The organism is Aeromonas sp. s4 (assembly GCF_040907855.1).
Lineage (GTDB): Bacteria > Pseudomonadota > Gammaproteobacteria > Enterobacterales > Aeromonadaceae > Aeromonas > Aeromonas caviae.
In genome coordinates, this window is the sequence record NZ_JBFOCP010000049.1 from 1 (window position 1) to 57,671 (window position 57,671).

The following is a 57,671-nucleotide window of genomic DNA, read 5'->3' on the forward strand; positions in this document are numbered from 1 at the left end:
GACTCCGTCGGTGTGTAGCGCAGCCAGGTAGCGCATCTGCATGGGGTGTAGAGGGTCGGAGGTTCGAATCCTCTCACACCGACCAAATTCCCCGAGAAAGGCCTTGTCAGACGACAAGGCCTTTTCTTTTATGGTCTTCCGCCGCAATTGTCTCTCCAACCCCTTTATGCTGTAGTAAAACCCCCTTTGCCAAGCGGCCCGCATCATGTTGCCTTCCCTTCGTACTTTCTGCACCCTTGCCCTCAGCGCCCTGCTGGTCGGCCAGCTCACGGGCTGCGCCACCGCCTATGACAGTGAAAAATCGTTCTGGAATGGCCAGACCGGTTTTTCACAGACCCAGCTTGGCCCGGCCCGCTGGCAACTGGAGTTTGTGGGCAACGATCTGGTGGACAGGGAAACGGCGCGCAAATACGTGCTCAAGCGGGCCGGTGAGGTGGCACTGGCAAAGGGATACCCCTGGATTCAGGTCGAGACGCTGACCCTATCGCGGGATGCCGTCAGGGTCACCCCGACCCGCCCCCAATTCGGGTTCGACGAGTACGAGCCAGACACCTTCATGGACGACATGCAGGTGGAACACCGCACCTCGGCCCTGCTCGTCTTCACCCTGGAGGCCAGCCCCCGGGACGCGCAGAGCATGGAAGCCGTTTATCTCGCAAAAATTAAAATAAACAGCGATTAATACAGATAAATCACAAGATGCATATCAAATACAGCTAACAACAGCACAAAACTCCGAAACAAGTCACTGGATTTCCCCTTCGCGATTAGGCATGCTCCAGCACACCGGCTGTCTGGATTCCACCGCCCGGATCACAAAAAAGGACTGAGGCGGCCCCTCGCCGCCTGCACAGGCATTGCACCTATCGAAACCGGAACTCCCCCATGAAAATGAACAAGTTGACCGTTGCCATCCTCATTGCGATGTTGCTTGGCATCGTGACCGGGCAGGGTTATCGCCTGCTCGCGCCCGCACAGGCCGCAGGCTTTGCCGATGACATCACCCTGCTGACCGACATCTTCCTGCGCCTCATCAAGATGATCATCGCCCCCCTGGTGTTCACCACGCTCGTGGTCGGCATCGCCAAGATGGGCGACACCCGCACCGTGGGCCGCATCGGCGTCAAGACCCTGGGCTGGTTCATGCTCGCCTCCCTGATGTCCCTGACCCTGGGGCTGGTCATGGTCCACCTGATGCAACCCGGGGTGGGGCTCTCCCTCTCCCTGCCCGATGACGGCGCCAGCTCCGGCGTGGTTGCCACCGCCATCTCCCTCAAGGATTTCGTGACCCACGCCATCCCGAAAAGCGTGGTCGAGGCGATGGCCACCAACGAGATCCTGCAGATCGTGGTCTTCTCCCTCTTCTTCGGGCTGGCCGCCGCCGCCCTGGGGGACGACGCCAAGCCCGTGGTCAAGCTGATGGCCAGCGGCGCCGAGATCATGCTCAAGGTGACCGGCTACGTGATGAACTTCGCCCCGTTCGCGGTGTTTGGCGCCATCGCCGCCATGGTCGCCAAGGAGGGGCTCGGCATCCTCGCCACCTATGGCACCTTCATGGCCCAGTTCTATCTGGCGCTCGGCTGCCTCTGGCTGCTGCTCATCACCATGGGCAGCCTCTTCATCCGCCGCCGCATCCTGACCCTGCTCGCCCTCATCCGCGAACCCATCCTGCTGGCCTTCTCCACCGCCAGCTCCGAGGCCGCCTACCCCAAGACCCTGGACAGGCTGGAGAAATTTGGCTGTGACAAGCGCATCGCCAGCTTCGTGCTCCCCATGGGCTATTCCTTCAACCTGGACGGCTCCATGATGTACTGCACCTTCGCGGTGATGTTCATCGCCCAGGCCTACGGCATCGAGCTCTCCACGGCCCAGCAGATCACCATGCTGCTGCTGCTGATGGTTACTTCCAAGGGAATGGCCGGGGTGCCCCGCGCCTCCCTGGTGGTGATTGCCGCCACCCTCAACCAGTTCCACATCCCGGAAGCGGGCATCCTGCTGCTGCTCGGTATCGACCACTTCCTCGACATGGGGCGCTCCGCCACCAACGTGCTGGGCAACGCCATCGCCGCGAGCGTGGTGGCCAAGAGCGAAGACAGCCTGGGGGAGACCGCCCCCCTCGGCGAGGTGGACACCGCCAAGGCGTGATCCCCTGACCCCCATGACAACGGCCCGCTTCTGCGGGCCGTTGTCATATGCCTGATGGGGCACGCCGCGCCTCAGCACCAGCGCCTGACCTGCCGGCAATAGTCGTCATAGGCATCGCCGAATTGCCGCCGCAGCGCCTGCTCCTCCGCCAGGATCTGGAAGCGGGTAAGCCAGCCCCAGAGCAGCAGCGGCCCGAGCCACACTGCCATGCCTCCCAGATAGCACGCCAGCGCCAGGGTCCAGCAGAGCAGCCCCAGGTACATGGGATTGCGGCTGATGCGATAGACGCCCCGGGTCACCAGCACCCGGCTGCTCTCCAGCCGCTGGGGGTGCACAGTGGTGCGCTGCTGCCAGAAATGCAGAAGCGCACCGCCCCCCAGCAGGGCTCCCGCCAGCCACAGCGTGGCGACCAGCACCAGCCACAGGGGCGCCGCCCTCCCCTCGCCCCGCCCCAGCCACATGGCGAGCACGATGACGACGAACAGCAGCAGCGGTGGAATCCGCAACGTCAGCTTCATATTTTCTTCCTGCAACACGTGCCACGATTGACGCCGTTGAGATACACTCGCAGAGTCGGCATCTGGATAAAAAGTGAAATATATCATTAGCATAGCAACATGCTATGACCAGCCCTGCCGCAGCTCGCCTCAGCGATGAGCCCAGCCTCAACTCAAGACAATAAGAAAGGACTTGCCCCATGCACAAGAAAACACTGCTCGCGACCCTGATCTTTGGCCTGCTGGCCGGCCAGGCGGTCGCCGCCCCCTACCTGCCGCTCGCCGACGACCACCGCAACGGTCAGGAACAGACCGCCGCTAACGCCTGGCTGGAAGTGGATCTCGGTGCCTTCGAGCACAACATCCAGACCCTGAAGAATCGCCTCGGTGACAAGGGCCCGCAGATCTGCGCCATCATGAAGGCGGACGCCTACGGTCACGGCATCGACCTGCTGGTCCCCTCGGTGGTCAAGGCAGGCATCCCCTGCATCGGCATCGCCAGCAACGAAGAAGCACGTGTTGCCCGCGAGAAGGGCTTCGAAGGTCGCCTGATGCGGGTGCGTGCCGCCACCCCGGATGAAGTGGAGCAGGCCCTGCCCTACAAGCTGGAAGAGCTCATCGGCAGCCTGGAGAGCGCCAAGGGGATCGCCGACATCGCCCAGCGCCATGACACCAACATCCCGGTGCACATTGGCCTGAACTCCGCCGGCATGAGCCGCAACGGCATCGATCTGCGCCAGGACGATGCCAAGGCCGATGCCCTGGCCATGCTCAAGCTCAAGGGGATCACCCCGGTCGGCATCATGACCCACTTCCCGGTAGAGGAGAAAGAGGACGTCAAGCTGGGGCTGGCCCAGTTCAAGCTGGACTACCAGTGGCTCATCGACGCCGGCAAGCTGGATCGCAGCAAGCTCACCATCCACGCCGCCAACTCCTTCGCCACCCTGGAAGTGCCGGAAGCCTACTTTGACATGGTGCGCCCGGGCGGCATCATCTATGGCGACACCATTCCCTCCTACACCGAGTACAAGAAGGTGATGGCGTTCAAGACCCAGGTCGCCTCCGTCAACCACTACCCGGCGGGCAACACCGTCGGCTATGACCGCACCTTCACCCTCAAGCGCGACTCCCTGCTGGCCAACCTGCCGATGGGCTACTCCGACGGCTACCGCCGCGCCATGAGCAACAAGGCCTATGTGCTGATCCATGGCCAGAAGGCCCCCGTCGTGGGCAAGACTTCCATGAACACCACCATGGTGGACGTCACCGACATCAAGGGGATCAAACCCGGTGACGAGGTGGTCCTGTTCGGACGCCAAGGTGATGCCGAGGTGAAACAATCCGATCTGGAGGAGTACAACGGTGCCCTCTTGGCGGACATGTACACCGTCTGGGGCTACACCAACCCCAAGAAAATCAAGCGCTAAGCAAATTGCTGACATGAAAAAGGGCTCCCGAGGGAGCCCTTTTTACTGCGCCGTTCACGCCGCCTTTTTGCGGGTCATCAGCAGACTCAGCCCCATGGAAGCCAGCAGGATCAGCGCCACCACGCCAAGGGCGATGCCGGTCGGTATCTTGAAGATATCGAGCAGCAACATCTTGACCCCGATGAACATCAGGATCAGCGCCAGGCCGTATTTGAGCAGGGCGAAGCGATCGGCCACCCCGGCCAGCAGGAAGTACATGGCGCGCAGCCCCATGATGGCGAAGATGTTGGAGGTGAGCACGATGAAGGGATCCGTGGTCACCGCGAAGATGGCCGGGATACTGTCCACCGCGAAGATGAGGTCGCTCACCTCCACCAGCACCAGGATGAGCAGCAGCGGGGTCGCGTAGCGCACACCGTCACGCCAGACGAAGAACTTCTCCCCCTCCAGCGTCTCGGTCACCTTGAAGCGACGACGCATCCAGCCGAGCAGGGCATTGTTCTCGAGATCCGGCTCCTTGTCGGCCGCCCACAGCATCTTGGCACCGGTCAGCAGCAGGAAGGCGCCGAACAGGTAGAGGATCCAGTGGAACTGCTCGATGAGCCAGCTGCCCGCGAACACCATGCCGGCGCGCATCACGATGGCCCCCAGCACCCCGTAGAGCAGGACCCGGCGCTGCAGCTCCGCCGGGATGGCGAAGTAGCCGAACAGCATCAGCCAGACGAAGACGTTGTCCACCGCCAGTGCCTTTTCGATGAGGTAGCCGGTGAGAAACTCCAGCCCCTTCTGGTTCGCGATTTCGCGCCCGGCACTGTGATCCAGCCAGAGCCAGATGGCCAGGTTGAACAGGAGCGCCACGCTGACCCAGATGAGAGACCAGATGCCCGCCTCTTTCAGCGACACCTTGTGCGCCTTGCCGCCACCGACAAAGCGGATATCAATCCACAACAGGACCAGCACTATGCTGAAGAAACCGGTCCACATCCACCATTCACCCATTTTCACTTCTCCCAAAACGACAAAACCCACGGCCGGGAGGCAGTGGGTTCGCGTTTGGAGCAGATACACCTTGCCTCTCGGCAAGGTCTCACTTACAGCCGATTGACATCGACTGCCCGGCTGCCGGGTGCACTGCAGGATATGGGTGCACCGTAATGACGACAAACCGGCGAGAAGTTACTCCCCTTGTGCGGCGGATAATAACAGTCCGGGAAGATGGCGCCAAGAGGCATCTTATCCCCCATGCAATAAAAAGGGCGCCAGCACGCGCCCTTCTCGATACGGTTCTCCTTAGAACCTGTTTACGAGCTGTCGCGAGAGGTCGTCAACAAGGTAAAGAGCAGCGCAGGAACCGGAATGTATATGAATACATGAGCACTCTTTGTTACAAACAAGCGAGCAGCGCATGAGCCTTGATCACGGCCTCGCAGCAAGATCGTTAACAGGTTCTCAGAGCGGGTCCACCTTGAGGCAGGAGACCGCGTGGTCGAAGTTGCCCTCGAGCTGGGGCCGGGTCTTGGCGCACTCCGGGCCTGCCACCGGGCAGCGGGTACGGAACACGCAACCGGAGGGCGGATTCATGGGGGATGGCAAGTCCCCTTCCAGGATCTGGATGACCTTGCTGCGCTCCAGATCCGGATCCGGGATGGGGACCGCCGACATCAGCGCCTTGGTATAGGGGTGCAGGGGATTGGCGAAGATCTCCTTGCCGGTCCCCAACTCCACCGCGTTGCCCAGGTACATCACCAGCACCCGATCGGAGATGTGTTTGACCACGGAGAGGTCGTGGGCGATGAAGATGAGGGAGAGCCCCATCTCCTTTTGCAGGGATTTGAGCAGGTTCACCACCTGAGCCTGGATGGAGACATCCAGCGCCGAGACCGGCTCGTCACAGATGATCATCTTGGGCTCGAGGATGAGCGCCCGGGCGATGCCGATGCGCTGGCACTGGCCGCCTGAGAACTCATGGGGGTATCGGTTCACCAGGTTCGGCAACAGACCCACCTTGGTCATCATGGCACGCACCTTCTCCTTCACCTCTTCCCTTGGCAGGGTCGGGTAGAAGGTGATGAGGGGCTCGGCGATGATGTCCCCTATGGTCATGCGGGGGTTCAGGGAGGCCAGCGGGTCCTGGAAGATCATCTGGATCTCCTTGCGCTTCTCCCGCAGGGCGTTCTGCTCGAGCTTGGTCAAGTCCTGCCCAAGCCACACCACCTTGCCGTCGGTGGCCGGTACCAGGCCGATGAGGGCACGGGCGAAGGTGGATTTGCCGCAACCGGACTCCCCCACGACGCCCAGGGTCTCCCCTTCGTAGAGGCGCAGGGTCACCCCGTCCACCGCCTTCAGGGCGGAGGGCTTGGCCCAGGGCCAGGCCTTGTCACTCTTGATATGGAAGTGAACCTTGAGGTCGGACACTTCCAGCAGCAGTTTCTTGTCAGTACCCATTTAGTTCACTCCCTTGATCATGGCATCCGATACCCAGTGGCACGCCCGCTCCCGTCCGTCGTTGAACGGCGTCAGGATCGGAGACTGCTGGCCACAAATCTCGCTCACCCGGTGGCAACGCTCCTGGAAGGGGCAGCCGGTGGGCAAACGCAGCAGGTTGGGCGGATTGCCCGGAATGGTGGGCAGCTCTTCCCCTTCGGTGTCGAGGCGGGGAATGGCGCGCAGCAAGCCTTCTGTATAGGGGTGGCTCGGGCGATAGAAGATATCGTTGACCCGGCCGTACTCCATGGTCCGGCCTGCGTACATCACCAGCACCTTGTCGCAGATGCCGGCCACGACGCCAAGATCGTGGGTGATCATGATGATGGCGGTGTTGAACTCGCGCTTGAGCTCGTTCATCAGGGTCATGATCTGGGCCTGTACCGTCACGTCCAGCGCCGTGGTCGGCTCGTCGGCGATGAGCAGCTGCGGCCGGCACAGGAGCGCCATGGCGATCATCACCCGCTGGCGCATGCCGCCGGAGAACTCGTGGGGGTACATGTTCATCCGCTTGCGCGACTCGGGGATCTTCACCGCGTCCAGCATGCGCACCGACTCCTCGAAGGCGGCAGCCTTGGTCATCCCCTTGTGCAGCATCAGCACTTCCATCAGCTGATCCTTGACCTTCATGTAGGGGTTGAGCGACGTCATGGGGTCCTGGAAGATCATGGCGATCTTCTCGGAGCGGATCTTGTTGAGCTTGTGCTCCGGCAGATTCAGGATCTCGTCCCCCTGAAATTTGGCCGAGCCGGTGATGACACCGTTCTTGGCGAGCAGCCCCATGATGGCAAAGGCAGTCTGGGACTTGCCTGAGCCTGACTCCCCGACGATCCCCAGGGTTTCGCCAGCAGAAAGAGAAAAGTTGAGGTCGTTGACGGCCACCACATTGCCGTCCGGGGTCTTGAACTCGACCCGCAGATCTTTCACATCCAGTAATTTCATCTCAGTACTCCTTATAGCGCTGTCGTGATGGGGGCCTGCCCGTGGTGAACGCAGTGCGTTCCCTGAGCGGGTCTGATGGCCCCTTGGCGTCTTGCCGGTCCCTGGGTATCAGCGATCCTTGGGATCCAGGGCATCACGCAGACCATCCCCGAGGAAGTTGAAGCAGAACAGGGTCACCACCATGAAACCGGCGGGGAACAGGAGTTGCCAGATGGCCACTTCCATCGACTTGGAGCCTTCATCCAGCAGGGCGCCCCAGCTGGTCATGGGCTCTTGCACGCCCAGACCCAGGAAGCTCAGGAAGGATTCGAACATGATCATCCCCGGCACCAGCAGGGTGGCGTAAACCGCCACTATGCCGAGCACGTTGGGCACGATATGACGGGTGATGATCTTCCACTTGGAGACGCCGCAGACGTGGGCCGCCTCGATGAACTCCTTGCTCTTGAGACTCAGGGTCTGGCCGCGCACGATCCGCGCCATGTCGAGCCAGCTCACCGCCCCGATGGCGAGGAAGATGAGGGCCAGATTGCGACCGAAGAAGGTCACCAGCATGATCACGAAGAACATGAAGGGGAAGGCGTTGAGGATCTCAAGCACGCGCATCATCAGGCTGTCGACGCGACCACCGATAAAGCCGGACGCGGCGCCGTAGAGGGTGCCGATGATGACGGCCACCAGGGCCCCCATGATGCCGACCATCAGGGAGATGCGTCCGCCGAGCAGGGTACGCACGAACAGGTCGCGCCCCAGGCTGTCGGTGCCGAACCAGTGGCCGGTCTCCATGTCCGGGGCACTCTGCATGGCCCCCCAGTCCGGGTCATCGAAGGTGTATTGGGACAGATGTGGCCCCACGATCACCGCCAGACCGATGATGGTCAGGATGATGAGGCTGGTCAGGGCCGCCTTGTTGCGCAGGAAACGGCGACGGGCATCCTTCCACAGGGAGCGTCCTTCCACCACTTCCACTTTCTGGGCGAACGCCTCGACGGCTTCGCGCTTTTCAGTTGTGACTACCATGATGAACTCCCGGCTTAGTAACGGATCTTGGGATCGATGACGGCATAGAGAATATCGACCACGGCGTTAAAGGTGATGGTGAGGGCGCCGACCAGAATGGTCAGACCGAGTACCATGGAGTAATCACGGTTGAGGGCACCGTTGACGAACAGCTGGCCAATCCCCGGCAGGCCGAAGATGGTCTCGATGACCACGGAGCCGGTGATGATGCCCACGAAGGCCGGTCCCAGGTAGGAGACCACCGGCAGCATGGCCGGGCGCAGCGCGTGCTTGAGGATGATGTGGCGCAGGGGCAGCCCCTTGGCGCGGGCGGTACGGATGAAGTTGGAGTTCATGGTCTCGATCATGCTGCCGCGCATGATGCGGGAGATGGCCGAGATGTAGTACATCATCATGCCGAACACCGGCAGTACCATGAACTGGGCGCCGCCCCCCTGCCAGCCCCCCGCCGGGAACCAGCCCAGATAGATACTGAAGAAGAGCACCAGCAGCGGTGCCAGCACGAAGCCGGGTATCACCACCCCGGCCATGGCCGACGACATCAACAGGTAGTCGATGAGGGTGTTCTGTTTCAGGGCAGCAATGGTGCCGAAGGTGACCCCCAGGGTCACTGCCAGCAGGAAGGCGACCGAGCCTATCTTGGCGGAGACAGGCAGGGCCTGGCTCACCAGATCATTGACGGTGAAGTCCTTGTATTTGAAGGAAGGCCCCAGATCCCCCTGGACCAGGTTGCCGAGGTAAGTGAGGTATTGCATGCCGATGGGCTTGTCCAGGCCATATTTGGCTTCGATGTTGGCCAGGACTTCCGGCGGCAGGGCGCGTTCGCTGGTGAAGGGGTTACCCGGGGCGAAGCGCATCATGAAGAAGGAGACGGTGATCAAGACCAGCAGAGTCGGGATCGCTTCCAGTAGACGTTTAAGGATGAATTTCAACATAGACATTTCCTGTCCTGTACTGCTTCCAAAGGGTCGCGGTTGTAATAAAGGCCCGCCGTCTGGCGGGCCCTGCTTGTTATGCGACTTGTTTCTTTACTCAGTGAGCAACGATGTACATGTCTTTGCTGTAGATGTTGTCCAGCGGGTTGGCCGGGTAGCCGCCCACGTAGGGCTTGACCATGCGGGAGGTCACGTACTGATAGATGGGGGCGATCGGCATGTCCTTGGCCAGGATCTCTTCGGCCTGGACATAGAGCTTGTTGCGCGCCTCGGCATCCACCTGGTTGCGGGACTCGCTCATCAGCTTGTCGAACGTCGGGTTGGAGTATTTGCCGTCGTTGTTGCCGTGAGTGGTCTGCATCAGATCCAGCATGGAGGAGGCTTCGTTGTAGTCGGCAATCCAACCACGACGGGCCACATCAAACTGGCCTTGCTTGAGCGTCTCCAGATAGGTCTTCCACTCCTGGTTCACCAGGCTCACCTGCACGCCGAGCTTCTTCCACATGGAGGCGACGGCCACGGCCACCTTCTTGTGGTTGTCGTCGGTGTTGTAGAGCAGCTCGAACTTGAGCGGGTTGCCCGGGCCGTAACCGGCTTCGGTCAGCAGCTCTTTCGCCTTGGCATCGCGCTCTGCCTGGGTCAGCTTGGACCAGGATGGTGCCACCGGCTTGAAGCCGTCCACGAAGTCGGGCACCAGGGCATAACCCGGGGTCTCACCCTTGCCCATCACCTTGTCGGCGATCACGTCGCGATCGATAGCGTAGGTGAGTGCAGTACGCACCCGCACGTCGTCATAAGGTTTGCGCTTGGTGTTGAAGGTGTAGTAGTAGGTGCCCACATAGCCGCTCACCTTCACTTCGTCCGGCAGCTCTTTCTTCATCTGCTTGAAGCGTTCGATGGGCATGTTGTAGGTCAGATCCACTTCGCCAGCCAGATAGCGGTTCAGCTCGGCGTTGGTGGACTGGATGGGCAGGTAGGTCACCTTGTTGATGACGGTCTTGCCGTTGTTCCAGTAGTTGGGGTTGCGCTCGACGTCGACGCGCTCGTTGACCACCCAGTCCTTCAGCACGTAGGCGCCGTTGGATACCATGTTGCCAGGCTGGGTCCACTTGTCACCGAACTTCTCGATCACCTTCTTCGGGACCGGATAGGTGGTGGTGTGGGAGAGCATGCTGACGAAGTAAGGCACCGCCTTCTCCAGCTGCACCTCGAAGGTGTGATCGTCCACCGCCTTCACGCCCAGGGTGTCGGCCGGCTTCTTGCCCGCGATGATGTCGGAGGCATTGATGATGGTCGGGATCTCCATGTACCAGGAGTAGGGAGAGGCCGTCTTGGGATCCACCGCGCGCTGGAAGGCAAAGACGAAGTCATGAGCGGTGACGGGATCCCCGTTGGACCACTTGGCATCCTTGCGCAGGTGGAACACGTAATGTTTGTTGTCCTTGGTTTCCCAGGACTCGGCGACGCCGGGCAGGGTCTCACCCTTGGGGCCGGAGGAGACGAGACCTTCGAACAGGTCACGCAATACGTTGGATTCGGGGGTACCTTCCACTTTCTGGGGATCCAGGGTGGCGGGTTCGGAACCATTGCCTTTCACCAGGGTTTGCTCGGGAGCAAGCTTGGTACCGGCGGGGACATCGGCGGCGTGGGCCAGGGTGGCGCCACCGAAAAGTGCAGTCAATAAAAGGGTATTAATAATTGTTTTTCTATGAGTCATTTCCATACTCCAACAAGAACATTCCATGCATTTGTTATCCACGAGACAAACACCTCGCTGCCCGCATAATTCCCTGACAATTCTGATAATGCAATAGATATCATCAGGAACAGGCCGCTTTTATGGTCAAAAAAACAACTTAAAACCATTTATTCAGCATTTAAATATCCCGCAGCGGTCATTTTTCGTACAAGGCCGCTCGATTCTAGGAAATGACCAACAAAAAAGAAACAATAAAAAGCCGGTCACAAGGACCGGCTCCGACAAAAACGGACCTGGCTCACACCAGACCGGGGAAGACTCCCTTGATGCCCGCCACGATGATCTCGATGCCAAGGGACATCATGATGAGACCCATGATACGGGTCACCACGTTGATGCCGGTGTTGCCCATCAGCTTGAACAGCAGGGGAGCGGCGCGGAAGATGAGCCAGGAGCAGCAGGCAAAAGCCACCACCACCACGAACATGCCGGCCATCTGGGGCAGGGTCTTCTGGCTGGCATAGACGATGGAAGAGGAGATGGCACCGGGTCCGGCCATCAGCGGCAGTGCCAGGGGCACCACGGCAATGGATTCACGCGCAGCCAGTTCACCCTTCTCCTGCTTGTTGTGCTTCACCTCCCCCAGCTTGCCCTGCAGCATGGACCAGGCGATCAGGGTGATCAGCGAGCCACCGGCAATGCGAAACGACGCCAGGGAGATGCCGAAACTGTCGAGGATGAGCTGTCCCATGCACATGGAGACCATCAGGATGATCATCACGGCAATGTGGGCGGTGGTGTTGGTCTTGCGTCGCTCCTCCGGCGACATGTGGCCCGTCAGGCTCACAAAGACCGGCAACAGACCCAGCGGGTTGATGATCGCGAACAGGCCGACGAAAAATTTCAGGTATAAAGAGAAGTCTATTGCTGCCATAGGCGCCATCCAGAACCAATACGAGCCACAAGGGGCCAGCCCCCAAACTGCGCGTAAATTTACACCATGGCTTTTCCCTTCTCCAATCAAATAATCTCACCCTTACCGGGGCTTTTTAGTTAGTTCCGCTAATGTATCGACACAATTCAACATATCGGGTTGTTAAGGGAGAGAGGCCGCCATTAACATCGCCGGGTGCCATGGCAGCGCGTTATATCAACCCTCAGCCAAGAAACGATATTTTCGGCAAATGGCACCCTTGCTTCTCACCACGCCTGCTTGCCGCCCCCGCCCGCTCCTGTGACCCCGATTTTTGGCCTTTCTCACCCTGGTGCGGCGCCAGTGGGGCCGGCTGTGAAGAGGTGACGCGCTCCCTGCCACCGCCAGATGTGCTGTTTCGCCAGGGCGGCTGGATGAAAACAACAACCCCTTTCTCAACATAAATGAAACGTCAGGGGAGTGGACGTTCTGCCACCATCACGGCGATACCGCCTCCCTCCATCCCGGTCAAGGCGAGAATTCATCGGATCCCCTTCCCTGAACAGATATTCCAAGGGCGCGTGACAGCCGCTCGTGATGCCAAGAAAGGATGACACACTCCCGTAACATAGTGGTGCGATAAGGGGTGAAACAAAATTTCTTTTGTTCTTTTGTTACATATGATCCAGATCAATCTTTTCTGACACATCCCGACCCTATAATCGAGCCAGAAAACAGTTTACTAAGGCATGTAAATACCCCGTTATGGTGATTCTCGCCTTGACAAGGTGGCTATAATTGCCGGGCATTGCCAAGGTCTTACTAAACAGTTTTCAAATCATCAGGAGATAAACATGGCAGTAACCAATTTGGCTGAACTGGATGCACTGGTTGCCCGCGTCAAAGAAGCACAGCGTCAATTCGCCAGCTTCTCGCAAGAGCAGGTAGACAAGGTCTTCCGTGCCGCCGCCCTGGCCGCCAGCAACGCCCGTATCCCCCTGGCCCAGATGGCCGTGGCTGAATCCGGTATGGGTATCATCGAAGACAAGGTTATCAAGAACCACTTCGCCTCCGAATACATCTACAACGCCTATAAAGATGAAAAGACCTGCGGCATCCTGAGCCAGGACGACGAGATGGGCACCATCACCATCGCCGAGCCGGTAGGCATCATCTGCGGTATCGTACCGACCACCAACCCGACTTCCACTGCGATCTTCAAGGCCCTCATCTCCCTGAAGACCCGCAACGCCATCATCTTCTCCCCGCACCCCCGCGCCAAGAACTCCACCAATACCGCTGCCAAGCTGGTACTGGATGCAGCCGTGGCTGCCGGTGCACCGAAAGACATCATCGGCTGGATTGATCAACCCTCCGTCGAACTCTCCAACGCCCTGATGCGTCACGACGACATCAACCTGATCCTGGCCACCGGTGGCCCGGGCATGGTGAAGGCCGCCTACTCCTCCGGCAAACCCGCCATCGGCGTGGGTGCGGGCAACGTGCCCATCGTCATCGACGAAACCGCCGACGTGAAGCGTGCCGTCGCCTCCATCCTGATGTCCAAGACCTTCGACAACGGCGTGGTCTGTGCCTCCGAGCAGGCTGTCATCGTGGTCGACTCCATCTACAACCAGGTCAAGGAGCGTTTCGCGACCCACGCCGGCTACATCCTCTCCAAGGATGAAGCGGACAAGGTGCGTAAAGTGCTGCTGATCAACGGCGCCCTGAACGCCGACATCGTGGGCCAGCCGGCCACCAAGATCGCCGCCATGGCCGGTGTGACCGTGCCTGCCACCACCAAGATCCTCATCGGTGAAGGTCTGGAACTCTGCGCAGAAGACGAGTTCGCTCACGAGAAACTCTCCCCGACCCTGGGTATGTTCCGTGCCAAGAACTTCGAAGAAGCCGTCGAAATGGCCTGCGACATGGTCAACATCGGTGGTATCGGCCACACCTCGGGTCTCTATACCGACCAGGATCGCAATGCCGACCGCATCAAGTACTTCGGCGACAAGATGAAGACCGCCCGTATCCTCATCAACACCCCCTCCACCCAGGGTGGTATCGGTGACCTGTACAACTTCGCGCTGGCCCCGTCCCTGACCCTGGGTTGCGGCTCCTGGAGTGGTAACTCCATCTCCGAGAACGTCGGTCCCAAGCACTTGATCAACAAGAAGACAGTCGCAAAACGGGCAGAAAATATGCTGTGGCACAAACTTCCGAAATCCATCTACTTCCGTCGTGGTTCCCTGCCGATCGCCCTGGGCGACCTGGAAGGCAAGAAGCGCGCCATGGTGGTGACCGACCGCTTCCTGTTCAACAACGGCTATGCCGATGAAGTGGTTCGCCTGCTCAAGAAGCTGAACATGGAAGTGGAGATCTTCTACGAAGTGGAAGCCGACCCCACCCTGTCCGTGGTCCGCAAGGGCGCCGAGATGGCCAACTCCTTCAAGCCGGACGTGATCGTCGCCCTGGGTGGTGGTTCACCCATGGATGCCGCCAAGATCATGTGGGTCATGTACGAGCACCCGGACACCGCGTTCGAAGACCTGGCCATGCGCTTCATGGACATCCGCAAGCGTATCTACAAGTTCCCGAAAATGGGCGTGAAGGCCGAACTGGTCTGTATCACCACCACGTCCGGTACCGGTTCTGAAGTGACCCCGTTTGCGGTCGTGACCGACGACGCCACCGGCATGAAGTACCCGCTGGCCGACTACGAGCTGACCCCGAACATGGCCATCGTGGATGCCAACCTGGTGATGGGCATGCCCAAATCCCTGTGTGCCTTCGGTGGTATCGACGCCGTGACCCACGCCATGGAAGCCTATGTCTCCGTGCTGGCCAACGAATACTCCGACGGTCAGGCGCTGCAAGCCCTGAAACTGCTGAAGGACTACCTACCCTCCAGCTACATCAACGGCGCCAACGACCCGGTTGCCCGCGAGAAGGTGCACAACGCCGCCACCATCGCCGGTATCGCGTTTGCCAACGCCTTCCTGGGTGTGTGCCACTCCATGGCCCACAAACTGGGTGCGGAGTTCCACATCCCCCACGGTCTGGCCAACGCCCTGCTGATCAGCAACGTCATCCGTTACAACGCGAACGACAACCCGACCAAGCAGACCGCGTTCTCCCAGTACGACCGTCCGCAGGCTCGCCGTCGCTACGCCGAAGTGGCTGACCACCTGGGCCTGACCGCTGCCGGTGACCGTACCGCCGCCAAGATCGAGAAGCTGCTGACCTGGCTGGACGAGCTGAAGGCCACCCTGGGGATCCCGGCCTCCATCCGCGAAGCCGGCGTGAACGAAGCAGACTTCCTGGCCAAGGTAGACCAGCTGGCCCTGGAAGCCTTCGATGACCAGTGCACCGGCGCCAACCCGCGCTACCCGCTGATCACCGAGCTGAAAGCCATCCTGATGGACACCTACTACGGCCGTCCCTTCATCGAGGAAGCCCCTGCTGCCGCCCCGGTTGCAGCCAAGGTCGACACCAAGGTGGACAACAAGAAAAAATCCAAGGCCTGATAAACGCCACGGATGACAAGAGCCCGCGCACATGCGCGGGCTTTTTTGTTTGTCTATCTGTTTAATTTTGCTAGCTTGTTGATAGGCAAATTCGACAGAAGAGCTAGTCCATGGCGCTGATACAGGCCTCCATCGAGCAGTTGAGAGTCGGCCACTACATCCATCTTCCCACGGGATGGACGAGCCACCCTTTCATGTTCAACGCCTTCAAAATCAAGGACCAGCAGCAGCTCGACATCATCCGCCACCTCGACCTGACCCTGCTGATGGTGGATCCCGACAAGAGCGATCTGCCGGTAGAGCCCCTGCTGCGGGCCGAACCCGTTCCCTCTCTTGAGATGAGCGACACCGGGGATACCGCCCCCTCTTCTGAGGGCCCCACCTTCGACGAAAAGGCGTTCAGGCGCTCCCTTCGCATCGCGGACAAGGCGTTCGGTCAATCCCTGTCAGATCTTCGCGACGCCCTTGGCGCCCTCAACCTCAAACCGGACGAAGGCCTGGCCAATACTGCGCAGATAGTGCGCAGCACCGCCGCCCGTCTGGCAGAACACCAGGGGCCGCTCGGTCTGCACCTCATCCGCAGCCAGAACACGGATACCCTGCTGCAACACAGCCTGAGCGTGGCCTTCATCGCCATGCTGATGGCACGGGAGCTTGGCATGAATCCCGTCGAGATCGAGGAGACCGGTCTGGCGGGCCTGATCCACGACATCGGCGAGCTCAGGATCCCGAGCCAGATCATCCAGAAGCGGGGGGAGCTCAGCAAGGCGGAGCAGAATTTCCTCAACATGCATCCCCAGTACGGACTGGAGATGCTCAACCAGTTGCAGGCTTTCGAACCCAGGATCCGTGAGGTCGCCTACCTGCATCACGAACGCCTCGATGGCAGCGGTTTTCCCCTCGGGATCAAGGGCGACAAGATCCCCCCCCTCGCCCGCCTCATCGGGCTGGTGGATCACTATGACGAGCTGCTTCATCCGCGCAGCGGCCTCAACCCGCCTGGGCCCAGCCAGGTGATCGGCCAGCTCTACAAGCTCTCCCAGAAGAAGTTCGAGCAAACCCAGGTCAGGTTGCTGATAAAGGTGCTGGGGGTCTATCCACCGGGTTCCCTGGTGCGCCTGGATGACGATGCCCTGGCCCTCGTGCTCTCCACCGAGCCCAGCATGCCCCTCAGACCCAAGGTGCTGCCCTACCTCAAGGGACAGCGACCGGAAGGGGTGGCCATGATCGATCTGCGGGAAGATGCGCGAAGCATCGTCGCCACCCTCAGACAGGAAGAGCTGGACGACGCGCAACGCGCTTTTTTCGGTCTGGGTCGGCGGGTCTGTTACTATTTCGCCTTCTGAGTTATCCCCAGAAGCTGGGGATAACTCATTGGACAAACCTGAATAATTGCTCAGGTCCCCTCGAAATCGTCCACCATTGGAGCTGGATAAAAAACGCCCAGCCGATGGCCGGGCGGAGCATGCCACCTCCGTGTGGCGTATCCGGTGGATACCTTCATGCTCGCATCAGCAATATCAAGCGGGCACCGATTACACAAATATCAATTTAACGTGCTGATTTTATATGGTTTTATTTTTCCATTCTGGCAAACTGCCGCAGCGTTCAGCCCGCAGCCCGCATCAAGACGGGCTCAGGCTCACCCTGCGTCATGACAACGCCCGGCTCCGGCGTGGTGTTTGAGGAAGCTTTTTTATGCAACTAGTCCTCTCTCTGCTCCAACAGATGAGCGTCAGTCTGGTCATCGCCTACCTTTTTTCCAAGAGTCCCCTGCTGCGTCCCCTGGCCAACTACTCCGTCAGGCTGCCCCACAAGGTGCTCATCTATGTCATCTTCTCCTGCTTTTGCATCCTGGGAACCTATGTGGGCCTCGACATCGATGACGCCATCGCCAACACCCGGGCGGTCGGTGCCGTACTGGGGGGACTGCTGGGCGGCCCCCTGGTGGGATTCCTGGTGGGGCTGACCGGCGGCCTGCACCGCTATACCCTGGGGGGGTTCACCGATCTCGCCTGCGCCATCTCCACCACCTGCGAGGGGCTGTTGGGGGGGCTGGTGCACTGGCGGCTGATGCGGGCAGGCAGGGTCAATGACCTCTTTGCCCCCAGGGTCGCCTTCTTTACCACCTTCGTGGCCGAGATCATGCAGATGGTGATCATCCTGCTGGTCGCCACCCCCTTCGACAAGTCCCTGCTGCTGGTGCGCACCATCGCCACCCCCATGATCCTCGCCAACTCCTGCGGGGCGGCGCTCTTCATCAGCATGATCCGCGACCAGCAGCGGATGTACGAAAAGTTCTCCCGGGTCTTCTCCGCCAAGGCGCTCACCATCGCCAACCGCACCGTCGGCATCATGAGCCAGGGGTTCACTCCGGAGGCCAGCGGCAAGATAGCCCATATCGTTCAGGAAGAGACCGGCGTCGGCGCCGTCGCCATCACGGATACCGACAAGATCCTCGCCTTCATCGGCACCGGAGAAGATCACCACAAGCCGGGCACTCCCATCACCTCGGCGATCACCCTGCAAGCCATCGCCCAGAACAAGGTGCTGTTCGCCGATGGCAACAGCCAGCCCTATCGTTGCAGCATCTCCCCCCAGTGCCAGCTCGGCTCCGTGCTGGTGATCCCCCTGCAGGGTGACGAGGGGGTGATCGGCACCATCAAACTCTATGAGCCCAAGAAGCGGCTCTTCCTCAAGATCAATCACACCCTGGGAGAAGGGATCGCCAACCTGTTGTCCCAGCAGCTGCTGGCAGGCCGCCTGGAGCAGCAGCAGCGCCTGCTGGTGCAATCCGAGCTCAAGCTGGTGCAGGCACAGATAAACCCCCACTTCCTGTTCAACACCCTCAACACCATCAGCGCCATTACCCGCCGCGATCCGGGACGGGCACGGGAGCTGCTGCTGCACCTCTCCCGCTTCTTTCGCAACAACCTCAAGCGCCAGAGCGGCCTGACCACGCTGCGTGAGGAGCAGGAGCACTGCCTCTCCTACCTGGAGATAGAGCAGGCCCGCTTTGGCGAGCGGCTCACCGTCATCAACGAGATCCCGCCCCACCTTGCCGAGGTGCAACTGCCGAGCTTCACCCTGCAGCCCCTCATCGAGAATGCCATCAAGCACGGCATCTGCTCCCTGCTGGGAGAGGGGCGACTTCGCCTCTTCGCGAGGGAGACCCCCGAGGCGATCACCCTTTGCGTCGAAGACAACGCCGGGGCCTGGCAACCATCCGGCCAGGGGGATGGTCTGGGGATGAGCCTGGTGGACAAACGCCTCAAGAGTGCCTTTGGCGAGCGCTATGGCATTGACGTCCAGTGGGAGCCGGAGCAATGGACCCGGGTCTCCCTGACCCTCCCACGACAACCCCGCACCACCGCCAAGGAGATGACATGATCCGCACCCTGATCGTCGATGACGAGCCCTATGCCCGCGAAGAGCTGGCAGAGCTGCTGGCCAGCGATCCCGACATCGAGATCCTGGGCATGGCGGGCAACGCCATCGAGGCGCTCGGCCTCATCCAGCAACTCAAGCCGGATGTGGTGTTTCTCGATATCCAGATGCCCAAACTCAGCGGCATGGAGCTGGTGGCCATGCTCGATCCCCTGCCCCGCATCGTCTTTGTCACCGCGTTCGACGACTACGCCATCCAGGCGTTCGAGGAGAACGCCTTCGACTACCTGCTCAAGCCGGTTGAGCCGGCGCGCCTCGCCAAGACCCTGGCGCGGCTCAGGCAGGACATCACCCCGCAACCGGTCGGGACCCTGGCCCCGACCATCCACCATATCCCCGGATACCTGCACAACCGGGTGCGGCTGCTCCCAACCTCCCAGGTGGAGTACGCCTTCTCCGATCTCGGCGGCGTCCATGTCGCCTGCCAGGGCGAGCTGTTTCACACCCAGCTCACCCTCAAATCCCTGGAGGAGAAGACCCCGCTGCTGCGCTGTCACCGCCAGTATCTGGTGGCCCCGGCCGCCATCTTCGAAATCCGTTTGCTGGAGAATCAACTGGCGGAGATCGTGACCCCGAGCGGGGCCCGGGTACCGGTCAGCCGCCGCTACCTCAAGGAGCTAAAAGACGAGCTGGGACTGGAATAAAACGGGGCGCGATGTGCGCCGGATCACAGCGGACAACCGCTCGGGTCGCCATGTCGCCGCTCACCCCCTTTCACCTGCCGTTAACAGAAGTCCCCACCTACACTGGCTGCGCACACCAAAAAATAACAAAGCAGGAGCGTAGCAATGATCTGGTTCTTCCTCTGTGTCGGCTTGTTGATAGCCGGCTACTTCATATACGGCAAATTCATCGAACGGATATTCGGGCCCAAACCCGAGTTGAAGACCCCCGCCATCACCATGGCGGACGGGGTGGACTATGTCCCCATGTCGGACAAGAAGGTCTACCTGGTTCAACTGCTCAACATCGCCGGCGTCGGCCCCATCTTCGGCCCCATCCTGGGTGCCCTCTATGGTCCGGTCGCCATGCTCTGGATCGTCTTTGGCTGCATCTTCGCCGGTGCGGTCCACGACTATTTCTCCGGCATGCTGTCGGTACGCGCCAGGGGCGCCTCGGTGCCGACCGTGGTCGGTGAGCACCTGGGCACCGCCGCCAAGCACTTCATGAACCTCTTTGCCGTGGTGCTCCTGATGCTGGTGGGCGTGGTCTTCGTCCTGAGCCCGGCGGGCCTGCTCGCCAACCTCACCTCCACCGATCTGGTCTACTGGATTGCGGCCATCTTCGCCTACTACATCCTCGCGACCATCGTCCCCATCGACAAGATCATCGGCCGCTTCTACCCCATCTTCGGCGCGCTGCTGGTCTTCATGTCGGTCGGCCTCATCATCGGCCTCATCGTCTCCGGCAAGGGCTTCTACAACACCGGGATGGACTTCTCCAACCTGCACCCGACGGACCTGCCGCTCTGGCCGCTGCTGTTCATCACCATCGCCTGTGGTGCCGTCTCCGGTTTCCACGCCACCCAGTCCCCGCTGATGGCGCGCTGCATGCAGAACGAGAGCTCCGGTCGCTTCATCTTCTACGGCGCCATGATAGGGGAAGGGATCATCGCCCTCATCTGGTGCACCCTGGGTCTCTCCTTCTACGACAGCACCGAGGCGCTCAACGCCACCCTGGCCAGCGGCGGCCCCTCTGCCGTGGTGCACGAAGTCTCCACCAGCCTGCTCGGTACCGTGGGCGGCATCCTGGCGATCCTCGGCGTGGTGATCCTGCCCATCACCTCCGGTGACACCGCGTTTCGCAGCGCCCGCCTCATCGTGGCGGACTTCCTGAACCTGACCCAGAAGCCCATGGCCAAGCGTCTGCTCATCGCCATCCCCATGTTCATCCTTGGTTTCATCATCTCCAAGGCCGAGTTCGGGGTGATCTGGCGCTACTTCGGCTGGGCCAACCAGACCACCGCCGTCATCATGCTGTGGGCTGCGGCCGCCTACCTCATCAAGGAAGGCAAGCTGCACTGGGTATGCACCATTCCCGCCATCTTCATGACCGCAGTGGTCATCACCTACCTGGCCAACGCCCCCATCGGTTTCGGCCTCGAGATGAATGTTTCCACCATCATCGGTCTGGTGAGCACCGCCCTCATCACCCTCGCCTTCCTGGTGAAATTCAGGCCCTCCCAACTGAGAGAGGCCAAGGAGAGCTGAGGCGTCAGCTTCTCTTCATGACAAGAGGCCCGGCATTGCTGCCGGGCCTCTGCTTTTTGTGGTCACTCCCTGACGGGGGGCTCGGCGGAATCGGGCGCCCGGGCCGGCGCCTGATACCACTGCTCCCTGGCCACCAGCACAGCCTGCTCCGGCTGGGCAATGAAGTTGGGGGACATGATCTGCACCCCGAACTCGTTGAAGACATCCTGAATATGGCCATGGAGCTCCGTCTTGACCACCGCAGGGAGTTCGCTTGCCTTCATCCTCACCTGCAACTCGTACTCCACATACCAATCCTGCAGATTCAACTGCCGCACCAGGGGAGCTTCATCCTGATTGAGCCGGGTGCAGCGCCGCGCCGCCAGCTCCAGCATGGCATGTACCTGACGCCAGGGGGTGTCATAACCGATGGTCACCTTGGTCAACAGGGCCACCCCCTTCTCGCCCGCCAGCCGTGTCAGGTTCACCACCTTGCCCCCCACCACCACTGCATTGGGCAGCGTGACCTCGTGATCCTGGCGCGTCACCAGCTTGGTCGAGAGGGCATTGAGCTCGCTCACCATCCCCTCCACCTCGCCGATCTGCACCAGATCCCCTGGCCGCAGTGCGCGGGAGTAAATGAGCACCAGGCCGCTCATGGCATGGTTCATGATACCGGCCGATCCCAGTGTCACCATCAGACCGAAGAAGACGCTGATCCCCTTGAAGGCATCGGAATCCGCCCCCGGCAGATAGGGGTAGGCCACGGTCAGGGCAAACAGCCAGATCACCACTGACAGCAGTCGCCGGGTGGCGCCTATGGTTTCGGCGTGCAAACCCTGCACCCGGAACTGGCCACGCTCGATGCGGTCGAAGAGGATGGCCAGCATCTTGATGAAGAAACGGGTGATGACCACGATAAGCAGCACGGTTACCAGGCCGGGCATGGCGGCAATCATGCCCTCCAGCATGTCGCCACACAGGGCAAACAGGGATTCCCCAAGCTGATAGCTCCAGGCCCGGGTCTGGGGGAACAGGCCGAGCACATAGGTCAGCCAGCCATAGGTGAGCATGAAGATGAGCAGCAGCGTGATGAGGCCGAGCAAGCGGACCTCGACATTCCCGGTGACCTGGCGCCAGGAGTGGGGGACCAGCCCCTTCTGCAGCAACAGGCGGTTGGCCAGCCACTTTCTGACTCGCCGATGCCCCCGCTGCAACAGCCAGATGAGGCCGAAGAAGATCAGGCTGACCACCACCGCCAAGCCGACGGCTCTGAGCAAATAGGGGGTCGAGTGCAGCTCGAGATACTTGATGCGCACGCCGTCGAGCCGATGCAGGACACGTTCAGCCGCCTGATCCAGGGTCAGCTCGTCGAATTCATCAAGGTCCCCTTCCAGCAGCACCAGAATGCGCTTGCCATTGACCAGAAACTCCCGGCTCTCCTGGCCGTGTCGGCTGCCTTTCGTCACGGCCACAGGCGTCATGAGGTCGCTTGGCTCCATCCGCTGAACTCGCTCATGGGCCAGCCGTACCCTGGCCGCCCCATCCAGGTTGCCATATTTAGCCGTCAGCATGACGATGGGTTCATGAAGCAGGACCAGGGTCTGTGCCCGCTCCTGCTCATTGGGCTCCATTCTGGGTTCGGCGGTCCAGCCGAGGCGGGACCACAACAGGCAGATCAGCAACAGGCCAAGCCGCCATCCTTTGCCACTGCACCATTCGTTCATCAGGTTCACCTCTCACCTTGCCCGGGCATCCATTGCTGTTTGATTTTATCTAACCAAATCAATTTTGTGTGTTAAATGAGCAACCGATGAACCATGCCTGTACCGCCACACCAACTCTCCGATTGCAGACTTGCACCGACGGCATATGCTGTCATTATTGCCGAAGCCTCGACTCGACAATCGAAGCATTGTTAGCGACTCAGACGGGAGAAATCGATGGTACTTGACTACATTGCCCTGGGGATCCTGGTGTTTGTCGTCTTGGTCATGTTCTATGGCATTATCGTCATTCACGATATTCCATATGAAATTGCCAAGCACCGTAATCACCCCCACCAGGACGCCATTCACGTGGCAGGCTGGGTCAGCCTGTTCACCCTGCACGTGCTCTGGCCCTTCCTCTGGATCTGGGCCACGATTTATCGCCCCGATCGCGGCTGGGGCTTCTCGCAACGCCTACAACATGACGAAACAGAGATCAGCGCACTCAAAGAGGAGCTGGCCGCACTGCAGGCTCGCATGGCCACGCTCGAACAGACCGACAAATAGGTAACGCCCCATGGACCTGCTACTTATTCTCACCTATACGGCCCTCTGCATAGGTATTTTCAAGATCTTCAAGATCCCGCTCAACAAGTGGACCGTGCCGACCGCCGTGCTGGGTGGCGTCATCATCATCGGCACACTCATCATGCTGATGAACTACAACCACCCCTATTCCGAGCTGGCTCGCAACTATTATGTCTCCACCCCGGTCGTGCCCCTGGTCAAGGGACGAGTCACCGACGTCCCGGTCAAGCCCAACCAACCGGTCAAGAAAGGGGATGTGCTGTTTCGCATCGACGCTGAGCCCTTCCAGGAGAAGGTCGCCAGCCTGACGGCGCGCCTCGCCTCCAACACCGATTTTCTGAAGGCTCTGGACGCCCGCCTGCGCTCCGCCAGCCTGGACAGGGATCGCGCCCAGGAGCTGATGCGACGGGGCATCGGCAAACAGCGCGACCTCGACGTCACCCAAGCCAACGTGGATGACATCGTCGCCCAGATAGATCAGCAAAAAGCGACCCTCAATGACCTGAGTGCCCAGCTCAACATCGCCAAGTACGATCTGGAGCAGACCGTGGTCTACGCCCCGAGTGACGGTCATGTCGTACAACTGGCATTGCGCCCGGGCATGATTGCCGCCCCCTTCATGTTCCGCCCCGTGATGACCTTCATTCATGAAGATGCCAATGCCTATGTCGGCTGGTTCTGGCAGAACAGCATGCAGCGGCTCAAAGCGGGTGACGAGGCCGAAGTCGTGCTCGACGGCATTCCGGGTCGCATCTTCAAGGCCAAGGTGCAGTCCGTTATCCCGGCCATGGCACCGGGCAATATCCAGGCACAAGCGGGTCTTATCGATCAGACCTCGGCACAGGTACCGGGTCGCCTGCCCATCGTGCTCGAGATCACCGATCCCGAGTGGGCAAACTACCAGGTGATCGCGGGTTCCAGCGGCCAGGCCGCCATCTATACCGAGCACTTCCACCACGTGGCCATCATGCGCAAGATCCTGATGCGCATGGGTAGCTGGCTCAACTACCTGTTCCCCTTCCACTGAGCTCCCTGACCTGCACGGGCCGGCATCCTGCCGGCCCGCTTCCTGTCAGCGCGAGCCTCCCTCGCTGCATTTTCCCCGCAAGATCCCTATAATGGCGCCACCTTGCGCCACAGCCGTTCCCCATGTTCGTTCTCAGACCTTATCAAACCGACGCGGTCAACGCCGTCATCAGCCACTTTCGCAAACACCCGGATCCCGCCGTGGTGGTGCTGCCCACCGGGGCCGGGAAGAGCCTGGTGATCGCCGAACTGGCCCGCAAGGCCCGTGGCCGGGTGCTGGTGCTGGCTCACGTCAAGGAGCTGGTGGAGCAGAACCACGCCAAGTACGAGGCCTGGGGGCTCAAGGCCGACATCTTCGCCGCGGGGCTCGCACGCAAGGAGGCGAGCGCCCAGGTGGTGTTTGGCTCGGTGCAGTCGGTGGCGCGCAATCTGGATGCCTTCGACGGCGCTTTTTCGCTGCTCATCATCGACGAGTGCCACCGGGTCTCGCTCGATGACGACAGCCAATACCATCAGGTGATCGAGCATCTCAAGGCCGCCAATCCGGCCCTCAAGATCCTCGGGCTCACCGCCACCCCCTATCGGCTGGGGCTGGGCTGGATCTACCGGCGCCACTACCACGGCATGGTCAAGAGCCACGGCGAGCGGCTCTTTGGTGACTGCGTGTTCGAACTGCCCCTGCGCTTCATGGTGAAAAACGGCTACCTGACCCCGCCGCGCCTAGTGGACGCCCCCATCGTCCATTACGACTTCAGCAAGCTGGTGCCGCGGGAGAACGGCCTGTTCAGCGAGGCGCAGCTCAACGGCGAGATCAAGCGCCAGGAGCGGGTCACCCCCCATATCCTGAGCCAGGTGCTGGAGTATGCGGCCGACCGGCAGGGGGTGATGATTTTCGCCGCCACAGTCGAACATGCCCGGGAAATTCATGGCCTGCTCGGTACCAGAGGCCAGCAGGCCGCCCTCGTCACCGGCGAGACACCGGGACCGGAGCGCGACGCTCTAATCAGTGCCTTCAAGGCGCGCGAGCTCAAGTTTCTGGTCAACGTAGCGGTGCTCACCACCGGTTTTGATGCCCCCCACGTCGACCTTATCGTGATGCTGCGTCCCACCGAATCGGTGTCGCTCTATCAGCAGATTGTGGGACGGGGCCTGCGCCTCTCACCCGGCAAGAGCGATTGCCTGGTGCTCGACTACGCAGGCAACAACTTCAACCTGTTTGCCCCCGAAGTGGGGGAGCCCAGGCCCCACGCCGGCACCGAGCCGGTTCAGGTGCCCTGCCCCGCCTGCGGCTTTGCCAACACCTTCTGGGGCAAGACCGACGAGGGTGGCAAGGTGATCGAGCACTATGGCCGCCGCTGTCAGGGACTGTTTGAAGATGACGAGGGCAACCGCGAGGAGTGCGACTACCGCTTTCGCGCCAAGATCTGCCCCGGTTGCGGCGCTGAAAACGACATCGCCGCCCGCCGCTGCCAAAGCTGTGACCAGCTGCTGGTGGACCCTGACGACAACCTCAAGGAAGCCCTCAATCTCAAGGACTGCATGGTGATCCGCTGCGCCGGTTTGACCCTGAGTGCCGGGCGCGGCAAGCAGGGGGAGCGGCTGGAGGTGACCTACCACGACGAGGATGGCCTGACCCTGACAGAGTACTTCCCCTTTCACTCCCGGGGTGCACAGCGCTTGTTTCAACAACGCTTTGTGCGTCATCATTGGCCCGCCCCGGGCCTGGAGCCCGAATTCACGACCCTGGCGAGCGTGATGCTCGCGGCAAACCAGTTCCGTCACCCGGATTTCGTCATCGCCCGCAAGTCGGGACGCTTCTGGCAGGTGAAGGAAAAAATATTCGATTACGAGGGGCGTTACCGGACTGCCAACGCCCCGGCCTGACCCCATGGCAGGCGATACCCGGCAGTCACCCGGTTTGATTATCGGGGCGGTTTCTGATGCCGCCCTTTCGTTCAGTTAGAGGATCCTATGCAGCGGCTGTTGATTGGTTTTTGTGCTCTCTTTTCTCTGGCGGTCCACGCCGCCCCGCTGACCCCGCCCAAGGGGGGCCAGTACGCCGTCATCGTACAGGGCAACAACGGGGTGGAATTTGCCCGTCACGCCGATGACATGATAGCCCCCGCCTCCACCATGAAGGTGCTCACCGCGCTCGCTGCACGCCTCGAACTCGGTGCCGACTTCCGCTTCGCCACCGACATCCAGGCCCAGCCCGGCGCCAAACAGGGCACCACCATCAACGGCGACATCTGGATCAACTTCGTCGGCGACCCGACCCTGTCGCGCATGGATCTGGTTGCCCTGTTCAAACAGTTGGGCGTCACCCGCATTCAGGGCAACGTCTATGTCAACACCGGTGCCTACAACGGCTATGAGCGTGGCAACGGCTGGTCCTGGGGGGATCAGACCCTCTGCTTCGCCGCTCCCGTCTCCTCGGTCATCATCGACAAGAACTGCGCCTACGGCACCATCACCGCCACCCAGATTGGCAAGCCTGCGGTGGGCAACGTGGCCACCGGCGTGCCCATCGGCATCGGCGCCGACAACGTGGAGGTGATGAGCTATGGCGACATGGCGCGTCAGTTCTGCGCTCTGGAAGTAGACATGGCCAAGGGCAACTTCTACGAGCTCAAGGGCTGCATCACCCCGAACAAGGAGCCACAAGGGCTGCGCTTTGCCATCCATGACGTGGAGGCCTGGGGCTGGGACAACATCCGCTGGGCCATGAACCGCGCCGGGATCAGCCACGACGGCCTGCTGCGGGTCACCCATCAGGCCCCTGTCGGTGCCCAGACCCTGGCGACCCACTACTCTGTCTCCCTGCCGGTGATGCTCGCCAAGATGTTGAAAAAGTCCGACAACCTCTACGCCGATACCTTCCTCAAAACCGTGGGGCGTCACTACTACAACAAGCCGGGCAGCTATCGCAGCGGCACCATGGCGGTGCGCGCCATCCTGACCAAGCACGGCATTGACCTTGGCAACGCCACCCTGGCCGACGGCTCCGGCCTCTCCGCCCACAATCTCATCAGCGCGCGCCAGATGTTGTCGGTGCTTAACTTCATCCAGAAGAACGATGCCGAGCTCGACTTCATCAAGCTGCTGCCAAGCTCCCAGGTAGACGGCACCCTGGCCTGGCGACGCAGCGTCACCGCTCCCATGATGAAGAACAAGGTACACGCCAAGACCGGTACCATCACAGGTACGTCGAACCTCGCCGGCTTCATCGACACCGCCGGTGGCCAGCGCAAGGCCTTCGTGATGTTCCAGCGCGGTCTCTCCCAGGATCCGGCAACCCACGAGCGCTACCGCGCCAGCAAGGCGCCCTGGCCCTGGACCGTCTTCGAAAAAGGCGTGCTGGAGAGCATCTACCAGCAACAACCCATCCAGATCGTCGAGCAGTGATAGACGGGCTGCCTTGCCGGCAAGGCGGCCCGATTCCCCGGCCTTGGGGGACGCTGGCGCCGTCATCAGCAGTGGGCGCAATCGGAGATGGCGAACGGAAGCATCGCTATTTTCAGCTTTGACTGACAGGGAGCCAGGGCTATGCTGTGCCCAGCCTCATCTCAATGGCCTTCTTCAACGGCTTGTTTAATGGAGAGAAAAGATGTTTGTAGAGATTTTTGGTCGTCCCGGTTGCCCCTATTGCGTGCGTGCCAAGCAGATTGCCGAGCAACTGACCGAGGAGCGCGATGACTTCGAGTTCCGCTACGTGGATATCAACGTGGCCGGGCTGACCAAGGACGATCTCGCCGCCAAGGCGGGCAAGCCGGTCACCACTGTGCCGCAGATCTTCCTGGATGAGCAGCACATCGGCGGCTGCACCGACTTCGAGGCCTATGCCAGAGCCAATCTGGGTCTGTAAGCCCCGACACCATGAAAAAAGGCGCCTCTGGCGCCTTTTTTCATGTCGCCAAGCCTGCCTCAGGCCACCGGCGTGAAGCGGCTCACCACCTGTCCCTGATGTTCAATCCACTCCATGAACATGGCGACGGGGCGGGCATAGACCTGACCATCCTGTTCGGATTGATAGATCACCAGCTGCTCCTGGGTTTCGGTGTGCAAGGCCAGGGCCAGAACCTGGTAATAGCCCCCCTTGAAATGGCGGTAGCGACCGGTGGCGGGTGCCTGCATGAGTGAACCTCGAGAGCGGGAAGATGAGCCCCCGTGCCTGCGTGCTCCCCTGGCAGACCGACGGGTCGGGGCCTTTTTTACCCCAGCCAATCGTGCCAGATGGGGGAGATATTTCAATACACTCATGTTGCTTTATGAAGCTACCCCTCATCTTTCACTGATCTACCAAAGAGAGGCAAACGATCATGCTAAATTTAACATTTCAACAACCCTGTTTCAGGGGTAAATATCAGGGATTTATTCCATAAATTAGATTGTTCTAGCATTCAATTCTGTGAAGAATAGGGGCAGAGAAATTTGATACTAAAAACAGCTTTTCTGCCAACGCGCCCCACGGGGAAGGAATCACGCTCACCATGTTCACTATCGACAAGTCGCACAAGCTCGACGATGTCTGCTATGACATCCGCGGCCCGGTGCACAAAGAAGCTCGCCGTCTCGAAGACGAAGGTCACCGCATCATCAAGCTCAACATCGGCAATCCGGCCCCGTTTGGCTTCGAAGCACCGGAGGAGATCATCAAGGATGTGATCCTCAACATGCCCCAGAGCCAGGGCTACTGCGACTCCAAGGGGCTGTTCTCGGCCCGCAAGGCGGTGATGCAGTACTACCAGCAAAAAGGGATGCGCAAGGTCGACATCGACGACATCTACATCGGCAACGGCGCCAGCGAGCTCATCGTGATGGCGATGCAGGCGCTGCTCAACAACGGCGACGAGATGCTGGTGCCCTCCCCCGACTACCCGCTCTGGACCGCGGCCGTCACCCTCTCCGGCGGCCATGCGGTGCACTACCGCTGTAACGAAGGGGCTGACTGGTATCCGGATCTCGACGACATCCGCGCTCGCATCACCCCGCGCACCCGCGGCCTGGTGCTGATCAACCCCAACAACCCGACCGGCGCCGTCTACGGCAGCGAATTTTTGCTTGAAGTGATCGAGATCGCCCGTCAGCACAACCTCATCATCTTCGCCGACGAGATCTACGACAAGATCCTCTACGACGACATCTCCCACACCAGCGTCTGCACCCTGTGCGACGACGTCATGGTGGTGACCTTCAACGGCCTCTCCAAGGCCTACCGCGCCTGCGGTTTCCGCCAGGGCTGGATGGTCATCACCGGACCCAAGGGTCGTGCCAAGGGCTATATCGAGGGGCTGGAGATGCTGGCCTCCATGCGGCTCTGTGCCAACGTGCCCATGCAGCACGCCATCCAGACCGCCCTTGGGGGCTACCAGAGCATCAACGAGCTGATCCTGCCGGGGGGCCGCCTGCGTCGCCAACGGGACAAAGCCTGGGAGCTTTTGAACGAGATCCCTGGGGTCTCCTGCGTCAAGCCCAAGGGGGCGCTCTACATGTTCCCGCGCCTCGACCCCAAGGTGTACGACATTCGCGACGACCAGAAGATGGTGTTCGACCTGCTGCAGCAGGAGAAGCTCCTGCTGGTGCAAGGCACCGGCTTCAACTGGCCGGCACCGGATCACTTCCGGCTGGTGTTCCTGCCCCGGGAAGAGGAGCTGGAAGAGGCTATCGGCCGTCTCGCCCGCTTCCTCAAGGGCTACAAGCAGTAAGCAAGGCTCATGAAAAAGGCTCCCGCGGGAGCCTTTTTGTTGTCTGTCGTTTTCTATCCGCGCCATCAGCCGTGCAGCAGGGCCCCGGCCACCAGCACCACCATGGTGATCAGAGCCACCCCGATGATGAAGGGCAGCACCCAGCGCACGAAGCGATCGTAGGGGATCCTGGCGAGCGCCAGCCCCGCCACCAGGTGGGCGGCGGTGGGGGCGAACAGGTTGATCCAGCCGGAGGCGGACTGATAGGCGGTGATCACCAGATCCCGCGAGATACCGGAGAAGTCCGCCAGCGGTCCCATCAGCGGCATGGAGACGGTCGCAAGCCCCGATGTGGAGGGGATGAAGAAGCTCAGGATGATGTGCACCAGATAGGCCATCAGGATGAAGACCGACGACGACAGTCCGCTCACCAGCCCCTCGGCCCAATGCAGTATGGTGTCGATGATGACGCCGTGCTCCATCACCACATAGATGCCGCGTGCCACCGCCACCACCAGGGCCACCCCGATGAGATCCCGCGCCCCGTTCAGGAAGGTCGCCACGTAGTTGGACTCCGGCATCCGGTTGATGAGGGCAATCAGGATGGAGGCGCTGAAGAAGAGGGTGGAGAGCTCGTCGAACCACCAGCCCAGGGTGGGCAACAGATCAATGCCCAGATCCGACCAGGGCACCACCGCATAGATCATCAGCAGGAAGGTGCCGAAGAAGACCAGCATGGTGAGCTTCTGCTTGCCGCTGAAGGCGAGGTTGCCGCTCTTCATCTGGGAGAACTCGTCGTCATAAACGATATCGGCCAGCACGGAGCGGGACTTGTCCTGCTGCACCTGCCTGGCGTAGCGCATCACGAACCAGGAGGCGAAGATCACCAGCAGCAGCCACTGGATGACCCGTAGCCCTATCCCCTCACCGATGGGGATACCCGCGAAACCGGAGGCGATGCCGGTGGCAAACGGATTGACGGTGGAGGCGAGCACCCCAACCCCGGAGCCGAGCAGGATGATCCCGGCCGCCACCATGCGATCGAAGCCCGCCGCCATCATCACCGGCACGATGAGTGCCCAGAAGGCCACCGTCTCCTCCGCCATGCCGAAGGTGGAGCCACCCAGGGCGAACAGGGCGATCAGCACCGGGATGAGCAGCCGCTCGCGCCCGGCGAAGGTACGCACTATGGCCCCGACCCCGGCATCCAGCGCCCCGCTCTGCATGGTCACCGCCAGAAAGCCGCCGATGATGAGTACGAACAGTGCTACGTCCGCCGCCTTGTGAAAGCCCTGGATGGGCGCCTTGAGCACATCGAATACCCCCTGGGGTTGGGAAGGGAGCTCGGTGTAACTGCCGGGTACCGGCAGCAGTCGCTCGTCACCGCTGTAGTCGGCCACGGCCGCTGCCGCCACCGGCTGCTGGGTCTTGGCCGTCACATAGTTGTATTTGCCCGCCGGCAGCACCCAGGTGAGGGCCGCCATCAGGGCGATGATGATGAAAAGCAGGGTATAAACCGTGGGGAGCTGGCGCTTCTTGGGCGCCTCATGGGATGTGGTCATGACTTTCGTACCTCGGCGGTGCCGTCTGTGATCCGGACAGCGCAAGCCTAGCGGGTTTGTTCGGGGAAAAAGGTGATCGCGGATAATAAACCTGAGGCAACAGGTTGAGTCTGCTGCAAAAAAACAGGGCCCCGCAGGGCCCTGTCTGTGCTGACGACCGACTTACAGCTCGACCACGTCGAATTGCACGTCCGGATTCACGTCCGCATCGTAGTCCACCTCGTCCAGACCGAAACCGAACAGGCGCAGGAACTCCTGCTTGTAGCCGGTGTAGTCGGTCAGTTCACTGAGGTTCTCGGTGGTGATGGAGGGCCAGAGATCACGGCAAGTCTGCTGCACGTCTTCACGCAGTTCCCAGTCATCCATGCGGATGCGGGCCTGCTCGTCCAGCGCCATGTCGGCGCCGTACAGGCGGGTGCGCATCATGCGGTCCACCTGCTCCATGCAACCCTCGTGGATGCCCTTCTCCTTCATGATCTTGAAGGCCATGGAGATGTAGAGCGGCATCACGGGAATGGCAGAGGAGGCCTGGGTCACCACGGATTTGAGCACGGCCACGTGGGCGGTCCCCCCCTTGGCAGCCAGATCGCCACGGATGGCGGTGGCGGCGCGGTCCAGATCTTCCTTGGCGCGCCCCAGGGTGCCATGCCAGTAGATGGGCCAGGTCAGGTCGGTACCGATGTAGGAATAGGCCACGGACTTGGCGCCGTCAGCCAGCACACCCGCATCGCGCAGAGCCGCCATCCACAGCTCCCAGTCCTGGCCGCCCATGACGGTGATGGTGCTCTGGATCTCTTCCTCATTCGCCGGCTCGACGGTGGCGGTGATGATCTGATCCTTGTTGGTGTCGATGGCGGTGGAGGTGTAGACCTCGCCGATGGGTTTGAGGGCGGAGCGCACCACTTCGCCGGTGTCCGGCAGCTTGCGCACCGGAGAGGCCAGGGAATAGACCACCAGATCGATTTGACCCAGATCCTGCTTGATGAGCTCGATCACCTTGGCACGGCACTCGTGGGAGAAGGCATCGCCATTGATGCTCTTGGCGTAGAGGCCGGCCTCTTTGGCGGCCTTGTCGAAGGCGGCGGAGTTGTACCAGCCGGCGGAGCCCGTCTTGGTCTCGGAGCTCGGCTTTTCGAAGAAGACACCGATGGTGGCAGCTCCGCTGCCGAAGGCTGCGGCAATGCGGGAGGCCAGACCATAGCCGGTGGAAGCGCCGATCACCAGCACCTTCTTGGGGCCATTCTCGATGGCGCCCTTGGCTTGGGTGTAAGCGATCTGGCGACGAACATTGGCTTCACAACCGACCGGGTGGGTGGTGGTGCAGATAAAGCCGCGAACCTTGGGTTTGATGATCATGTGTTGTCTCTTATCCGTTTGATGGATGAAATCGGGGCATAAGATACCTCATTGCGGCCCGTTATGGTGCTCTGATGTGTTGAACTGCGGGGAAACAGGCCGGGATCCGTCGCTTTGTGCCGCCATGGCACACCCATTGCGCAGGAGATCTCCCCGCCATGGACCAGAGAAAAGCGACGTGAGGACCGGAATGTCGCTCCCGAAACGGGGCTGTTGTCTGACCTTGCGCCATGTACTAGTGTGCAAGGAAGAGGATTCAAGGAGGAGTCTATGTCACGCATGCTGCTCATCTCTCTCGCCTGCCTGGGGCTTGCCAACGTCCCCGTTGTCCAGGCGGCTGTCTATCAATGCGCCCGCGACGGGCGGATCACCTTCAGCGACATCCCCTGCAGCAGCGACGCCAAACCCATGGCACTCAATGTCTATACCCCCTCCCCCGAGGCGGTGGAGCAGGCGGCCAACCAGACCCGGGAGATAGAGCAGAGCCTGGCGAACGGCCAGAAACAACGCCAGGCCGAGGCGCTGCGCACCGAGATCGAGGCCAAAAAGCAGAAGATGAACAACGAGATGACCCAGATCACGGAGAACAAGGCAAGATCCCGCAATGTCTCGGCAGAGATGCAGTCGGTCACTACCCGATATCAGAAAGAGATTGAGTCCCTGAACCAGAAACTCTCCACCTTGCAGGCAAAATAAACACTCCCTGTTGCGGGACAGAAATATACCGAAGCGGCAATGTCGTCACGGGTTCACACATGCCGCACATCCAGAACATCACACCCTTGGCCGTTTATTTCTCACACCAGAGGATCAAATAGCGGCTTTTTCCCGATCCCCGTAGCCACCTAATTTCACCGCGTTCCAGAAGACTCACGTTATCCACACCGAGATCCCTGACGTGTCACAGGGTTCATATGAGGGCGATATATAGGGGCATCGTGACAATTGTCAGTGCCAAAAGAGGCGCCTTCATGCCAATATTCCCTGGGGCCCAAAGCGGTCCACGAGATAAATAACCTTGGTACGAGACCCTACAATTAAGAAGCTATTTATCAACATTGAAAAATAAAAAGTTAATTTGAGTACGATGACGACTCATCAGGACGCAATGCTATTGTTAATTTACTCATATTTGGTCGTTATCCCATTCAAGGGTCTCATGGAGGAGCGCTGTCATGTTCTGGAATCAAAAAGCAAGCAAGGAAGCCAGTGAGCAAGCGGCAAGGGTGGTGGAACTGGGGGCATTTGAACAGGCTATCCAGTTGCAGGTCCCCTTCGTCCAGTTCACCCCGGCGGGAGTGGTCACCTTCGCCAACGCGCTGTTTCTCAAGATCGTGGGATTTGAACGTGACGAAGTGATTGGCAAGCATCACAGCACCCTCTGCTTCCCCGACGACGTCAATACCCGGGATTACGAGACCTTGTGGCAGGATCTGCGCCACGGCGTCTCCCGCAGCGGTCGCTTCATTCGCCAGTCGAAATCCGGCAAGGCCGTGTGGCTGGAGGCGACCTATTTCCCCATCGTGATCGACGGCAAAGTGGTGCGGATCGCCAAGGTCGCCTCCGACGTGACCCAGCAGCAATCCACCCTGGAGCGCACCCAGGCACTGCTGGCAGCCCTGGACAAGTCCCTGGCGGTCATCGATTTCCAACCCGATGGCACCGTCATCACCGCCAACCAGAATTTCCTCAACTGCTTTGGCTATCGGCTAGAAGAGGTGGTCGGCAAGCATCATCGCCTCTTCTGTGACACCGAGTTCTACCAGAACAACCCCCATTTCTGGCAGGATCTCGGCTCGGGTGACATCAAGTCAGGGCTTTTCATGCGTCTGGGTCATCGGGGGGAGAAGATCTGGCTGGAGGCCACCTACAACCCCATCTTCAACCACGAGGGCAAGGTGGTCAAAATCATCAAGCTGGCGAGCGACATCACCGAGCGGGTGGAGAAATCCATCTCCACCCGAGAAGCGGCCCAGAAGGCGTGTGCCATCGCCAGCGAAACCGTCGCGAGCGCCGCCAGGGGGCGGGAGGTCATCGACAGGGTGCTCGACACCTCCTCTCACATCAACACCTCGGTCAATGCGGTCAGCAAGCAGATAGAGCAGCTCAACCAGCAATCCAGGAGCATCGAATCCATCATCTCCACCATCAGCGGCATCGCGGATCAGACCAACCTGCTGGCCCTCAACGCGGCCATCGAGGCGGCCCGCGCCGGGGAACAGGGACGGGGATTCGCGGTCGTGGCCGACGAGGTGAGGCAACTGGCGGCGCGCACTTCCAGCTCCACCAGCGAGATCGTCACCGTCATCAAGCACAACTCGGAGATCACCTCCCAGATCACCCAGACCGTCTCCGTCGTCTCCGACAAGGCGGTGGCAGGTCAGGAGCAGGCCACCATCATCGCCGACGTCATCAAGGAGATCATCGAGGACGCCAACTCGGTGTCGGACACCGTCAAGAGCCTCTCCATCTGAGCGACAGCTGCCAATGACAACGGGGGGCCCAGGCCCCCCGTTGTCATTGCTGTCCGCCCACCCGAAACCCGCTCAGCCATCCCCCAGGAGATAGTGTCTGGCTTCCTCGTCCGCCAGCGCGAGGGCGATGTCCCATAGCGCGGCGATGCAGAGCCCCTCCTCCCCCACAGCTTCCTCTTCCAGCGCCTCCAGGGCTCTGGCATCGGCCAGGGTAAAGGGGGGATGGCTCAACAGGCTTTTGGCCGCGGCCAGCAAGTGCATGTCGCTCATCGGTCGGCTCCTTCTTAGACAGCGTGTTTCCCTGCCCAGACTGTAGCCCAATGACGGCGACTCATCCCCCGGTGGCGACGGCCTGCGCACGCTTCCTGCCGGACGGCAGTTGGCCCACCCCGATGCCGGCCAGCACGGCGGCACAGGCCACCCATTGCAGGGCAGTGAGCGTCTCTCCCAGCAGCAGATAGGCGAGCAGCAGGGTAAAGACCGGTATGAGGTTCACATAGGCAGCCGCCAGGGTCACCTTCACCTGGGTCACCGACCAGTTGTAGAGCAGGTAGGCACCAAGTGTCACGAAGGCGCCGAGGAAGAGGATGACCCCCATGTCCTGCCAGGCCCAGCTCGCGGGCCAGGGCGCACTGAAGGCAAAGGGCGCGAAGAAGAGCATGCCGACGAAGGCCTGCAACGCTGTCAGTGTCATCACGCCGTAGCGGCTGGAGAGCTTCTTGAATACCACGGAATAGGTGGCGGCGCAGAGCATGGCGCCCATCTCCAGGCTATTGCCGAGCAGGGCGTTGGGGGCGAACTCGTCGGCGCCCTCCCCCAACCCCAGCAGGGCGATGCCAACGATGGCGATGGCAAAGCCCAGCAGCTGGCGGCGACTCACCCGCTCTCCAAGCAGTACGAAGGCCACCAGAGCCACCATCAGGGGAAGCAGGGCACAGACCATACCGGCCTGGCCGGCACTGGTGTAACGCAGGGCGTTGACTTCAAGAAGAAAGTAGAGGCAGGGCTCAAGCGCCCCCATCAGGGCCAACCAGCGCCAATCCCCCTTCTGGTAAGTGACGCGGCCAAGCTGGCGGTAGCAGAGCAGCCAGCAACAGGACGCCACCCCCATCCGCATGAAGAGCACCTGACCGAAGGACCAGATTTCCAGCACATGTTTGAGGGCGATGAAGGAGCTGGACCAGAGCAGCATGGCCAGGGTCAGCGTCAGGACGGGTAAAGGGCGCACAATGCCTCCATGAATTGGGCATTCGAATAATAACCATACGGCCTTGCGGTTGTCTAAAGGCACCTAACATCAGATAATACGGCCGCCTTCATACCGGATAACCCATCTTCAATGACTGAGTACCTGCTTTTACTGGTCGGCACCGTGCTGATCAACAACTTCGTGCTGGTGAAGTTCCTCGGCCTTTGCCCCTTCATGGGTGTCTCCGGCAAGCTGGAAACCGCCATCGGCATGGGTCTGGCCACCACCTTCGTCATGACGCTGGCCAGCGCCTGCTCCTATCTGATGGAGCACTACATCCTGATCCCGCTGGAGATCGCCTACCTGCGCACCCTGGGCTTCATTCTGGTGATCGCCGTGGTGGTCCAGTTCACCGAGATGGTGATCCGCAAGAGCAGCCCGACCCTCTATCGCCTGCTCGGCATCTTCCTGCCGCTCATCACCACCAACTGTGCCGTGCTCGGCGTGGCGCTGCTCAGCATCAACGAGCGCCACAACTTCATCCAGAGCATCATCTACGGCTTCGGGGCCGCCGTCGGCTTCTCCCTGGTGCTGATCCTTTTTGCCGCCATGCGTGAGCGGCTGGTGGCCGCCGACGTGCCGGCACCGTTTCGTGGCGTCTCCATCGCCATGGTCACCGCTGGCCTGATGTCGCTGGCCTTCATGGGCTTTACCGGCCTCATCAAGATATAACGCTATGATTCACATACTCTTTGCCATTCTGGTGCTGGCCCTGCTTGCCCTGGCCTTCGGCATCATTCTCGGCTTTGCCGCCGTCAAGTTTCATGTGCAGGCCGATCCCATCGTCGATCAGCTCGATGCTCTGTTGCCCCAGACCCAGTGCGGCCAGTGCGGTTACCCGGGCTGCAAACCCTACGCCGAAGCCCTGGCCAATGGCGACAAGATCAACAAGTGCGTGCCCGGTGGCGACGCCACCATGCGCAAGATTGCCGACCTGATGGGGGTCGAGCCCCAGTCTCTGGACGGCGGTGAAGACGCGGCAATCCCCGTAAAGAAGGTGGCCTTCATTCACGAAGACATGTGCATCGGTTGCACCAAGTGCATCCAGGCCTGTCCGGTCGACGCCATCCTGGGTGCCACCAAGGCGATGCATACCGTCATCGCGGCCGAGTGCACCGGGTGCGACCTCTGCGTCGACCCCTGCCCGACCGACTGTATTGAAATGATCCCGGTGCCGACCACGGTCGACAACTGGAAATGGGATCTGGCCAAGGTCGCCATTCCGGTCAAGATAGTGGAATAAACAGCGGAGTAACCATGCAGCATCTGCTCGAACGCATCAAAGCCGGCACTCTGTGGGATTTTCACGGCGGCATCCATCCCCCCGAGAACAAGCACCAGTCAAGCCTGACCCCCGTCGTTGACGCGGGCCTTCCCCCACAGCTCATCATTCCGGTGCGCCAGCACGCGGGTCCGGCCGGCGAACTGCTGGTGCGGGTGGGGGACAAGGTCAAGAAGGGGCAACCCCTCACCCGTTTTGACAAGGGGCGCATCGTGCCGGTGCACGCTTCCACCTCGGGCACCATCACCGCCATCGAGCAGCACACGGTGGCGCACCCCTCCGGTCTTGACGATCTCTGCATCCTCCTCACCCCGGACGGAGACGATGCCTGGGGCGAGCGCACACCCCAGCCTGACTACTGGAACCTGGAGCGGGGGGCGTTGCTCGAGCGCATCCAGCAGGCCGGCATCGCCGGGCTCGGCGGCGCCGTCTTCCCGACCCACAGCAAGCTCGACGGCCGTGGCCAGCTCACCGAGATCCTCATCGTCAACGGGCTGGAGTGCGAACCCTACATCACCACAGATGACCGTCTGATGCAGGAATACGCCGACGAGATCATGGACGGCATCCGGGTACTCAAGCACCTGCTCAAGCCCAAGCTCACCCTGATCGGGGTGGAAGACAACAAACCGGCGGCCATCGAGGCCCTGACCCGCCATGCCAGCGACGCCGACGTGCTGGTCAAGTCGGTACCGACCAAGTACCCCTCCGGCGGCGCCAAACAGACCATAGAGCTGCTCACCGGACGCCAGGTGCCCAAGGGAGGCCGGGCGGTCGACATGGGCATCATGGTGCTCAACGTCGCCACCGTCTTTGCCATCAAGCGCGCCATCATCGATGGGGAGCCGCTCATCGAGCGCATCGTCACCCTCACCGGCGACGCCTTCAAGAAACCCGGCAATGCCTGGGTGCGTCTGGGCACGCCGGTACGCTGGCTGCTCCAGCGTTTCGAGCTGCAACCGGAGGCGGATCAGCGGGTCATCATGGGGGGCCCCATGATGGGCTTCACCCTGCCCCACGCCATGGTCCCCGTGGTCAAGGCCACCAACTGCCTGCTCTCCCCCACCCGCGCCGAGCTGCCGCCCCCCGGCCCGGAACAGGCCTGCATCCGTTGCAGTGCCTGCGCCGATGCCTGCCCCGCCACCCTGCTGCCCCAGGAGCTTTACTGGTACAGCCGGGTCAAGGAGTACGACAAGGCCGAGAAGCTCAACCTCTTTGACTGTATCGAGTGCGGCGCCTGTGCCTGGGTCTGCCCGAGCGAAATCCCCCTGGTGCAGTACTACAAGATCGCCAAGGATGACATCCGCGAGGCCCGTGCCGAGGCCGAGAAGGCCGAACGTGCCAAGCAGCGCTTCGAGGCCAAGCAGGCTCGCTTCGAGCGTGAGAAGGCGGCCCGCGAAGCCCGCCACGCCGAGGCCGCAGCCCAGCGTCGCCAGGCCATGACGACGGCCGGGGGCGAAGATCCGGTCGCCGCCGCCCTGGCCCGCATCAAGGCCAAACAGGAGACGGCCCAGGTGGCCGTGAGTGAACCCGCACCGGACAACGAGGCCATGATTGCCGCCCGTGAGGCGCGCAAGCAGGAGGCCATCGCCCGTCGTGCCGCCAAGGCCGCCAATGGCGAGGGCAATGGGCTGGCTGACCCCCCGGCACCTGGGGAGCAACATCCCAAGGCAGAGCTGGATCCCAAGAAGGCCGCCATCGCCGCCGCCCTGGCACGTGCCAAGGCCAAGAAGGCCGCCCAGGCGCACGGTGACGGGCCGGTGGTCGCGGATAAGACATCCGTGAACACAACCGAACACGCCGTTGAGGCCCCGGCCGCCGCATCCGAACCCGCCGCAGAGGTGGACCCCAAGAAGGCGGCCATTGCCGCCGCCATCGCCCGGGCCAAGGCCAAGAAGGCCGCTCAGGCGCAAGGTGATGCACCGGTGGTCGCGGGTGAGACATCCGTGAACACAACCGAACACGCCGTTGAGGCCCCGGCCGCCGCATCCGGGCCCGCCGCCGAGGTGGATCCCAAGAAGGCGGCCATCGCCGCCGCCATCGCCCGGGCCAAGGCCAAGAAAGCCGCACAGGCCCAAGGTGATGGGCCGGTGGTCGCGGGTGAGACATCCGTGAACACAAGCGATAACGCCGTTGAGGCCCCGGCCGCCGCATCCGAGCCCGCCGCCGAGGTGGACCCCAAGAAGGCGGCCATTGCCGCCGCCATCGCCCGGGCCAAGGCCAAGAAAGCCGCACAGGCCCAAGGTGACGCGCCGGTGGTCGCGGGTGAGACATCCGTGAACACAAGCGATAACGCCGTTGAGGCCCCGGCCGCCGCATCCGGACCCGCCGCCGAGGTGGACCCCAAGAAGGCGGCCATTGCCGCTGCCATCGCCCGGGCCAAGGCCAAGAAAGCCGCCCAGGCGCAAGGTGACGCACCGCTGGACGCAGGTGGCATCTCCGCAAACACAAGCGATGCCGCCACCGCCGAGGCCCCTGCCGCCGCATCCGGACCCGCCGCCGAGGTGGACCCCAAGAAGGCGGCCATCGCCGCCGCCATCGCCCGGGCCAAAGCCAAGAAGCTGGCGGCCGAGGCTGCCTCCTCCCCTTCGACCGACAAGAGCCACTGATCCATGTTCAATATCGCGAGTGCGCCTTTTGCCCACAACCGCAAACAGACCCAGACCCTGATGGTGCTGGTGATCCTGGCCTGCCTGCCCGGCTTCCTGGCGCAGACCTGGTTCTTCGGCTGGGGGACCCTGATCCAGATCCTGCTGGCGCTGGTCACGGCCCTGGGTTCGGAGGCCCTGGTCCTTCGCCTGCGCGGCCGCCCCGTCAAACCGGCCCTGCTGGATGGCAGCGCGGCGCTCACCGCCGTGCTCATCGGTCTCTCCCTGCCCCCCCTGCTGCCCTGGTGGATGCTGGTGCTGGGCACGGCGTTCGCCATCATCATCGCCAAGCATCTCTATGGCGGGCTCGGTCAGAACCTGTTCAATCCTGCCATGGTGGCCTATGTGCTGCTGCTGGTCTCCTTCCCGGTCCAGATGACCAGCTGGCTGCCCCCCTCCAGCATCGCCGCCTACGACATCGGCTTCGCCGATGCGGCCTCGGTGATCTTCACCGGCTTCAGCCTCGACGGCTACAGCATGCTGCAGCTCAAGCAGGGGGTGGATGGCCTGACCATGGCCACGCCGCTGGATACCTTAAAGACCGGACTGACCCAGGGACTGACCGCCACCGAAGTGATGACCCACAAGGTCTTCGAGGGCTGGGGTGGTATCGGCTGGAGCTGGGTCAACCTCGGCTACCTGCTGGGAGGCCTCTTCCTGCTCCAGCAGAAAGTGATCAACTGGCGCATTCCGACTGCCGTGCTGGGCGCATTGCTGCTCGCTGCTACCCTGGGCTATCTGGCCACCCCGGATGCCACCGCCACCCCCATGCTGCACCTGTTCAGCGGTGCCACCATGCTCGGGGCCTTCTTCATCGCCACCGATCCGGTGAGTGCCAGCACCACCGCAAAGGGGCGCCTCGTCTACGGTGTGCTCATCGGCGTGCTGGTCTATGTCATCCGCCGTTTTGGCGGCTATCCGGATGCCTTCGCCTTCGCCGTGTTGCTGGCCAACCTGTGCGTTCCCCTGATTGACAGTCTGACCCGCCCCAAGGTCTATGGAGCCCGTCGCAAATGAACCCCCATCTGAATTGCCGCAGACGCGAGACAGGGAGCCTCCCATGTTGAAAAGCATGCGCAAGAATGGCCTGACCCTGGCCCTCTTTGCCCTCGGCTGCACCGCCATGGTGGTGCTGACCAACGAACTGACCCGGGATCGCATCGCCCACCAGCAAGAGCTGGAGAAGCTGCGCACCCTGCAGGCCCTGCTGCCCGAGGGGAGTTATGACAACGATCTGGTGGCCAGTTGCAAGCTGGTCAGCAGCCGGGAATACTTGGGCAGCGATGAGCCCATGCCCCTCTATACCGCCACCCTCAAGGGGGTGCATACCGGCTACGCGCTGGAAACCGTGGCCCCCGATGGTTACAGTGGAGCCATTCGCATGGTGGTCGGCACCGATGCAAAGGGGGCCGTCAGCGCGGTCAGGGTGCTGGCCCACAAGGAAACCCCGGGGCTTGGTGACAAGATAGAGCTGAAGAAATCCAGCTGGATCGACAGCTTCACCGGCAAGTCCCTCACGGCCGACAACGACACCACCTGGGCGGTGAAGAAGGATGGCGGCGAATTCGACGCCTTCACCGGGGCAACCATCACCCCGCGGGCCGTGGTCAAGGCAGTGAAAAATTTGCTGAGGCTGCAACAGGAGCACCCCGAACTGCTGCACGATGCCCCCTCCTGCCATACCAACCCCTAACGCCGGAGCACACGCTATGGAACAAGTCGACGTGATTGACACTGCCAGCCAACCCGCCGGGGAAAGTGGCCGCCGCGAAGAGCTCAAGGAGCTGATGCTGCAGGGACTGTGGAAGAACAACCCCTCCCTGGTGCAGGTGCTGGGGCTCTGCCCCACCCTGGCGGTCTCCTCCACCTTTACCAATGCGCTGGGGCTCGGCCTTGCCACCATGGTGGTACTGGTCTGCTCCAACCTCGCCGTCTCACTGGTGCGCAACTGGGTGCCCAAGGATATCCGCATCCCGGTCTACGTGATGATCATCGCGGCCCTGGTGACCAGCGTGCAGCTGTTGATGAACGCCTACACCTACGGCCTCTATCAGGCGCTCGGCATCTTCATCGCCCTCATCGTCACCAACTGCGTCATCATCGGCCGCGCCGAAGCCTATGCCTCCAAGAACCCGCCCCTGCTTGCCGCCCTCGACGGCTTCATGATGGGGCTGGGCTTTACCCTGGTGCTGCTGGTACTGGGGGGCCTTCGCGAGATCATCGGCATGGGCACCCTGTTTGACGGTGCCGAGCTGCTGCTGGGTGACTGGGCCAAGTCATTGCGCGTCGAGCTGTTCCACGCCGACGCCAGCCTGCTGCTGGCGATCCTGCCCCCCGGCGGCTTCATCGGCCTCGGTTTGATGATCGCCGGCAAAAACGCCATCAACGACTGGATGGGCCGCAAGCAGAGTGCCGAGAAGGCCCACTGCACCGTGCCGGCGGCGGGCGCCCGCACTACCCAGCTCTGAGACAAGAGAGAGCCATGAACAACCAGAAACGCAGGCTGATCTTGGAGCGGTTGCGCGATGACAACCCCCATCCCACCACAGAGCTCAACTTCACCACGCCCTTCGAGCTGCTCATCGCCGTGCTGCTCTCGGCCCAGGCCACCGACGTGAGCGTCAACAAGGCCACCGACAAGCTCTATCCGGTGGCCAACACCCCCCAGGCCATGCTGGATCTGGGGGTGGACGGGGTCAAGGAGTACATCAAGACCATCGGCCTGTTCAACACCAAGGCCGAGAACGTCATCAAGACCTGCGCCATTCTGCTGGAGCGCCACGGCGGCGAGGTGCCGGAGAATCGCGAGGCCCTCGAGGCCCTGCCCGGCGTCGGCCGCAAGACGGCCAACGTGGTGCTCAACACCGCCTTCGGCTGGCCCACCATCGCCGTCGACACCCATATCTTCCGGGTCTCCAACCGCACCGGCTTTGCAGTGGGCAAGAACGTCGATCAGGTGGAGGAGAAGCTGCTCAAGGTGGTCCCCGCCGAGTTCAAGCTGGACGTGCATCACTGGCTCATCCTGCATGGGCGTTACACCTGTCTCGCCCGCAAGCCCCGCTGCGGCTCCTGCATCATCGAAGATTTGTGCGAATACAAAGAGAAGGTCTATCCCGAGAGTTGATCTGCAGGCCTCTGCGGATCCGGTCTCGGGCCATGGATTCAAGGCAGTACCAATCCACCAACCCGGAGAATTGAGCAATGAGAATTCTGCATACCATGTTGCGCGTCGGCGATCTGCAACGTTCCATCGACTTCTACACCCGAGTGCTGGGCATGACACTGCTGCGCAAGAGCGAGAACAGCGAATACAAGTACACCCTGGCCTTCGTCGGCTACGGCGACGAGAAGGATGAAGCCGTCATCGAGCTCACCTACAACTGGGGCGTGAGCGAGTACGAGATCGGTTCCGCCTATGGTCACATCGCCCTGGAAGCGGACGACATCTATGCCACCTGCGAGGCGCTGCGCGCCGCCGGCGCCAAGATCACCCGCGAACCGGGCCCGGTGAAGGGCGGCACCACCGTTATCGCCTTCGTGGAAGACCCGGACGGTTACAAGATTGAGCTGATTGCCAAGAAAGACGCCGGTACCGGCCTGGGCGCCTGAGCCCACGCCGCCTGGCGGTGAGAAAAACAACGGGGCCCAGGGCCCCGTTTTCATTGGCTGCGGCCACCGTCAGGCCAGGCGGAAGCGCCCCATGCTCTGGCGCAGACCCGCCGCCAGCTGGCTCAGCTCCAGACAGGCTTTGGCGGTGTGATCCGCGCCGGTCGCGACCTCGTTGGAGGAGTCGTTGATGCGCGCCACGTTGCGGCCCAGCTCATCGGAGACCGCATCCTGCTCGCCACAGGCACTGGCAATCTGGATCGCCATGTCGGCTATCTGGGCCACCGCCTCTTCAATCTGACGAATGCCCGCACTGGTGCGTTCGCTCTGGCTCACGCACTGGCGGATCATCTCGCAGCTCTGGCCGGTCACCGACTTCGCCCGATTGGCACGAGCCTGCAGGGTCTCGATGATGGCGACGATTTCGCCGGTGGAGGCCTGGGTACGCCCCGCCAGGGTGCGCACCTCGTCGGCCACTACCGCAAAGCCGCGCCCCTGCTCACCGGCACGGGCCGCCTCGATGGCGGCATTGAGTGCCAGCAGGTTGGTCTGGTCGGCAATGCCGCGAATGACATCCACCACCAGGTTGATCTGGGCAGACTCTTTCTCCAGTTCACTCACCAGGTTGCCCGCCTGCTCCATCTCACCGGCCACCCGGGTGATGGCATCCAGTGCCCCCTGCACATCCTGACTGCCGCGACGAGCCAGGGCATTGGCGGAGCTTGCCGACTCCGAGGCCACCTCGGTGTTGCCCGCCACATCCGCTACCGTCGCCTTCATCTGGGCCATGGCGGTGGCGACCTGGGCTATCTCCTGCTGCTGGCTCTGGATCCCCTGGGATGATTGCTCGGAGACCGCGCTCACCTCCTCGATGGCGGCCCCCAGCTGGGTCACGGCGGCGGCCACCTCCTCGATGAGCCCACGCAGGTTGTCCTGCATCTTGAGGGAGGCGCTGGCCAGCATCCCCAGTTCGTCCTGCCCGATGTGCTGGCGATCCAGCCGATGGGTCAGATCCCCCAGGGCGATGGCATTGGCCTGGGCCACCACGGCTTGCAGGGGCAGGCAGATCTGGCGGGTGAGGAACCAGGTCATGACCCCCATAAAGATCAGCAGGGTCGCGATGCTCACCACGGCAAAGGTCATCACCATGGTGACGCTGCCAAGCAGGCTGCCACGGTTCTCTTCCACAAAGCCAAGATTCACCTTCACCAGGGCACGCACCGCCAGCTCCAGCTCGGTGTAGAGCCCGTTCGAGCGAAACAGCGCCTCCCTGGCCTCATCCCTGCTGCCCTGGAACAACAGGGCATCCACCTGGTTGACGGCCCCCAGATATTGCAGCCACTGCTGCTTGACGCGGTTGAAGGCCTGGCGTTCATGCTCGGCCCCCACGGTTGCCTCGTAGGCATCCATGACCTGCTGCACCTTGCCCAGGCTCTCCTGGATGCGGGCGCGGCGAACCTGCCTGTCGACGGCATCTTCCACCATCAGCAGGGCAAACTGGGCACGGCGCACATAGGAGACGTCGTAGAGCAAGTTGTCCACCGAGAGCACGCTTGGCAGGGTGGAGTCGGTGAAGTTCAATACCCGATCCCGAATGTCCCGCAGTTCGGTGGCGAGAAATAGGCCGAAGACGGCGTTGATGACGGCAATGACCGCAAAGACGGCGGCAATCTTCTTGCCGATGGAGAGATGCTTGTAAGACATGTTGGCTGGTGATCCTCGACTGCAGATGTGCAGTGACACAATGATCACATCCGTGTAAGCGGTGACCCGAGACTCCTGACGGGAAATGACGATGGGAGCGAAGAGAGGGGATCCCTTGCTTCCCGCTCGCCCCACGCCGGGCCTTGTGCCCGCCACGAGGCTGCCAGCACAGGAGCGACCAGCTCGACGCAAAACTTGAGCCGATTGCCACAATCGGTCCGCCGTCATGGACAAAGCAGGGGCCAGGTTATGTAATGGCCGCTCGTCTCTCCCCATTCCTGTCTTCAGAGGCCCCATGGACAACATATCGACCCTCTCCCCTTCCTGGTCTGTCCAACTGCGCGAGCAGATAGCGGATCGCCCCCTCATCGCCCTAGGGCTGCTGCTCGCCCTGGTCGCCGTGCTGCTGCTCTTGGTGCAGAGTCTCGTCATGCTGGCAGCAGGAGAGATCACGCCCGGAGTACGCTATGGCCTCATCGGCGGCGCTGCGGGTTTTGCCGCCACGGCGCTGGGCGCCCTGCCTGCCCTGTTCCTGCGCGCCGTTCCCCAACGGGTGGAAGATGCCATGCTGGGGTTCGCCGCCGGCATGATGCTGGCGGCGAGCGCCTTCTCCCTGCTGCTGCCGGGGCTCGAGGCCGCCGAGGGGATCACGGGTGACGGCTTCCTCGCCGCCGCCGTGGTGGTGGCTGGTATGACCCTCGGGGTGCTGCTGATGCTGGGACTGGATCAATTCACCCCTCACGAACACGACAAGACCGGCCCCTGTGGTCCCGGCCATGAGAGCTGCTCACGGGTCTGGCTGTTCGTCTTCGCCATCGCCCTGCACAACCTGCCCGAAGGCATGGCCATCGGGGTCAGCTTCTCCCAGGGGGACATGACGGTGGGACTGCCGCTTACGACCGCCATTGCCCTGCAGGACATTCCCGAAGGGCTGGCGGTGGCGCTGGCCATGTGCGCAGCCGGTTTTCGCCCGTCGGTGGCCGTGCTGGTCGCCATCGGCAGCGGCCTGCTGGAACCGCTCGGCGCCCTGCTCGGGGTCGGACTCGCCAGCGGCATGGCCATCGCCTACCCCATCGGCCTCGGGCTCGCGGCCGGTGCCATGCTGTTTGTGGTCTCCCACGAAGTGATCCCGGAAACCCATCGCAACGGCCACCAGACCTACGCCACCCTGGGCCTGATGGCAGGCTTCGCCCTGATGATGACCCTGGATACAGCCCTGGGATGAAACGCCGATGCCCCATGCAACCCGTGGTCTCCCACGAAGTGCTCCCGGAAACCCATCGCAACGGCCACCAGACCCACGCCACCCTGGGTCTCATGGCGGGCTTCGCCCTGATGATGACGCTGGATACAGCCCTGGGATGAAACGCCGATGCCCCACAACGGCCACCAGACCCACGCCACCCTGGGCCTGATGGCAGGGCTTCGCTCTGATGATGACACTGGATACAGCCCTGGGATGAAACGCCGATGCCCCATGCAACCCGTGGTCTCCCACGAAGTGATCCCGGAAACCCATCGTAACGGCCACCAGACCCACGCCACCCTGGGTCTCATGGCGGGCTTCGCTCTGATGATGACCCTTGACACCGCGCTCGGCTGATCACCCCCCTCAAGCCCCGTGCACCCGGTGACGACAGCGCGAACCCCTTGAAATAAGAGGGGGAAATCGCCTAATGTTGAGCCCCCGGCGCCCTTTGACTGGTTGATGTACGGCGCCTGAATCCCATCGGAAGCCTGCCCGGATGACCCTCAGGATAATCCTGCTGCTGTGTCTGCTTGTCCTCACCGCCAGGGCCATTGGCGCCACCGAGGTCTTTCATACGGCCGCGCAGCAGGCGTCGTCCCCCAAGTACGTGACGCTCCCCGACGGGCATGTCGGCGGGATCTGCGTCGATCTCTTCCGGCTTATGGAAGCAAGGGAGCCAGCCCTTCGCATTGAGGGAGATCAGCGCTTCCTGCCGCTGCGACGGCTGGAAAAGAAGGTGCAGCACGGTCAGCTGGACTTCATCTGCGGCGTGGGGGAGAGCCCGGCCAGGCGGGATCACTTCATCGTCCTGACTCCCGCCATCTTCACGGTGCGCTACCACCTGGCGGTGCGCCGTGACGATCCCGTCGAGATACGCAGCTGGCAGGATGTCAGGGCCCTCGGCCAGGCGGGCATCATCCTCATCAACCATGGCAGCGGCGCCATCGCCCGGCTCCAGGACATCGGCGGCCTCATCATCGACAGCGGCGGGATCAGCAACCAGGCCAACTACGAGAAGTTGTTGATGAAGCGCGGCCGTTTCGTCTACTACCGCTCCCCGGGGTTTGAGTCCGACTTGCGCGAACAGGGGCTGGCCGACAAGATCCGCATCCTCCCCACCGTGATGGAAGAGACTCCCTTCTACATCCTGTTCCATCGCCACAGTGCCCCCGAGCGCCTGACCCTGTTCGCCAACACCCTGCAACGGCTCGCAGACAGTGGTGAACTGGCCGCCCTGGCCAGACGCTACCCCTGACCCCCCATCCGCGCCATCGCAATGCTCGGCGCCACCGCCAAGTTTTGCTATCATCCACGCCAACTTTTTCGGCCCAGCGGCCATCGAGACGAGGTAGATGATGAAAGTAGGTATTATCGGCGCCATGGAGCAGGAAGTAGCCCTCCTGCGCAGCCAGCTGAGCGAGCCCACCACCCTGCAACTGGGCGGCTGCGAGTTCTATCAGGGCAAGCTGGCCGGTAAAGAGGTGATCCTGACCCGCTCCGGCATCGGCAAGGTCGCCGCCAGCGTCGCCACCAGCCTGCTGCTGGAGAAGTTCGCTCCCGATTGCGTCATCAACACCGGTTCTGCCGGCGGCTTCGCCCAGGATCTGCACATCGGTGACGTGGTCATCGCGAGCGAGATGCGCTTCCACGACGTGGACGTGACCGCCTTCGGTTACGAAATGGGCCAGATGGCCCAGCAGCCCGCCGCCTTCCCCTGCGACGAAAAACTCATCGCCCTGGCACAGGCCTGCATTGCCGAGCAAGGCAAGCACCAGACCAAGGTCGGACTCATCTGCACCGGCGATCAGTTCATGTGCAAGCCGGACGCCATCGCGAAAGCCCGTGCCGACTTCCCGCAGATGCTGGCGGTGGAGATGGAAGGGGCCGCCATCGGCCAGGTGTGCCACATGTTCAAGGTGCCCTATCTGGTGGTACGGGCCATGTCGGACATCGCCGGCAAGGAGCAGGTGGAATCCTTCGATGCCTTCATCGAGGTGGCGGGTCAACACTCCGCCGAAGTGATCATCGCGCTGCTCGGCAAGCTGTGATCGACGCCCCCTCCTGGGATGCCCTGATGACCGCCCTCGCCTCCACGACGGCGGCCATCATGGTGGGGGCCGCCCTGCTGGAGGCCCTGCTGCCCTGGCCCGCACGCTTTCGACCCGGCGCAGCCGTGCCTCTGCTCACCCGCCTCGGCCAGAAGGTCTATCGCCCCGACGGCACGCCACGCCAGCAGAGCCAGGCCGGGCTCCTTGCCCTGCTGGTGGTCTGGGTGCCCTGCGCTGCCGGTCTCTGGGCGGTGCGCAATCTCTCCCTGTCCGAGCCCCTGTTCGACCTCCTGTTCCTGCTGCTGATGCTCGAATCCCGCCCCTTGCGGGAACTCGCCCGGGGGAGCTGCGCCCTGGCGACCCAGGAGACGCTGGTCGTGGCGAGGCTGCAGGTCGCCCCTTGGCTCAAGCGGGAGACCGGCAAGCTCTCGGTGATGGGGTTGAACAAGGCGGTGAGCGAGACCTGCGTACTGCGCCTCGTCGGTCAGTGGGCCGCCCCCCTGCTGGGCTTCGCCCTGGCCGGGGTACAGGGTGCCCTGCTGGTGCGGCTCGCCCAGTTGACCCATCTGGCGTGGAACCCCAAGCAAAGCGCGTTCGTCCACTTCGGCCGCCCGGCTGCGGCGCTCTATCAGGGTTTCTGCGCCCCCGCCATCCTGTTGCTGGCGCTCCCCCTGTGCCTGACCCAGGTGCGCGGACTGGGCAACAGAGTGCGACCTGCGCTGCATTGGCCCCATCCCGCCATGGGGGTCCTGCTCGCGCTGCTGGCCCGGGCGACGGGCCGCCGACTCGGCGGCCCCCGCTACTATCAGGGTCAGCTGGTGCGCTTTCCGGTATTTGATGAAAGGAGCGAACCCGATGCCAACCTGCCCCTGCGCCTGCTGCAACGTCTGCAACTGACCGGCTGGGGCTGGCTCGGGCTCTCGCTGCTCCTGACATGGATGGCGCTCAATCATGGCTGATCGCGTTTCCCTTCGTGCCCTGGGCCTGCTTGTCTGCCTGCTGGGCACCTCACTGTGCGCCATGGCCACCCCGCCGCAGCGCATCGTGAGCCTCACTCCCCATCTGACGGAACTGCTGTTCGATATCGGCGCCGGGGATCGCGTGGTCGCCACCGACGATGCCTCCGATTACCCCGCCGAGGTGGCCAACCTCCCCCGGGTGGCCAACTATCGCAGTATCAACCTCGAGGCGCTGCTGGCCCAGAAGCCGGATCTGGTAGTGGCCTGGCGCTCCGCCCAGGCCCGCATGCTGGGCCCGGTCGAGCGCCTCGGTATTCCCGTCTTCTACTCGGAGCCCACCGACTTTGCCTCCCTGGCCACCGAGATGCGCAGCCTGGGGCACCTTCTCGGGCTCACGCCCAGAGCCGACGAGCAAGCCCGCGCCTATCTGACCCGGCTCGACGCCCTGGCGGCGCGCTACGGCGAGCCCAAGTCCCTGTCTGTCTTCTATCAGCTCTGGTACCCACCGCTCACCAGCGTCAATAATTCGACCTGGCCGGGGCAAGCCATCACCCTCTGCGGCGGACGCAACATCATGGCGAAGGCGGGAGCAGCCTACCCCCAGGTCGGGCTGGAGCAGGTGATCAAGGCCAATCCCGGGCTTATCCTGGCTGGCGGCCAGGATCCTTCCGTGCTGGATCACTGGCGGCAGTGGCCCATGCTGGACGCCGTCAAACACCAGCGGCTCGCCCTCATCAACGCCGATGAACTGCACCGTTTCACCCCCCGCGCCCTCAACGCGGTGGAGCAGATATGCGAGGCGATAAATTTATCAACTATTTCTTCTCAAACAGATTAATGCTTTACGGCTAACTTGATATACACGCCGAACGTCACGAAAGAAATTGAAATATATTTATATTATACAGATTCATTTTGTATATATAAAAAGCACATTGACTATTGTGTGCAAAACAATCAACTTTTACTAATCGCATTCTTTCTATATAAATGGACAATCTCACAATCTGACTCATCAACAAAGTTTAGAGCTTCGGGATATGTGGATTTCATTGTTTTGAAAAACTCTACCATAATATCGATAGCAGGCTTGACTATCTTCTCACCCATACCATCATCCTCAAATGAATACATGATAGTATTGATAAATGAGAAAAAATAATTTATTGATCCTACGAGAACCCTATGGATATGATGTTGGCGAGTTTCTGATATGTAAGTAAGGTATTCGAAATGCTTTTGCATTAATTCAGATATATCATCACGCCCAGTTCCTACTGCATTCCAATCGGATATGAACTTATCCATGATTTCATCAAAAAAATCATATGCCATAAGGAGTTCTATATCGTTTCTTTTAATATCTAAAACAGAGAAAAATTCATTATAAATATTGCTAGTCAATTTATTCTTATCAACTACCACACCACTATTGACGGCGAAATCATTAATGTGTAGCGGAACCGTGCCTTCGATCGCTGCACCATCACTACAATTGTAACAAGTTACATCTTTATTTGACCTTAACAAGGACTCCATAGACTTTATGGAAACACAGAAAAGTCGATTCGCAGTGACAGAACCTCCAAAGTTACCAGGTATTATATGACTACCACTTTGAGTCACCAGTTTTGTTAGTTTCTCAATCGGGTGACCGTGTTCATCATAGTAAGCACTATGCTTGGAGTGATGGTGTGAAGATTCTTTATATCCATTGTCAATACCACACAAAAATATCTCTTTAAACCCTAATGTAATTGCATAGCTTAACCCAGTATTGCCAACTAATGGATTAACCCCATTTAAATGATGAAAATTATTTATTTCATCATAGTTTCTTGCTAAAAGAGAATACATTGGCTCATGGGGCTTAAATCCTACAGCCATCCGATTGAAATGTTTCTTACATTCCGGGTGAATAATATCTACACTAAGAAACAATATATCACGCAAATACTCTTCGTCATTTAGCAAGGATAAAAAATCAGCTGAACTTTTTGTTCTTTCGACAGCGAGCAAGACATCTGGTTTTATACCAGCTTTATGTAAAGCTGTAATGCTACTGCCACATGCAAATATAAAGAACCGCCCCTGATTTTCCTGAATAAAGGAGAGTGAATCATCTAAAGAAGGCCCATTCCCAACAATCAATGCAGGCAAGCCTTCATTAAACCGCGAGACGTCTTTATTTTTCAATAAGAAGGGAACCTTATTTTCAATGTTTTTTGCACTATGGGCTATAGCAAATAGATTATCATCGAAGAAGCCCCAACCAGACTTAAGAAGATAAAATTCTTTTTTTATTCTATCGGTCAAAGAGAATATTTTCTCCGAAGGATAGTGCCAAAAGCCAAATAGACTGGAAATCCAAAATGCACCTCGCTTATGTAAAACGGGTAACAAATCCTCCATCAAGCTATCTTCATCTTGTCCCAAAAATAAATGAAGACTCAATTTCTCCTCATTTAGATGCTGAAGCAAAGAATACCAGTCAAATGCAAACAATGATGCATAAAAAAGATCAAGATCTGGCTCAAAAACAAATAAATTTTTAACGCTGCATCTTTCATAGAGGTAGGATAATGGGTATCCCAGTCCAATCCCGAACATCATTACCATTGGGACATGGGCTGGAATTGTGGTTAGTTTTTCAAGTGAGCGTTCAGATTTCTTGTACAGTTCACATAGTTTATTTAAATATTGAACATGCGCTTGATTGAATAAATCATTTTCCACACTAAAGGAAAATTTATCTATCTTCGAACGGCATAAAATTTGTTCTATTTGTGCCTCTGAGTATTCGTAGGGATTATCGCCATAAAAAGAAACTTCATTGTCGAGCCACAATATATTAGGTATTCCATTCTCATTGCAAAAGAAACGAAATGGACGAGCGGGGTTATAATCCTTGAACTTTTCATAAACAGAGGGAATGAAATTCTGAAATGCAGCCATATTCCTATCAAAACGAACAGGGAGTACATCAATCATAGCCTGCTCTTGTTCTTTCTGTTGTTGCAAACGCATGATTTCATTTTCGATATGCTGAATATCTTTATCCATATCCATGAAGCAGTCCTATCTATCTTGAATGTACTTTATAAAGTTGAGTAGCTTTGTCCGCAATGACTATATCGTGTAACTGGCGCTGTAATTCGACTTTTTTTTTAGAAACAATTACCATAAGCTCTTTATTTTCATCGAATATATCTTTGGCAGCATCAATCAAGTCCGTAGAATAATTATTCTCCAGTACAATTTGTTGTAACAAGATCAACTGCTCATCCATTACTTGATGAGCAAGTTCCAAATTATCTTCGGTAATGGCCAACTCAAGTCTGAGTACAGACTCTCTCAAAGCTTCTGCGTGTGTCATACACTTGCCTGTTGACTTAGTGCCTGGATTCTGTCTTCTACTGGTATGGAGTCCCATCCGCTCTTTATTGTCAACATGAGTTGACCGACTTCCTCCAGAGGTGCAACAGCCATATTAAGGCCTGCATCCAACAAACGCTGCTTCATATAGTCATAAAGCGCAAATAAATCTTCAGGTACTTTACCGTATGAGAGGTCCAAGGCATCCTGTAATCCATTGATCAATGCCATGCATTTTGAAATGGCTATAGATTTACCTTCAAAATCCTTACGCTCTATTGCCCCTTTCGCTTGGGCAAGACGCTCAATACATCCTTGCATCATCAATTGAATAACACGATAAGGATCAGCCACAGCCATTTCGGCTTGAAGGTTCTGGGTTGTGTAAGCTTTAATATGCTTGCGATACATGATATCTCCTCCTCACTCGGAATCGCCAAAATACAAATCAAGATGATGAGTTTGAGGTATTAATAAGGCTCAAGTAAGATGCTGACTGGTTCATTTTGGCAAGTAGAGTATCAAGGCCACCATAACGAGCACGTAAACTAGCCTCATACTTCACTAATTGTGCTGATGCATCTGACTCTTTCTGTGCCAAGGCACGTAAATCTGTATTAAGGGAATCTTCTCGTTGAGCAAGCAATCCACCTGTTTTCGAATAATCTTCGAGGGATGTAGCCAGTTGACCAGCAACCCCTTTCTCACCACCGAAAATGGCTACTACCTGCTCAAAATTTTTATCTAACGCCTCATCAAACTTCTCGCTATCAAGAGAGAGTACTCCCTTGTTGTCCATCTTTATCCCAAGCTGGAAAATAGTATCGAATACGTTCGAATTCTCAGACGGGGTGATAAGGATACTACTCATCTGATTTATCACACTACGTGTTACTGAATCCCCGGCCAAGGCCCCACCATCATCCTGGCTTTCACCTGCCACTATGCTGTTACGCTTCCCTAATCCGTCAGCCTTACTCACCAAGGTGTTGTAACCATCGATGAAGCTTTTGATCATGGATTTGATGCCATCTTTATCCGTGGTGACATCAACCTTGTTTGACTTTGCATTACCATCAGTGTCTTTGTCTGACTCACGCAGCACGGTGACCTTTAGCCCCATGATAGTGCCATCAAAAGTATTGGTATCACTGCTGAGCACGCTACCATCAACGGTTATTTCTGCATTACTGGCACTTTGGGTTTTGGTGAGAGAGGAAGCAAAACTGCTCACGCCTGCAGTACTACCCGTAATCAGTAGATCTTTTCCGGCACCACTGACTCCTGAATCCATTACCAGCTTGGCCTTGCCATCCGCTGTATTGATAATATTCGCAGTCAATCCAAAATTATCGCCATTATTATTGATTTTCTTTCGAATAGTTTGCAGCGAATCACCAGCTTTGACTTCTACATTGAACTTTTTGTCCCCTGCGGTAAAAGTCAGAGTACCGTCTTCCGTTGCAAGCGCTGTGGTCGAACTGTCAAAAGTCCCTTCAAATTTGCTGGTTGTCGCCAATTTATTGACAGTGATATTGTACTGGCCATTTGATGCACCAGCCTTGCTCTCCACTTTGAGAATGGGGTTGTCTTTATCTTGAGTAATATTGACGGCTCGCTTGTTGAATGCATCCGTCTTCGCCATATCTTTGAGGGTCGTGACATAGGAGGCAATCGCAGATTTCAATTGGCCCACCCCGGAGAGCGTGATCTGGGCATTGGTCTTCTTGGTCGTGATTGGCTGCTGAAGCTGTGCCTTTCTGGCATTCAAACTGGCAGAGATCACACTCTCCAGATCGATACCGGACCCTGCGCCAGCAGATGTTATCGTTGCCATTGTCTGTTCTCCTCACTAGTCATTAACAGCTCATATCTCACTATCAAACAACAAACCGACTCTGGGATTGGCGCCAGCCTCACCTTGCACCAAAGCCTGGATCCGCTTGTTGATAGCAATGAGTTCTTCGCTGGGGATCTGACGGATCACCGTCCTGGTATCGGCATCAACTAACTTGATCACCACTTGCTCCAGCTCCTTCTCCATACTGAAATTTACAGTCCACCCCTGTTGTTGAACAAACTCTTGCAAGTTTTGTACCTGCTTGGCAAGTTCTGTCGCACTTTGCGGTATTGGGTGAGCACTCTCATCTTTTTCCTGCTGCCCGCCGTTTCTTGCCTCCTCAGCCGTACCAGAAAGTAATTGAGCGGCCACTTGGCCGCTCTTGTCACTTAGCTGTACGGAAGCACCACTGGCAGATGACAGATTTGCGAGTTCAGTTGTCATCTCTTCTCTCCCATCTCAATCCAGCTACATGCTTAGCCAAGCAAGGACAGCGCAGACTGCGGCCGTTGGTTAGCTTGTGCCAGGATGCTGGATGCAGCCTGTTGCAGAATATTCTGCTTGGTCATGTTGGCGGTCTCGGTCGCGAAGTCCGCATCACGAATACGGGAGCGTGCGGCACTCAGGTTTTCAGAGATATTGGACTGGTTGCGGATAGTGGAATCAAAGCGGTTTTGTACTGCCCCCAATTCAGCCCGTTTGCTGTCTACCACCTGGATCATCTTGTCCAGGTTGGCAAACGCCAGTTGCGCATTGGAATCGGTTGAACCAGAAATGTCGCTTATGGTGGACCAGGTCACAGCTGTCGATGCTGACGTCACAACCCAAGCATCTGCTGTAGTACTGGCAGCACTGTTTGTAGCAGCCGCAATGGTTGCACTCCCTTTGGTCGCACTGGCAATACCGGACATGGTAAAAGCCGTAGTCATCTTGAAGGAAATGGTCTGGCCAGCATCAGCGCCGACTTGGAAAGCGCCTTTGTAGTTACCATCCAGTAACTTCTGCCCCCCAAAAGTGGTATCGCCTGCAATTCGGTTGATTTCTGTGGTCAGCTGCTTGTACTCGGCCTGCAACGCATCCCTGTCATCTTTGTTATTGGAACCATTCGAAGACTGCTGAGCCAAAGTCCGCATCCGTTGCAACATGGAAGTTACTTCATCCATTGCCCCCTCGGCAGTCTGGGCGACAGAGATACCATCGTTGGCGTTGCGGTTACCCTGATCCAGACCATTGACCTGGGAAGTCAAACGGTTGGAGATTTGCAGACCCGCAGCATCGTCCTTGGCGCTGTTGATACGCAAGCCGGAGGCCAGACGAGTATAGGAAGTATCCAGCGATTTGTTGGTGTTCATCAAGTTACGCTGAGCGTTCAGTGATGAAGTGTTGGTATTGATATACATGGCCATAAAAATTATCTCCTGATGAACAAGAAACTGCGGGCTCTGTTTGCATCTATACAGCCAGGGACCCACCGTTCAGACGGACAGATTGAACGGTCTGTACCATCTGGCGGGTCCTCTGTTTGAACAGACACAGGACCCGCAGTTGCGCAAATGCTGGATTTCCGAACACCCCTCAATTTGCTTCACACTCTGTAACGGCATCTCTACCAGAAGCTTTAGGAAATTTATTGCCGCTTTCACCGGTAAAGAGGCAAGCGCTCTCCGCTTGCGATGAGAACGACAGAGCACAGCTCCTATCCCTCCGCTAACTACCTTACCTATTGGCAGAGCATTTCAAGCACATTAAGTTGGCACATTTTGTGCTGTGTGTTATGTGACGTCGCTTTTCCGACGCCCATAAAAAAGGCCGACAATGTCGGCCAAAGAAGAGCTTACGCTCAGGAGAACAACCTCGAGAGTGACAGAGTGAACGATCTGCGCAACACTCGAGGGGTATACCAATAAGAGAACTTCTCTTTCGATAGAACAAGGCGTAAATCCGAACACCCCATTGTTCCATCTTGTTTACCAGGGCGGCCTGAACAACCGCCCTTTTCTTTTCTTACACTTTCTACACTGAGTCGGCTTAGCCTTGCAGCAGAGAAAGAGCAGACTGCGGGCGCTGATTGGCCTGGGACAAGA

Annotated in this window: 51 protein-coding genes, 1 tRNA gene and 2 pseudogenes (1 of these 54 running past the window's edge); 32 read left to right on the plus strand and 22 right to left on the minus strand. The window is 59.8% G+C overall.

Annotated elements, in window-relative coordinates; genetic code table 11:
* The first annotated feature begins 8 nt into the window (after positions 1-8).
* The 3 genes from AB5Y89_RS17070 to AB5Y89_RS17080 all read left to right on the plus strand — a co-directional run bounded on the left by AB5Y89_RS17070 (position 9) and on the right by AB5Y89_RS17080 (position 2,145).
* A tRNA-Pro gene (locus tag AB5Y89_RS17070) sits at positions 9-85 on the plus strand.
* Between the two features lie 120 nt (positions 86-205).
* On the plus strand, positions 206-682 hold the full coding sequence (locus tag AB5Y89_RS17075; protein ID WP_234936593.1) for a hypothetical protein: 477 nt from the start codon (positions 206-208) through the stop codon (positions 680-682).
* A 203-nt stretch (positions 683-885) separates the two neighbouring features.
* Positions 886-2,145 (plus strand): dicarboxylate/amino acid:cation symporter, encoded by a 1,260-nt coding sequence (locus AB5Y89_RS17080; protein ID WP_316286574.1) that lies wholly within the window; start codon positions 886-888, stop codon positions 2,143-2,145.
* Positions 2,146-2,216: 71 nt separating this feature from the next.
* On the opposite strand, the gene AB5Y89_RS17085 is transcribed toward AB5Y89_RS17080, so the two are convergent.
* Complete coding sequence (locus AB5Y89_RS17085; protein WP_010674336.1) at positions 2,217-2,663, minus strand: isoprenylcysteine carboxylmethyltransferase family protein; 447 nt, start codon at positions 2,661-2,663, stop codon at positions 2,217-2,219.
* Between the two features lie 179 nt (positions 2,664-2,842).
* Between AB5Y89_RS17085 and alr the strand changes: the two genes are divergently transcribed.
* Positions 2,843-4,069: an alanine racemase gene (gene alr, locus AB5Y89_RS17090; RefSeq protein ID WP_010674335.1), complete on the plus strand. Its 1,227-nt coding sequence runs from the start codon at positions 2,843-2,845 to the stop codon at positions 4,067-4,069.
* A gap of 54 nt (positions 4,070-4,123) precedes the next feature.
* On the opposite strand, the gene AB5Y89_RS17095 is transcribed toward alr, so the two are convergent.
* The 7 genes from AB5Y89_RS17095 to AB5Y89_RS17125 form a co-directional block, all read right to left on the minus strand.
* A complete protein-coding gene (locus AB5Y89_RS17095) occupies positions 4,124-5,068 on the minus strand; it encodes a TerC family protein (protein WP_029314355.1) in 945 nt (314 codons plus the stop codon).
* 450 nt (positions 5,069-5,518) lie between these two features.
* Entirely contained in the window at positions 5,519-6,514 is a 996-nt protein-coding gene (oppF, locus tag AB5Y89_RS17100) for a murein tripeptide/oligopeptide ABC transporter ATP binding protein OppF (RefSeq protein WP_010674333.1), read from the minus strand.
* The gene (locus AB5Y89_RS17105; protein WP_039038983.1) at positions 6,515-7,495 is read right to left on the minus strand and encodes an ABC transporter ATP-binding protein; all 981 of its coding nucleotides are present in this window, start codon (positions 7,493-7,495) and stop codon (positions 6,515-6,517) included.
* Positions 7,496-7,603: 108 nt separating this feature from the next.
* On the minus strand, positions 7,604-8,515 hold the full coding sequence (gene oppC, locus AB5Y89_RS17110) for an oligopeptide ABC transporter permease OppC (protein WP_010674331.1): 912 nt from the start codon (positions 8,513-8,515) through the stop codon (positions 7,604-7,606).
* A 14-nt stretch (positions 8,516-8,529) separates the two neighbouring features.
* Entirely contained in the window at positions 8,530-9,450 is a 921-nt protein-coding gene (gene oppB, locus AB5Y89_RS17115) for an oligopeptide ABC transporter permease OppB (RefSeq protein WP_010674330.1), read from the minus strand.
* Between the two features lie 97 nt (positions 9,451-9,547).
* Positions 9,548-11,167 (minus strand): ABC transporter substrate-binding protein, encoded by a 1,620-nt coding sequence (locus AB5Y89_RS17120; RefSeq protein ID WP_128272867.1) that lies wholly within the window; start codon positions 11,165-11,167, stop codon positions 9,548-9,550.
* Between the two features lie 280 nt (positions 11,168-11,447).
* Positions 11,448-12,083: a YchE family NAAT transporter gene (locus tag AB5Y89_RS17125; protein WP_010674328.1), complete on the minus strand. Its 636-nt coding sequence runs from the start codon at positions 12,081-12,083 to the stop codon at positions 11,448-11,450.
* An 833-nt stretch (positions 12,084-12,916) separates the two neighbouring features.
* Between AB5Y89_RS17125 and adhE the strand changes: the two genes are divergently transcribed.
* From adhE to AB5Y89_RS17150, 5 genes are all read left to right on the plus strand, one after another.
* Positions 12,917-15,592 (plus strand): bifunctional acetaldehyde-CoA/alcohol dehydrogenase, encoded by a 2,676-nt coding sequence (gene adhE, locus AB5Y89_RS17130; protein ID WP_041215422.1) that lies wholly within the window; start codon positions 12,917-12,919, stop codon positions 15,590-15,592.
* Positions 15,593-15,702: 110 nt separating this feature from the next.
* Positions 15,703-16,938 (plus strand): HD-GYP domain-containing protein, encoded by a 1,236-nt coding sequence (locus AB5Y89_RS17135; protein WP_124244364.1) that lies wholly within the window; start codon positions 15,703-15,705, stop codon positions 16,936-16,938.
* Between the two features lie 352 nt (positions 16,939-17,290).
* Entirely contained in the window at positions 17,291-18,982 is a 1,692-nt protein-coding gene (locus AB5Y89_RS17140; protein ID WP_041212838.1) for a sensor histidine kinase, read from the plus strand.
* On the plus strand, positions 18,979-19,683 hold the full coding sequence (btsR, locus tag AB5Y89_RS17145; RefSeq protein ID WP_010674324.1) for a two-component system response regulator BtsR: 705 nt from the start codon (positions 18,979-18,981) through the stop codon (positions 19,681-19,683). Before AB5Y89_RS17140 ends, btsR begins: the two co-directional genes overlap by 4 nt.
* Before the next feature lie 144 nt (positions 19,684-19,827).
* The gene (locus tag AB5Y89_RS17150) at positions 19,828-21,249 is read left to right on the plus strand and encodes a carbon starvation protein A (RefSeq protein ID WP_010674323.1); all 1,422 of its coding nucleotides are present in this window, start codon (positions 19,828-19,830) and stop codon (positions 21,247-21,249) included.
* A 62-nt stretch (positions 21,250-21,311) separates the two neighbouring features.
* On the opposite strand, the gene AB5Y89_RS17155 is transcribed toward AB5Y89_RS17150, so the two are convergent.
* Positions 21,312-22,955 carry a mechanosensitive ion channel domain-containing protein gene (locus AB5Y89_RS17155; protein ID WP_323899896.1) on the minus strand — a complete coding sequence of 548 codons (1,644 nt, stop codon included), beginning with the start codon at positions 22,953-22,955 and terminating at the stop codon, positions 21,312-21,314.
* 216 nt (positions 22,956-23,171) lie between these two features.
* On the opposite strand from AB5Y89_RS17155, the gene AB5Y89_RS17160 reads away from it, so the two are divergent.
* From AB5Y89_RS17160 to AB5Y89_RS17180, 5 genes are all read left to right on the plus strand, one after another.
* Entirely contained in the window at positions 23,172-23,504 is a 333-nt protein-coding gene (locus AB5Y89_RS17160) for a DUF3302 domain-containing protein (RefSeq protein WP_104452765.1), read from the plus strand.
* Positions 23,505-23,514: 10 nt separating this feature from the next.
* Positions 23,515-24,552, plus strand: a complete 1,038-nt coding sequence (locus AB5Y89_RS17165; RefSeq protein ID WP_039038992.1) for an HlyD family secretion protein — start codon at positions 23,515-23,517, stop codon at positions 24,550-24,552.
* A gap of 122 nt (positions 24,553-24,674) precedes the next feature.
* Positions 24,675-26,435: a DEAD/DEAH box helicase gene (locus AB5Y89_RS17170; RefSeq protein WP_368224204.1), complete on the plus strand. Its 1,761-nt coding sequence runs from the start codon at positions 24,675-24,677 to the stop codon at positions 26,433-26,435.
* 87 nt (positions 26,436-26,522) lie between these two features.
* Positions 26,523-27,956, plus strand: a complete 1,434-nt coding sequence (dacB, locus tag AB5Y89_RS17175; RefSeq protein ID WP_042017206.1) for a D-alanyl-D-alanine carboxypeptidase/D-alanyl-D-alanine-endopeptidase — start codon at positions 26,523-26,525, stop codon at positions 27,954-27,956.
* A gap of 202 nt (positions 27,957-28,158) precedes the next feature.
* The gene (locus tag AB5Y89_RS17180) at positions 28,159-28,416 is read left to right on the plus strand and encodes a GrxA family glutaredoxin (protein ID WP_010674029.1); all 258 of its coding nucleotides are present in this window, start codon (positions 28,159-28,161) and stop codon (positions 28,414-28,416) included.
* A 59-nt stretch (positions 28,417-28,475) separates the two neighbouring features.
* Here AB5Y89_RS17180 and AB5Y89_RS17185 read toward each other — a convergent pair whose 3' ends face one another.
* A complete protein-coding gene (locus tag AB5Y89_RS17185; protein ID WP_010674028.1) occupies positions 28,476-28,685 on the minus strand; it encodes a DUF1653 domain-containing protein in 210 nt (69 codons plus the stop codon).
* Between the two features lie 356 nt (positions 28,686-29,041).
* Between AB5Y89_RS17185 and AB5Y89_RS17190 the strand changes: the two genes are divergently transcribed.
* Complete coding sequence (locus AB5Y89_RS17190; RefSeq protein WP_368224205.1) at positions 29,042-30,256, plus strand: pyridoxal phosphate-dependent aminotransferase; 1,215 nt, start codon at positions 29,042-29,044, stop codon at positions 30,254-30,256.
* A gap of 65 nt (positions 30,257-30,321) precedes the next feature.
* On the opposite strand, the gene AB5Y89_RS17195 is transcribed toward AB5Y89_RS17190, so the two are convergent.
* Positions 30,322-31,797, minus strand: a complete 1,476-nt coding sequence (locus tag AB5Y89_RS17195; RefSeq protein ID WP_109113039.1) for a YfcC family protein — start codon at positions 31,795-31,797, stop codon at positions 30,322-30,324.
* 162 nt (positions 31,798-31,959) lie between these two features.
* Positions 31,960-33,153: an enoyl-ACP reductase FabV gene (gene fabV, locus AB5Y89_RS17200; protein WP_041212832.1), complete on the minus strand. Its 1,194-nt coding sequence runs from the start codon at positions 33,151-33,153 to the stop codon at positions 31,960-31,962.
* Positions 33,154-33,423: 270 nt separating this feature from the next.
* On the opposite strand from fabV, the gene AB5Y89_RS17205 reads away from it, so the two are divergent.
* A complete protein-coding gene (locus AB5Y89_RS17205) occupies positions 33,424-33,849 on the plus strand; it encodes a DUF4124 domain-containing protein (RefSeq protein ID WP_319891763.1) in 426 nt (141 codons plus the stop codon).
* Positions 33,850-34,328: 479 nt separating this feature from the next.
* A complete protein-coding gene (locus AB5Y89_RS17210) occupies positions 34,329-35,627 on the plus strand; it encodes a PAS domain-containing methyl-accepting chemotaxis protein (RefSeq protein WP_045525449.1) in 1,299 nt (432 codons plus the stop codon).
* Positions 35,628-35,699: 72 nt separating this feature from the next.
* Here the strand turns inward: AB5Y89_RS17210 and AB5Y89_RS17215 are convergent, their stop codons facing one another.
* Positions 35,700-35,897, minus strand: a complete 198-nt coding sequence (locus tag AB5Y89_RS17215) for a hypothetical protein (protein WP_039038678.1) — start codon at positions 35,895-35,897, stop codon at positions 35,700-35,702.
* A gap of 61 nt (positions 35,898-35,958) precedes the next feature.
* Positions 35,959-36,855, minus strand: coding sequence for a DMT family transporter (locus AB5Y89_RS17220; RefSeq protein WP_041212829.1), 897 nt, complete (start codon positions 36,853-36,855; stop codon positions 35,959-35,961).
* Positions 36,856-36,966: 111 nt separating this feature from the next.
* On the opposite strand from AB5Y89_RS17220, the gene rsxA reads away from it, so the two are divergent.
* The 8 genes from rsxA (at position 36,967) to gloA (ending at position 44,415) form a co-directional block, all read left to right on the plus strand.
* Positions 36,967-37,548, plus strand: a complete 582-nt coding sequence (rsxA, locus tag AB5Y89_RS17225) for an electron transport complex subunit RsxA (RefSeq protein WP_039038677.1) — start codon at positions 36,967-36,969, stop codon at positions 37,546-37,548.
* Positions 37,549-37,552: 4 nt separating this feature from the next.
* Positions 37,553-38,119 carry an electron transport complex subunit RsxB gene (rsxB, locus tag AB5Y89_RS17230; RefSeq protein ID WP_042017194.1) on the plus strand — a complete coding sequence of 189 codons (567 nt, stop codon included), beginning with the start codon at positions 37,553-37,555 and terminating at the stop codon, positions 38,117-38,119.
* Between the two features lie 14 nt (positions 38,120-38,133).
* Positions 38,134-40,767, plus strand: coding sequence for an electron transport complex subunit RsxC (gene rsxC / locus AB5Y89_RS17235; protein ID WP_368224206.1), 2,634 nt, complete (start codon positions 38,134-38,136; stop codon positions 40,765-40,767).
* Positions 40,768-40,770: 3 nt separating this feature from the next.
* Positions 40,771-41,823: an electron transport complex subunit RsxD gene (rsxD, locus tag AB5Y89_RS17240; protein WP_010674314.1), complete on the plus strand. Its 1,053-nt coding sequence runs from the start codon at positions 40,771-40,773 to the stop codon at positions 41,821-41,823.
* 43 nt (positions 41,824-41,866) lie between these two features.
* A complete protein-coding gene (gene rsxG, locus AB5Y89_RS17245) occupies positions 41,867-42,499 on the plus strand; it encodes an electron transport complex subunit RsxG (protein ID WP_043156385.1) in 633 nt (210 codons plus the stop codon).
* A gap of 16 nt (positions 42,500-42,515) precedes the next feature.
* On the plus strand, positions 42,516-43,274 hold the full coding sequence (locus tag AB5Y89_RS17250) for an electron transport complex subunit E (protein WP_010674312.1): 759 nt from the start codon (positions 42,516-42,518) through the stop codon (positions 43,272-43,274).
* A gap of 14 nt (positions 43,275-43,288) precedes the next feature.
* Positions 43,289-43,930: an endonuclease III gene (gene nth / locus AB5Y89_RS17255; RefSeq protein WP_005302279.1), complete on the plus strand. Its 642-nt coding sequence runs from the start codon at positions 43,289-43,291 to the stop codon at positions 43,928-43,930.
* Between the two features lie 77 nt (positions 43,931-44,007).
* Positions 44,008-44,415 (plus strand): lactoylglutathione lyase, encoded by a 408-nt coding sequence (gene gloA, locus AB5Y89_RS17260; protein WP_128313719.1) that lies wholly within the window; start codon positions 44,008-44,010, stop codon positions 44,413-44,415.
* Between the two features lie 69 nt (positions 44,416-44,484).
* Here gloA and AB5Y89_RS17265 read toward each other — a convergent pair whose 3' ends face one another.
* Entirely contained in the window at positions 44,485-46,116 is a 1,632-nt protein-coding gene (locus AB5Y89_RS17265; protein WP_010674309.1) for a methyl-accepting chemotaxis protein, read from the minus strand.
* 295 nt (positions 46,117-46,411) lie between these two features.
* Between AB5Y89_RS17265 and AB5Y89_RS17270 the strand changes: the two genes are divergently transcribed.
* From AB5Y89_RS17270 to AB5Y89_RS17300, 7 genes and pseudogenes are all read left to right on the plus strand, one after another.
* Complete coding sequence (locus AB5Y89_RS17270; protein ID WP_323579743.1) at positions 46,412-47,341, plus strand: ZIP family metal transporter; 930 nt, start codon at positions 46,412-46,414, stop codon at positions 47,339-47,341.
* A gap of 23 nt (positions 47,342-47,364) precedes the next feature.
* Positions 47,365-47,481, plus strand: a pseudogene (locus tag AB5Y89_RS17275) (ZIP family metal transporter); the annotation flags it as partial.
* Positions 47,482-47,602: 121 nt separating this feature from the next.
* Positions 47,603-47,719: pseudogene (locus AB5Y89_RS17280) on the plus strand (ZIP family metal transporter); the annotation flags it as partial.
* Positions 47,720-47,861: 142 nt separating this feature from the next.
* The gene (locus AB5Y89_RS17285; RefSeq protein ID WP_010674307.1) at positions 47,862-48,620 is read left to right on the plus strand and encodes an ABC transporter substrate-binding protein; all 759 of its coding nucleotides are present in this window, start codon (positions 47,862-47,864) and stop codon (positions 48,618-48,620) included.
* A gap of 100 nt (positions 48,621-48,720) precedes the next feature.
* Positions 48,721-49,413, plus strand: a complete 693-nt coding sequence (gene mtnN, locus AB5Y89_RS17290) for a 5'-methylthioadenosine/S-adenosylhomocysteine nucleosidase (RefSeq protein ID WP_010674306.1) — start codon at positions 48,721-48,723, stop codon at positions 49,411-49,413.
* Between the two features lie 26 nt (positions 49,414-49,439).
* On the plus strand, positions 49,440-50,372 hold the full coding sequence (locus tag AB5Y89_RS17295; RefSeq protein WP_368224207.1) for a cobalamin biosynthesis protein: 933 nt from the start codon (positions 49,440-49,442) through the stop codon (positions 50,370-50,372).
* Complete coding sequence (locus AB5Y89_RS17300; RefSeq protein WP_368224208.1) at positions 50,365-51,210, plus strand: cobalamin-binding protein; 846 nt, start codon at positions 50,365-50,367, stop codon at positions 51,208-51,210. Before AB5Y89_RS17295 ends, AB5Y89_RS17300 begins: the two co-directional genes overlap by 8 nt.
* Positions 51,211-51,329: 119 nt before the next feature.
* Here the strand turns inward: AB5Y89_RS17300 and AB5Y89_RS17305 are convergent, their stop codons facing one another.
* From AB5Y89_RS17305 to flaA, 7 genes are all read right to left on the minus strand, one after another.
* Positions 51,330-53,441: a 6-hydroxymethylpterin diphosphokinase MptE-like protein gene (locus AB5Y89_RS17305; RefSeq protein ID WP_323950805.1), complete on the minus strand. Its 2,112-nt coding sequence runs from the start codon at positions 53,439-53,441 to the stop codon at positions 51,330-51,332.
* 13 nt (positions 53,442-53,454) lie between these two features.
* Positions 53,455-53,748 carry a hypothetical protein gene (locus AB5Y89_RS17310; protein ID WP_323950804.1) on the minus strand — a complete coding sequence of 98 codons (294 nt, stop codon included), beginning with the start codon at positions 53,746-53,748 and terminating at the stop codon, positions 53,455-53,457.
* Complete coding sequence (gene fliS, locus AB5Y89_RS17315; RefSeq protein WP_322131089.1) at positions 53,745-54,158, minus strand: flagellar export chaperone FliS; 414 nt, start codon at positions 54,156-54,158, stop codon at positions 53,745-53,747. The genes AB5Y89_RS17310 and fliS overlap by 4 nt, the downstream gene beginning before the upstream one ends.
* Before the next feature lie 37 nt (positions 54,159-54,195).
* Positions 54,196-55,584, minus strand: a complete 1,389-nt coding sequence (fliD, locus tag AB5Y89_RS17320) for a flagellar filament capping protein FliD (protein WP_323911734.1) — start codon at positions 55,582-55,584, stop codon at positions 54,196-54,198.
* A 30-nt stretch (positions 55,585-55,614) separates the two neighbouring features.
* Positions 55,615-56,031 (minus strand): flagellar protein FlaG, encoded by a 417-nt coding sequence (locus AB5Y89_RS17325; RefSeq protein ID WP_319891756.1) that lies wholly within the window; start codon positions 56,029-56,031, stop codon positions 55,615-55,617.
* Positions 56,032-56,063: 32 nt separating this feature from the next.
* The gene (gene flaB / locus AB5Y89_RS17330; RefSeq protein ID WP_319891755.1) at positions 56,064-56,993 is read right to left on the minus strand and encodes a flagellin B; all 930 of its coding nucleotides are present in this window, start codon (positions 56,991-56,993) and stop codon (positions 56,064-56,066) included.
* Between the two features lie 622 nt (positions 56,994-57,615).
* Positions 57,616-57,671, minus strand: partial view of a flagellin A gene (gene flaA / locus AB5Y89_RS17335; protein WP_323950801.1) — the final stretch only. 877 nt of this gene lie beyond the right edge of the window; 56 of the gene's 933 nt are visible here — the last part of the coding sequence; its start codon lies off the right edge, out of view — the gene reads right to left on this strand; the stop codon is at positions 57,616-57,618.

Bases quoted from the DNA above. Each gene is read 5' to 3' on its own strand.
- rsxD (WP_010674314.1), top strand. From the start codon at position 40,771: ATGTTCAATATCGCGAGTGCGCCTTTTGCCCACAACCGCAAACAGACC.
- AB5Y89_RS17215 (WP_039038678.1), bottom strand. From the start codon at position 35,897: ATGAGCGACATGCACTTGCTGGCCGCGGCCAAAAGCCTGTTGAGCCAT.
- rsxG (WP_043156385.1), top strand. From the start codon at position 41,867: ATGTTGAAAAGCATGCGCAAGAATGGCCTGACCCTGGCCCTCTTTGCC.
- mtnN (WP_010674306.1), top strand. From the start codon at position 48,721: ATGAAAGTAGGTATTATCGGCGCCATGGAGCAGGAAGTAGCCCTCCTG.
- AB5Y89_RS17285 (WP_010674307.1), top strand. From the start codon at position 47,862: ATGACCCTCAGGATAATCCTGCTGCTGTGTCTGCTTGTCCTCACCGCC.
- AB5Y89_RS17105 (WP_039038983.1), bottom strand. From the start codon at position 7,495: ATGAAATTACTGGATGTGAAAGATCTGCGGGTCGAGTTCAAGACCCCG.
- AB5Y89_RS17095 (WP_029314355.1), bottom strand. From the start codon at position 5,068: ATGGGTGAATGGTGGATGTGGACCGGTTTCTTCAGCATAGTGCTGGTC.
- AB5Y89_RS17075 (WP_234936593.1), top strand. From the start codon at position 206: ATGTTGCCTTCCCTTCGTACTTTCTGCACCCTTGCCCTCAGCGCCCTG.
- dacB (WP_042017206.1), top strand. From the start codon at position 26,523: ATGCAGCGGCTGTTGATTGGTTTTTGTGCTCTCTTTTCTCTGGCGGTC.
- AB5Y89_RS17125 (WP_010674328.1), bottom strand. From the start codon at position 12,083: ATGGCAGCAATAGACTTCTCTTTATACCTGAAATTTTTCGTCGGCCTG.
- AB5Y89_RS17085 (WP_010674336.1), bottom strand. From the start codon at position 2,663: ATGAAGCTGACGTTGCGGATTCCACCGCTGCTGCTGTTCGTCGTCATC.
- AB5Y89_RS17140 (WP_041212838.1), top strand. From the start codon at position 17,291: ATGCAACTAGTCCTCTCTCTGCTCCAACAGATGAGCGTCAGTCTGGTC.
- oppB (WP_010674330.1), bottom strand. From the start codon at position 9,450: ATGTTGAAATTCATCCTTAAACGTCTACTGGAAGCGATCCCGACTCTG.
- fliS (WP_322131089.1), bottom strand. From the start codon at position 54,158: ATGTATCGCAAGCATATTAAAGCTTACACAACCCAGAACCTTCAAGCC.
- flaB (WP_319891755.1), bottom strand. From the start codon at position 56,993: ATGGCCATGTATATCAATACCAACACTTCATCACTGAACGCTCAGCGT.
- adhE (WP_041215422.1), top strand. From the start codon at position 12,917: ATGGCAGTAACCAATTTGGCTGAACTGGATGCACTGGTTGCCCGCGTC.
- AB5Y89_RS17170 (WP_368224204.1), top strand. From the start codon at position 24,675: ATGTTCGTTCTCAGACCTTATCAAACCGACGCGGTCAACGCCGTCATC.
- rsxB (WP_042017194.1), top strand. From the start codon at position 37,553: ATGATTCACATACTCTTTGCCATTCTGGTGCTGGCCCTGCTTGCCCTG.
- AB5Y89_RS17210 (WP_045525449.1), top strand. From the start codon at position 34,329: ATGTTCTGGAATCAAAAAGCAAGCAAGGAAGCCAGTGAGCAAGCGGCA.
- fabV (WP_041212832.1), bottom strand. From the start codon at position 33,153: ATGATCATCAAACCCAAGGTTCGCGGCTTTATCTGCACCACCACCCAC.
- btsR (WP_010674324.1), top strand. From the start codon at position 18,979: ATGATCCGCACCCTGATCGTCGATGACGAGCCCTATGCCCGCGAAGAG.
- oppF (WP_010674333.1), bottom strand. From the start codon at position 6,514: ATGGGTACTGACAAGAAACTGCTGCTGGAAGTGTCCGACCTCAAGGTT.
- AB5Y89_RS17325 (WP_319891756.1), bottom strand. From the start codon at position 56,031: ATGACAACTGAACTCGCAAATCTGTCATCTGCCAGTGGTGCTTCCGTA.
- AB5Y89_RS17155 (WP_323899896.1), bottom strand. From the start codon at position 22,955: ATGAACGAATGGTGCAGTGGCAAAGGATGGCGGCTTGGCCTGTTGCTG.
- fliD (WP_323911734.1), bottom strand. From the start codon at position 55,584: ATGGCAACGATAACATCTGCTGGCGCAGGGTCCGGTATCGATCTGGAG.
- rsxC (WP_368224206.1), top strand. From the start codon at position 38,134: ATGCAGCATCTGCTCGAACGCATCAAAGCCGGCACTCTGTGGGATTTT.
- AB5Y89_RS17180 (WP_010674029.1), top strand. From the start codon at position 28,159: ATGTTTGTAGAGATTTTTGGTCGTCCCGGTTGCCCCTATTGCGTGCGT.
- gloA (WP_128313719.1), top strand. From the start codon at position 44,008: ATGAGAATTCTGCATACCATGTTGCGCGTCGGCGATCTGCAACGTTCC.
- AB5Y89_RS17185 (WP_010674028.1), bottom strand. From the start codon at position 28,685: ATGCAGGCACCCGCCACCGGTCGCTACCGCCATTTCAAGGGGGGCTAT.
- nth (WP_005302279.1), top strand. From the start codon at position 43,289: ATGAACAACCAGAAACGCAGGCTGATCTTGGAGCGGTTGCGCGATGAC.
- AB5Y89_RS17250 (WP_010674312.1), top strand. From the start codon at position 42,516: ATGGAACAAGTCGACGTGATTGACACTGCCAGCCAACCCGCCGGGGAA.
- AB5Y89_RS17310 (WP_323950804.1), bottom strand. From the start codon at position 53,748: ATGACACACGCAGAAGCTTTGAGAGAGTCTGTACTCAGACTTGAGTTG.
- AB5Y89_RS17120 (WP_128272867.1), bottom strand. From the start codon at position 11,167: ATGACTCATAGAAAAACAATTATTAATACCCTTTTATTGACTGCACTT.
- AB5Y89_RS17080 (WP_316286574.1), top strand. From the start codon at position 886: ATGAAAATGAACAAGTTGACCGTTGCCATCCTCATTGCGATGTTGCTT.
- AB5Y89_RS17135 (WP_124244364.1), top strand. From the start codon at position 15,703: ATGGCGCTGATACAGGCCTCCATCGAGCAGTTGAGAGTCGGCCACTAC.
- AB5Y89_RS17305 (WP_323950805.1), bottom strand. From the start codon at position 53,441: ATGGATATGGATAAAGATATTCAGCATATCGAAAATGAAATCATGCGT.
- rsxA (WP_039038677.1), top strand. From the start codon at position 36,967: ATGACTGAGTACCTGCTTTTACTGGTCGGCACCGTGCTGATCAACAAC.
- oppC (WP_010674331.1), bottom strand. From the start codon at position 8,515: ATGGTAGTCACAACTGAAAAGCGCGAAGCCGTCGAGGCGTTCGCCCAG.
- alr (WP_010674335.1), top strand. From the start codon at position 2,843: ATGCACAAGAAAACACTGCTCGCGACCCTGATCTTTGGCCTGCTGGCC.
- AB5Y89_RS17150 (WP_010674323.1), top strand. From the start codon at position 19,828: ATGATCTGGTTCTTCCTCTGTGTCGGCTTGTTGATAGCCGGCTACTTC.
- AB5Y89_RS17300 (WP_368224208.1), top strand. From the start codon at position 50,365: ATGGCTGATCGCGTTTCCCTTCGTGCCCTGGGCCTGCTTGTCTGCCTG.
- AB5Y89_RS17190 (WP_368224205.1), top strand. From the start codon at position 29,042: ATGTTCACTATCGACAAGTCGCACAAGCTCGACGATGTCTGCTATGAC.
- AB5Y89_RS17160 (WP_104452765.1), top strand. From the start codon at position 23,172: ATGGTACTTGACTACATTGCCCTGGGGATCCTGGTGTTTGTCGTCTTG.
- AB5Y89_RS17165 (WP_039038992.1), top strand. From the start codon at position 23,515: ATGGACCTGCTACTTATTCTCACCTATACGGCCCTCTGCATAGGTATT.
- AB5Y89_RS17270 (WP_323579743.1), top strand. From the start codon at position 46,412: ATGGACAACATATCGACCCTCTCCCCTTCCTGGTCTGTCCAACTGCGC.
- AB5Y89_RS17195 (WP_109113039.1), bottom strand. From the start codon at position 31,797: ATGACCACATCCCATGAGGCGCCCAAGAAGCGCCAGCTCCCCACGGTT.
- AB5Y89_RS17295 (WP_368224207.1), top strand. From the start codon at position 49,440: ATGACCGCCCTCGCCTCCACGACGGCGGCCATCATGGTGGGGGCCGCC.
- AB5Y89_RS17205 (WP_319891763.1), top strand. From the start codon at position 33,424: ATGTCACGCATGCTGCTCATCTCTCTCGCCTGCCTGGGGCTTGCCAAC.
- AB5Y89_RS17265 (WP_010674309.1), bottom strand. From the start codon at position 46,116: ATGTCTTACAAGCATCTCTCCATCGGCAAGAAGATTGCCGCCGTCTTT.